Annotated in this window: 49 protein-coding genes (1 of these 49 cut by a window edge); 17 read left to right on the forward strand and 32 right to left on the reverse strand. The window is 58.5% G+C overall.

Annotated elements, in window-relative coordinates:
* Nucleotides 1–660 precede the first annotated feature (660 nt).
* On the forward strand, nucleotides 661–1,650 hold the full coding sequence (kdgT, locus tag DW58_RS17540) for a 2-keto-3-deoxygluconate transporter (protein ID WP_024550263.1): 990 nt from the start codon (nucleotides 661–663) through the stop codon (nucleotides 1,648–1,650).
* Nucleotides 1,651–1,712: 62 nt separating this feature from the next.
* On the opposite strand, the gene DW58_RS17545 is transcribed toward kdgT, so the two are convergent.
* Together DW58_RS17545 and crfC are read right to left on the reverse strand one after the other, a co-directional pair.
* Nucleotides 1,713–2,570 carry a diguanylate cyclase regulator RdcB family protein gene (locus DW58_RS17545; RefSeq protein ID WP_024548644.1) on the reverse strand — a complete coding sequence of 286 codons (858 nt, stop codon included), beginning with the start codon at nucleotides 2,568–2,570 and terminating at the stop codon, nucleotides 1,713–1,715.
* Nucleotides 2,567–4,918 carry a clamp-binding protein CrfC gene (gene crfC, locus DW58_RS17550; protein WP_024548645.1) on the reverse strand — a complete coding sequence of 784 codons (2,352 nt, stop codon included), beginning with the start codon at nucleotides 4,916–4,918 and terminating at the stop codon, nucleotides 2,567–2,569. Before crfC ends, DW58_RS17545 begins: the two co-directional genes overlap by 4 nt.
* 576 nt (nucleotides 4,919–5,494) lie before the next feature.
* On the opposite strand from crfC, the gene DW58_RS17555 reads away from it, so the two are divergent.
* The 3 genes from DW58_RS17555 to phnO all read left to right on the forward strand — a co-directional run bounded on the left by DW58_RS17555 (nucleotide 5,495) and on the right by phnO (nucleotide 8,679).
* The gene (locus tag DW58_RS17555) at nucleotides 5,495–5,830 is read left to right on the forward strand and encodes a zinc ribbon domain-containing protein YjdM (protein WP_024548646.1); all 336 of its coding nucleotides are present in this window, start codon (nucleotides 5,495–5,497) and stop codon (nucleotides 5,828–5,830) included.
* 685 nt (nucleotides 5,831–6,515) lie between these two features.
* A complete protein-coding gene (locus tag DW58_RS17560) occupies nucleotides 6,516–8,066 on the forward strand; it encodes a methyl-accepting chemotaxis protein (RefSeq protein WP_024548647.1) in 1,551 nt (516 codons plus the stop codon).
* Nucleotides 8,067–8,244: 178 nt separating this feature from the next.
* The gene (phnO, locus tag DW58_RS17565) at nucleotides 8,245–8,679 is read left to right on the forward strand and encodes an aminoalkylphosphonate N-acetyltransferase (protein WP_024548648.1); all 435 of its coding nucleotides are present in this window, start codon (nucleotides 8,245–8,247) and stop codon (nucleotides 8,677–8,679) included.
* Between the two features lie 64 nt (nucleotides 8,680–8,743).
* Here phnO and gltP read toward each other — a convergent pair whose 3' ends face one another.
* Entirely contained in the window at nucleotides 8,744–10,057 is a 1,314-nt protein-coding gene (gene gltP / locus DW58_RS17570; RefSeq protein ID WP_024548649.1) for a glutamate/aspartate:proton symporter GltP, read from the reverse strand.
* Between the two features lie 422 nt (nucleotides 10,058–10,479).
* Between gltP and acs the strand changes: the two genes are divergently transcribed.
* From acs to actP, 3 genes are all read left to right on the forward strand, one after another.
* Complete coding sequence (gene acs / locus DW58_RS17575) at nucleotides 10,480–12,438, forward strand: acetate--CoA ligase (protein ID WP_024548650.1); 1,959 nt, start codon at nucleotides 10,480–10,482, stop codon at nucleotides 12,436–12,438.
* 86 nt (nucleotides 12,439–12,524) lie between these two features.
* Complete coding sequence (locus DW58_RS17580; protein WP_024548651.1) at nucleotides 12,525–12,839, forward strand: DUF485 domain-containing protein; 315 nt, start codon at nucleotides 12,525–12,527, stop codon at nucleotides 12,837–12,839.
* Nucleotides 12,836–14,485, forward strand: coding sequence for a cation/acetate symporter ActP (gene actP / locus DW58_RS17585; RefSeq protein WP_024548652.1), 1,650 nt, complete (start codon nucleotides 12,836–12,838; stop codon nucleotides 14,483–14,485). Before DW58_RS17580 ends, actP begins: the two co-directional genes overlap by 4 nt.
* Nucleotides 14,486–14,517: 32 nt before the next feature.
* On the opposite strand, the gene DW58_RS17590 is transcribed toward actP, so the two are convergent.
* The 4 genes from DW58_RS17590 to DW58_RS17605 form a co-directional block, all read right to left on the reverse strand.
* Entirely contained in the window at nucleotides 14,518–15,441 is a 924-nt protein-coding gene (locus DW58_RS17590; RefSeq protein WP_024562496.1) for a hypothetical protein, read from the reverse strand.
* Between the two features lie 179 nt (nucleotides 15,442–15,620).
* On the reverse strand, nucleotides 15,621–17,759 hold the full coding sequence (locus DW58_RS17595; protein ID WP_024548654.1) for a polysaccharide biosynthesis tyrosine autokinase: 2,139 nt from the start codon (nucleotides 17,757–17,759) through the stop codon (nucleotides 15,621–15,623).
* An 18-nt stretch (nucleotides 17,760–17,777) separates the two neighbouring features.
* A complete protein-coding gene (locus tag DW58_RS17600; RefSeq protein ID WP_024548655.1) occupies nucleotides 17,778–18,215 on the reverse strand; it encodes an arsenate reductase/protein-tyrosine-phosphatase family protein in 438 nt (145 codons plus the stop codon).
* Nucleotides 18,215–19,366, reverse strand: coding sequence for a polysaccharide export protein (locus DW58_RS17605; RefSeq protein WP_024548656.1), 1,152 nt, complete (start codon nucleotides 19,364–19,366; stop codon nucleotides 18,215–18,217). The genes DW58_RS17600 and DW58_RS17605 overlap by 1 nt, the downstream gene beginning before the upstream one ends.
* A 385-nt stretch (nucleotides 19,367–19,751) precedes the next feature.
* Between DW58_RS17605 and DW58_RS17610 the strand changes: the two genes are divergently transcribed.
* Complete coding sequence (locus DW58_RS17610) at nucleotides 19,752–20,642, forward strand: LysR substrate-binding domain-containing protein (protein ID WP_024548657.1); 891 nt, start codon at nucleotides 19,752–19,754, stop codon at nucleotides 20,640–20,642.
* 27 nt (nucleotides 20,643–20,669) lie between these two features.
* Here DW58_RS17610 and DW58_RS17615 read toward each other — a convergent pair whose 3' ends face one another.
* From DW58_RS17615 to soxR, 4 genes are all read right to left on the reverse strand, one after another.
* Entirely contained in the window at nucleotides 20,670–22,316 is a 1,647-nt protein-coding gene (locus tag DW58_RS17615) for a Na+/H+ antiporter (protein WP_024548658.1), read from the reverse strand.
* Between the two features lie 143 nt (nucleotides 22,317–22,459).
* Nucleotides 22,460–23,809, reverse strand: coding sequence for an NCS2 family permease (locus DW58_RS17620; protein WP_024548659.1), 1,350 nt, complete (start codon nucleotides 23,807–23,809; stop codon nucleotides 22,460–22,462).
* Nucleotides 23,810–24,142: 333 nt separating this feature from the next.
* A complete protein-coding gene (locus DW58_RS17625) occupies nucleotides 24,143–24,811 on the reverse strand; it encodes a glutathione S-transferase family protein (protein WP_024548660.1) in 669 nt (222 codons plus the stop codon).
* Nucleotides 24,812–24,888: 77 nt separating this feature from the next.
* On the reverse strand, nucleotides 24,889–25,344 hold the full coding sequence (gene soxR, locus DW58_RS17630; protein WP_024548661.1) for a redox-sensitive transcriptional activator SoxR: 456 nt from the start codon (nucleotides 25,342–25,344) through the stop codon (nucleotides 24,889–24,891).
* An 84-nt stretch (nucleotides 25,345–25,428) separates the two neighbouring features.
* Here soxR and soxS point away from each other — a divergent pair, with 84 nt between their 5' ends.
* Nucleotides 25,429–25,752, forward strand: a complete 324-nt coding sequence (gene soxS, locus DW58_RS17635; RefSeq protein ID WP_024548662.1) for a superoxide response transcriptional regulator SoxS — start codon at nucleotides 25,429–25,431, stop codon at nucleotides 25,750–25,752.
* A gap of 8 nt (nucleotides 25,753–25,760) precedes the next feature.
* Here soxS and DW58_RS17640 read toward each other — a convergent pair whose 3' ends face one another.
* Nucleotides 25,761–27,347 (reverse strand): EAL domain-containing protein, encoded by a 1,587-nt coding sequence (locus DW58_RS17640; RefSeq protein WP_024548663.1) that lies wholly within the window; start codon nucleotides 27,345–27,347, stop codon nucleotides 25,761–25,763.
* A gap of 630 nt (nucleotides 27,348–27,977) precedes the next feature.
* Between DW58_RS17640 and DW58_RS17645 the strand changes: the two genes are divergently transcribed.
* Complete coding sequence (locus DW58_RS17645; RefSeq protein WP_024548664.1) at nucleotides 27,978–28,253, forward strand: YjcB family protein; 276 nt, start codon at nucleotides 27,978–27,980, stop codon at nucleotides 28,251–28,253.
* 98 nt (nucleotides 28,254–28,351) lie between these two features.
* Here the strand turns inward: DW58_RS17645 and ssb1 are convergent, their stop codons facing one another.
* Nucleotides 28,352–28,894 (reverse strand): single-stranded DNA-binding protein SSB1, encoded by a 543-nt coding sequence (ssb1, locus tag DW58_RS17650; protein WP_024548665.1) that lies wholly within the window; start codon nucleotides 28,892–28,894, stop codon nucleotides 28,352–28,354.
* Nucleotides 28,895–29,202: 308 nt separating this feature from the next.
* Between ssb1 and uvrA the strand changes: the two genes are divergently transcribed.
* On the forward strand, nucleotides 29,203–32,031 hold the full coding sequence (gene uvrA, locus DW58_RS17655; protein WP_024548666.1) for an excinuclease ABC subunit UvrA: 2,829 nt from the start codon (nucleotides 29,203–29,205) through the stop codon (nucleotides 32,029–32,031).
* Nucleotides 32,032–32,058: 27 nt separating this feature from the next.
* On the opposite strand, the gene DW58_RS17660 is transcribed toward uvrA, so the two are convergent.
* From DW58_RS17660 to dnaB, 5 genes are all read right to left on the reverse strand, one after another.
* Complete coding sequence (locus tag DW58_RS17660; protein ID WP_024548667.1) at nucleotides 32,059–32,412, reverse strand: MmcQ/YjbR family DNA-binding protein; 354 nt, start codon at nucleotides 32,410–32,412, stop codon at nucleotides 32,059–32,061.
* Nucleotides 32,409–32,831, reverse strand: coding sequence for a secondary thiamine-phosphate synthase enzyme YjbQ (locus tag DW58_RS17665; protein ID WP_024548668.1), 423 nt, complete (start codon nucleotides 32,829–32,831; stop codon nucleotides 32,409–32,411). The genes DW58_RS17660 and DW58_RS17665 overlap by 4 nt, the downstream gene beginning before the upstream one ends.
* A gap of 198 nt (nucleotides 32,832–33,029) precedes the next feature.
* Nucleotides 33,030–34,223, reverse strand: a complete 1,194-nt coding sequence (tyrB, locus tag DW58_RS17670) for an aromatic amino acid transaminase (RefSeq protein ID WP_024548669.1) — start codon at nucleotides 34,221–34,223, stop codon at nucleotides 33,030–33,032.
* Between the two features lie 146 nt (nucleotides 34,224–34,369).
* Nucleotides 34,370–35,449, reverse strand: coding sequence for an alanine racemase (gene alr, locus DW58_RS17675; RefSeq protein ID WP_024548670.1), 1,080 nt, complete (start codon nucleotides 35,447–35,449; stop codon nucleotides 34,370–34,372).
* Nucleotides 35,450–35,619: 170 nt separating this feature from the next.
* Entirely contained in the window at nucleotides 35,620–37,026 is a 1,407-nt protein-coding gene (gene dnaB / locus DW58_RS17680) for a replicative DNA helicase (protein WP_024548671.1), read from the reverse strand.
* Between the two features lie 137 nt (nucleotides 37,027–37,163).
* On the opposite strand from dnaB, the gene DW58_RS17685 reads away from it, so the two are divergent.
* On the forward strand, nucleotides 37,164–38,147 hold the full coding sequence (locus DW58_RS17685) for a quinone oxidoreductase (RefSeq protein WP_024548672.1): 984 nt from the start codon (nucleotides 37,164–37,166) through the stop codon (nucleotides 38,145–38,147).
* A 177-nt stretch (nucleotides 38,148–38,324) separates the two neighbouring features.
* Here DW58_RS17685 and pspG read toward each other — a convergent pair whose 3' ends face one another.
* The 4 genes from pspG to DW58_RS17705 all read right to left on the reverse strand — a co-directional run bounded on the left by pspG (nucleotide 38,325) and on the right by DW58_RS17705 (nucleotide 41,736).
* Entirely contained in the window at nucleotides 38,325–38,582 is a 258-nt protein-coding gene (pspG, locus tag DW58_RS17690; RefSeq protein ID WP_024548673.1) for an envelope stress response protein PspG, read from the reverse strand.
* A 133-nt stretch (nucleotides 38,583–38,715) separates the two neighbouring features.
* The gene (gene dusA / locus DW58_RS17695) at nucleotides 38,716–39,714 is read right to left on the reverse strand and encodes a tRNA dihydrouridine(20/20a) synthase DusA (protein ID WP_024548674.1); all 999 of its coding nucleotides are present in this window, start codon (nucleotides 39,712–39,714) and stop codon (nucleotides 38,716–38,718) included.
* 91 nt (nucleotides 39,715–39,805) lie between these two features.
* Nucleotides 39,806–41,083, reverse strand: a complete 1,278-nt coding sequence (locus DW58_RS17700; RefSeq protein ID WP_024548675.1) for a conjugal transfer protein TraF — start codon at nucleotides 41,081–41,083, stop codon at nucleotides 39,806–39,808.
* A gap of 164 nt (nucleotides 41,084–41,247) precedes the next feature.
* The gene (locus tag DW58_RS17705; protein ID WP_024548676.1) at nucleotides 41,248–41,736 is read right to left on the reverse strand and encodes a cupin domain-containing protein; all 489 of its coding nucleotides are present in this window, start codon (nucleotides 41,734–41,736) and stop codon (nucleotides 41,248–41,250) included.
* Between the two features lie 105 nt (nucleotides 41,737–41,841).
* On the opposite strand from DW58_RS17705, the gene zur reads away from it, so the two are divergent.
* Nucleotides 41,842–42,357 (forward strand): zinc uptake transcriptional repressor Zur, encoded by a 516-nt coding sequence (gene zur, locus DW58_RS17710; protein WP_024548677.1) that lies wholly within the window; start codon nucleotides 41,842–41,844, stop codon nucleotides 42,355–42,357.
* A 127-nt stretch (nucleotides 42,358–42,484) separates the two neighbouring features.
* Here zur and DW58_RS17715 read toward each other — a convergent pair whose 3' ends face one another.
* From DW58_RS17715 to DW58_RS17730, 4 genes are all read right to left on the reverse strand, one after another.
* On the reverse strand, nucleotides 42,485–42,694 hold the full coding sequence (locus DW58_RS17715) for a CsbD family protein (protein ID WP_024548678.1): 210 nt from the start codon (nucleotides 42,692–42,694) through the stop codon (nucleotides 42,485–42,487).
* 229 nt (nucleotides 42,695–42,923) lie between these two features.
* Entirely contained in the window at nucleotides 42,924–44,243 is a 1,320-nt protein-coding gene (gene dinF, locus DW58_RS17720) for an MATE family efflux transporter DinF (protein ID WP_024548679.1), read from the reverse strand.
* A 79-nt stretch (nucleotides 44,244–44,322) separates the two neighbouring features.
* The gene (lexA, locus tag DW58_RS17725) at nucleotides 44,323–44,931 is read right to left on the reverse strand and encodes a transcriptional repressor LexA (protein ID WP_024548680.1); all 609 of its coding nucleotides are present in this window, start codon (nucleotides 44,929–44,931) and stop codon (nucleotides 44,323–44,325) included.
* A gap of 109 nt (nucleotides 44,932–45,040) precedes the next feature.
* Nucleotides 45,041–45,409, reverse strand: coding sequence for a diacylglycerol kinase (locus DW58_RS17730; protein ID WP_024548681.1), 369 nt, complete (start codon nucleotides 45,407–45,409; stop codon nucleotides 45,041–45,043).
* Nucleotides 45,410–45,539: 130 nt separating this feature from the next.
* On the opposite strand from DW58_RS17730, the gene plsB reads away from it, so the two are divergent.
* Nucleotides 45,540–47,963: a glycerol-3-phosphate 1-O-acyltransferase PlsB gene (gene plsB / locus DW58_RS17735; protein ID WP_024548682.1), complete on the forward strand. Its 2,424-nt coding sequence runs from the start codon at nucleotides 45,540–45,542 to the stop codon at nucleotides 47,961–47,963.
* 70 nt (nucleotides 47,964–48,033) lie between these two features.
* On the opposite strand, the gene ubiA is transcribed toward plsB, so the two are convergent.
* The 5 genes from ubiA to malK all read right to left on the reverse strand — a co-directional run bounded on the left by ubiA (nucleotide 48,034) and on the right by malK (nucleotide 53,125).
* The gene (ubiA, locus tag DW58_RS17740; RefSeq protein ID WP_024548683.1) at nucleotides 48,034–48,906 is read right to left on the reverse strand and encodes a 4-hydroxybenzoate octaprenyltransferase; all 873 of its coding nucleotides are present in this window, start codon (nucleotides 48,904–48,906) and stop codon (nucleotides 48,034–48,036) included.
* On the reverse strand, nucleotides 48,891–49,427 hold the full coding sequence (gene ubiC, locus DW58_RS17745; RefSeq protein ID WP_024548684.1) for a chorismate lyase: 537 nt from the start codon (nucleotides 49,425–49,427) through the stop codon (nucleotides 48,891–48,893). The genes ubiA and ubiC overlap by 16 nt, the downstream gene beginning before the upstream one ends.
* Before the next feature lie 133 nt (nucleotides 49,428–49,560).
* Entirely contained in the window at nucleotides 49,561–50,532 is a 972-nt protein-coding gene (gene malM, locus DW58_RS17750; RefSeq protein WP_029593202.1) for a maltose operon protein MalM, read from the reverse strand.
* A gap of 123 nt (nucleotides 50,533–50,655) precedes the next feature.
* Nucleotides 50,656–51,975 carry a maltoporin gene (locus tag DW58_RS17755; RefSeq protein ID WP_024548686.1) on the reverse strand — a complete coding sequence of 440 codons (1,320 nt, stop codon included), beginning with the start codon at nucleotides 51,973–51,975 and terminating at the stop codon, nucleotides 50,656–50,658.
* A 40-nt stretch (nucleotides 51,976–52,015) separates the two neighbouring features.
* The gene (malK, locus tag DW58_RS17760; protein WP_024548687.1) at nucleotides 52,016–53,125 is read right to left on the reverse strand and encodes a maltose/maltodextrin ABC transporter ATP-binding protein MalK; all 1,110 of its coding nucleotides are present in this window, start codon (nucleotides 53,123–53,125) and stop codon (nucleotides 52,016–52,018) included.
* Between the two features lie 368 nt (nucleotides 53,126–53,493).
* Here malK and malE point away from each other — a divergent pair, with 368 nt between their 5' ends.
* From malE to malG, 3 genes are all read left to right on the forward strand, one after another.
* Nucleotides 53,494–54,684: a maltose/maltodextrin ABC transporter substrate-binding protein MalE gene (malE, locus tag DW58_RS17765; protein WP_024548688.1), complete on the forward strand. Its 1,191-nt coding sequence runs from the start codon at nucleotides 53,494–53,496 to the stop codon at nucleotides 54,682–54,684.
* A 109-nt stretch (nucleotides 54,685–54,793) separates the two neighbouring features.
* On the forward strand, nucleotides 54,794–56,338 hold the full coding sequence (malF, locus tag DW58_RS17770) for a maltose ABC transporter permease MalF (RefSeq protein WP_024562427.1): 1,545 nt from the start codon (nucleotides 54,794–54,796) through the stop codon (nucleotides 56,336–56,338).
* A 14-nt stretch (nucleotides 56,339–56,352) separates the two neighbouring features.
* On the forward strand, nucleotides 56,353–57,243 hold the full coding sequence (malG, locus tag DW58_RS17775) for a maltose ABC transporter permease MalG (RefSeq protein ID WP_024550303.1): 891 nt from the start codon (nucleotides 56,353–56,355) through the stop codon (nucleotides 57,241–57,243).
* Nucleotides 57,244–57,322: 79 nt separating this feature from the next.
* On the opposite strand, the gene psiE is transcribed toward malG, so the two are convergent.
* On the reverse strand, nucleotides 57,323–57,671 hold the 3' portion of the coding sequence (gene psiE, locus DW58_RS17780; RefSeq protein WP_024550304.1) for a phosphate-starvation-inducible protein PsiE. It continues 65 nt past the right edge of the window; only the last 349 of its 414 coding nucleotides appear in the window; its start codon lies beyond the right edge, outside the window; the stop codon is at nucleotides 57,323–57,325.

Genomic DNA, 57,671 nt, shown 5'->3' on the forward strand with positions numbered 1-57,671 from the left:
ATTTCAAGCGTAGCAGGTTTGCCATTGCTGGCTGGTCATATAACGCGCAACGGCGCTGACGGCGGGGGAGTAGCGGGTGATCGTAGGTGCCAGTCGGGCAAGCCATGCGGTCATGTGACGGTAACTACCCTATCAGTGTTTCAGAACGCGATCAACTTCACAAAATTTTGCAGGTCTTTACGTTCAAGCAGATAAATAGAATCTTCCCTTCGATAAACCGGAACAAAACCGTGGTTTTTACCCACTTCACAGCCGAATGTTCTTAACAGGATAACAATCGCCCATCGCATTATCACTGCCGTCACTATTGGCGTGAGAAGCGCTTTTCATCACAGTTGATCACAAGCCATTCACATTATTTTTTCTCTTTTCCGGCGGCCGGATTATTCATATCAATTATGTGATCAAGATAACTAAAACACCGTTTCATTATCATTGAATCAATATTCCAAAGAACGCATGATAATCCCATCACACAGGTTGCCGGCGCGAAAATCCTCACCCTTCGTGGCTCACCAACCCGCATGCTACACCGGGCCAGGCCCCCAACGTGCCGCCCGCCAGACATATAAATAACACTTTGAAAAATATGCATTTTTCATTGCGAGATTCTGTTGTCTTTTACTTGCCGCGATGCCAGGCAGAAAGTGAGGTTTGTGTATGAAAATCAAAGCGACTATGGAGCGTATCCCCGGCGGGATGATGCTTATTCCTCTGTTACTCGGCGCAATGCTAAACACCTTTGCACCGGATACCGGGAATTATTTTGGCTCCTTTACGAAAGGGATGATTACCGGCACGGTGCCAATCCTCGCCGTGTGGTTCTTCTGTATCGGCGCCTCCATCGATCTGCGTGCTACCGGTACGGTATTGCGTAAATCCGGCACCCTGGTGCTGACCAAAATCGCCGTCGCCTGGCTGGTGGCGATGATTGCTGCCTCCTTTATTCCGGACACCGGGATCCAGACCGGCTTCTTCGCGGGCCTGTCGGTGCTGGCTATCGTTTCGGCAATGGACATGACCAACGGCGGCCTCTACGCCAGCCTGATGAATCAGTACGGTACCAAAGAGGAGTCTGGCGCGTTCGTTCTGATGTCGCTGGAGTCCGGCCCGCTGATGACCATGGTAATTCTGGGTTCCGCTGGCCTCGCGTCGTTTGAACCGCATCACTTCGTTGGCGCGGTACTGCCGTTCCTGATTGGCTTTACGCTCGGCAACCTCGACCATGACCTGCGCGCCTTCTTCAGCAAAGCCACGGCGACGCTGATCCCGTTCTTCGGTTTCGCACTGGGTAACACCATTAACCTCGGCGTGATTGTCGATACCGGCCTGCTGGGTATCGTGCTGGGCGTGGCGGTGATCGTTATCACCGGTATCCCGTTGATTCTGGCTGATAAATTTATCGGTGGCGGTAACGGTACTGCGGGCGTAGCGGCGTCCTCGGCGGCAGGCGCTGCGGTCGCTAACCCGGTGATCATCGCCCAGATTAACCCGTCCTTCCAGCCGGTTGCCGCGTCGGCCACCGCACTGGTTGCTGCCAGCGTCATCGTCACCGCGATTCTGGTGCCTATCATCACCGCGCTGTATGCCCGACACATTGGCAAGCCGGAGGTCTATCACCCGGAGCCGGAACGCTATACCCAGCCCTGACGGAGACAGCCTGAAACCACACTCGCGCCCCTGCCCTCTTCTGACGGCGGGGGCGCGTCGTTTCAGGTGGCGCTAAACACCTCTTCCACCATGGCATCCGCCAGCCGCGCCGCCGAGCACAGACGCGGCATTCCCAACGCCACGCTCTGCCAGGTCTGCGTCACCGACCAGCTCACCGGATGCAGCCCGACATCGCGCTGTGCGCCAATCCAGCTCAGGGTGTCTTTATAATCCATCAGCCCGTCCGACGGCGGCGTCGTCAGCCAGTGGGAGAAGTAGTGCCGGGTGCGTGTCGCCGCGCCGGCGTCGCTGGCCAGTTGAAGCGTGGCCCGCTCGCGCAGCATGTCGCGCAGGCGCTGCGCCTCCAGCGGTGCGCTGAGCCTGAGCGCCTCCCCGAACGCCCCCCAGCGCAGCTCCTCAAGCACCACATAGCAGCGCCCCGCCGGTGAGAACGCCGCGAAGTAGCCGCTGCGCCAGCGGTGAAACAGCTGCTCGACGTGGGTAAACGCCTCCTGACGCAGATCGCGCTGGCGCAACAGCGCCTCGCTGCGCGCCAGCCGCTCCTGGCACTGGCGTATCACGCTGCCGAGCGCCAGTTCGAGGCCGCCGGCGTGGTTCTCCCGCACCTGTCCAAGGCGATGGCGCACGCACGTCAGCGCCAGGTGGCCCGGCGACCAGAGGTGCAGCAACTGCTCAAGCCACGCCAGACGCATCTCCGCGCTTAGCGTGCCGGGGCCGGTCACCGCCCACTGCTGCTGGCGGGTACGGACGATCAACTCCCCCTGCAGGCGTTCGCGAAAGGGTTGCAGATGCGGGCAGAGCCGCTGGGTGGGATCAAGGGTATCGGCCAGATCGGTAATAAACCGATCGTTGAGGCACGCCAGGTCGCGCCCCGGCCCGTCCAGCACGCCGCGGCTCATGATGTCTGCACCGCAAACAGCGTCTGAATGTCGTCGCGCAGCAGGCGCGTATCCTCATGCAGCCAGGCGGTGGCCGCGGTGCAGCGCTGAAGCTGCTGCTCCAGCGCCATCAGCTGCTCCTCGCTCTGCTGCCGGGCTGCCAGGCTCTGGCGCAGGCTGGCGTCGATGTCGCTCAGCACGCGGGTAAAGTCGCTGAAAAACGTTGCCAGACCGAGGCTGACCGAACTGTTTATCTGGGTGGCCACCGCCTGGTTAAGCTGATTGCTGAACTGGCTGATGTGCGCCAGCAGGCTCTGCTTAAGGTTATCGAGATCGATAAAGTAGTGGGTGCGCGTCGCCACCGCGTCCTCCCAGCCCCAGTCGCTGCTGTTCAGCCAGCGCGCCATGGTGCCGCGCATGCCGGCGGCGCGGCGCAGGGTGGCGACCGGCACATCCTGTGGGGCAACGGCATTGATAAACAGCTGCTGCACATCGAGGTTAAGCGCCGCCGTCTGGAAGGCAGGCAGGGCGATGCGCGTCCGGAACCCGGCATCCAGCAGGCCGTCGGTGACCCGCTGCTGTACCGGCGCCAGCGCGTCATGCAGCGTGCGGGACAAGTTGCTCTCCAGCGCCGGGAACAGGCCAGCCAGCTCGCGGCTCAGGCGCTCCTGCCCGCGGTGCAGCATCAGCTCGCAGGCGGCACGCAGCGTTTGCATCATCATCCGGGCGTCCTCTTCGTTTTCCATGGTGAGCCGACTGCTGTAGGGGATGAAGTCGCGCCTGCGCGCCTGTGGAATGGCCAGCGCATCGTAGCGTTCGTGCTGCGGCAGCATTCCTTCGCTAAAGTAGAACTCCACATCCTGCACCAGACGCGTCTGCAGGCTGTTGATGCAGGCCGCTACCGTCTCAAGGGTGCGGATCACCTCATGCTGGATCTCATCCTCCACCCCTTTGCGGCTGGCGGCGAGCACCGCGCGATCCTGCTCGAGGCGGGTGATATTGTCCTGCAGCCCTTCGCTGGCGACGTTCAGCCCCTGGCAGCGGAAAGCCAGATAGTCACCGGTGCTGCGCGCATAGTTGAGCAGCTTGTGCGAGGCCGAGCGCAGGGCGTACAGCGAGGCGCTGGCGTGCGCCGCGTGCAGAATGGTGGTGACCGGCTGCTCGAACAGCGAATCCTCCCACAGCAGATCGGCGGCCTGACGAATACGCGGAATATCGGCCAGATCGTCATCGCGCCAGCGCCGCCCTAACGCCGCCTCGGCGAAATCCTGCACCCAGCGCTGCTGCGCCGGATCCGGCAGCGCGCCGTGCTGCGCCAGTTCATGGCGCGCCCGGTTTGCCAGATAGCCCCACATCGAGGAGACCGGGAAAATATGCTCCGGATCGATATCGCCCTTCATCAGGGTGCCGGAGATCAGCGCCCGCACCTGATCCGCGTCGTCGCTGTTGCGATCCTTCTGATCGAATTTGTTCACCAGGGCGTAGAGTGGCACGCCGTTGCCGACCGCAGAGATGGCGCGCCGTACTTCTTCATCGGACACCGATTTAAGCTGGGTATAGTCCATCACCGCCAGCACCGCCGATGCGCGCCCCAGTTGCTCGCTGAGCATCTGTTGCAGATGGGGCTGGCCCGCTTCGTTCGGGCCGGGGGTATCCAGCAGCGTGAGCTGCCCGTGTCCGCCCTCGAGTCCCGCCAGATGCACAAACTCCACATCAATAAAGGGCACGTGCTCAATGGCCGCGTACGCGCTGAACGGAAACGCCACGCCCAGCACCTTTGACAGCCTGACCAAATCGTTGAGGCTTTTCAGGCAGTGGAAGATCGGCTGGGCGCCCAGATAGTGCTTCTCAAAGTGGGTGCCGTGCTCAATACGCAGCAGCAGCGCCACCATGTCCTGGTCAAGTTCCAGATGGCGTGACAACAGTTCGCGGGGAAAATGCCGCAGCTGCTGCTGAAGCTCGCCCATCAGCGCCTCGATTGGCGCAACGTGGGGAAAATGGAGCACCGGCTCTTTCTGGCCCGGCGTATGACGGATAAACGTCGGCAGCGCGGTCATGGGCCGGTTGCGATTGGGCAGCACTTCCGTGCCGATAATCGCATTGATGGTGGTCGACTTGCCGGCTTTCATGGTGCCGACAATCGCCAGCACCATCTCCTGACGGGTGATTTTTCGCAGCTCGCTTCGCAGCGTCTCCTGCTGAGCCTCTATGCCCTGCTGACTGAAATGCAGCGGCAGTTCGGAAGCCCCGGAGGAGTCCTGTTGCAGAGCAGCGAATGGGACGCTTTGCAGCGCCTCAAGATGATGTAATGCCAGGTGCAGGAGACGCTCAGCCTCCTGACTAAGTTCAAAAACTGTTTGTGTGTGCATGAAGAAATCTTTCCTTAACACAAATTAGCTGGCTTTTATTTGAGTCTTTATAGTTTTAATAATCAGAGAACAGCTTTTATAATTACGTGAGGAAAACATATAACTAATAGCCACCCTGCCAGCATGTATTTGTGCATTAATGCCGACGAGAGATGTGAAGAACTGAATGTCAGGCATGAATAGCCGTCCTGGTTACGCGCTGCCTCGCCTGTGACATGTTTGAAAAAAAGAAAATGCGCGCAATTATACTAAATCGCGCAGAAAGTCGTTATACATTTATCCGCAGGCAAATTACATGAGCGCCCGCCAGAAGAAAAGTAAAATAATTGCTCAGGGGTAATAATGGCCAGAATAGCATTCATCGGGAATAAAACACGATATATGTATCGCATTCCTGAATTTACACATCAATCCTTTTAATCTCACGCAGGCGGGCAGGATTGCACCACACAGGCAAAAAATAGTCCCTTTTTCGGCAGGGTTTTCCGGTATAATGCTTTCTTTTCGCAGCGCTCAGCGGCTGAGTCGATTGAAATCAGCCTTTTGCGCAGCTATCCCTACAGCGAGGTGAATAACATGGAACTGCCACACTGCCCGAAATGCAACAGCGCGTATACCTACGAAGACAACGGCATGTACGTCTGCCCCGAGTGCGCCCACGAGTGGAGCACCACGCCGGCAGAGAGCGAAAGTGATGCGCTTATCGTGAAGGACGCGAACGGCAACCTGCTGGCGGACGGCGACAGCGTTACGGTCGTGAAAGATTTAAAGGTTAAAGGCAGCTCTTCGATGCTGAAAATCGGTACCAAAGTGAAGAATATCCGCCTTGTAGAAGGCGATCACAACATTGACTGCAAAATCGATGGTTTTGGGCCGATGAAACTCAAATCTGAGTTCGTCAAAAAGAACTGATTTTACGGCTGGACGCACGCCGTGCGCCGCTCAACGCCCCTGTGATGCCTCGTGCAGCAGGGGCGTTTTACGGTTTGGGGAGCGTATTACGCGCCCGTATCGCTTTTCGCCGCACCTTAATGGCTGTGTGCCGGCGCTATATCTGCGCCGCACCCGTTTCGCATTAAAATATTTCACGTAAGTCATCAGACGTGCCTGTTCCTGCCCGTGCTGGCGACAACACGTAAAATAGCGCCGTGCAGCGTGGCGTTCGGTGATGCGCCCACCGGGCGACAAAGGCCCGGCAAAATGCGCAGAACGTGACACACTTCATCCCACGCCGGAAAAAAGAGCGCGCGGGAAATTAATATCGCGGCATCACTGTTTATTGAATGAAAATAATTCTCGCGGGATCTGGATAATTAGTAATAAATAAAGCGCTGGGCTTTCAGCTATATTTATGATTATATAACTAATGCCGCCGCAGCCATTAGCGATAAAACCCATTAAAATCAACAATATAAAGCATGGCTAATATTTTATTTAGCACCGCTTAACAATCTATTTTTTGCTTGTCGCCTGCCCTGCCCCTCAGAAATTAAAAAATCGATCTCCATCACTCTTTAAAATTAAAGCAAATTACCTTTCAGCCGAAAATAAGGTGAGCACCCTTCGGGGCACCCTTTTTTTGCAGGCAGGTATAAAAATGCGCAGCGCTTCTTTTGTAACCGATACAGAATATATTCTTGAAGATAATGCGACATTAATGTCCACCACGGACACCCAAAGTTATATTACGTATACCAACGACAGTTTCATCACCGCGAGCGGCTTCACCAGCGACGAGTTGATCAATCAACCTCATAACCTGGTGCGCCATCCCGATATGCCGAAACAGGTCTTTGCCGATATGTGGGCCACCCTGAAAAAGGGCGAGCCCTGGACCGGGCTGGTCAAGAACCGGCGTAAGAACGGGGATTACTACTGGGTTCGCGCCAACGCCGTACCGATTGTGCGCGACGGTCACACCATCGGCTATATGTCGATCCGGACCAAAGCCAGCGCGCAGGAGACCGCCGAGGCCCAGCGGCTTTACGATGCGATGAACCGCGGCACCCTCAAAGGCCGCGTATTGCAGCGCGGATTGCTGGTGCGTAAAGGACTCACCAGCGGGCTGAGCCTGCTTAAAACCCTGCCGCTCCGCTGGCGGGTGCGTCTGCCGCTGCTGGCGGTGCAGCCGCTAATGGCGCTGCTGCTCTGGGGCATGGCGCTGCCGTTTACCCAGGCCTGCACGCTGTTTGCCGTCGTGGCGCTGCTCTGCCTGCTGGTCGCTGTCTGGATGGAGTGGCAGATTACGCGCCCGCTTGAGCGGCTCTGCCAGCAGGCGCTGAACGTCGCCACCGGGGCCAGTCACAGCGTCGAACACGTGCAGCGCGCCGACGAAATCGGCGTTACGCTGCGCGCCATCAGCCAGTCTGGACTGATGTTCCGCTGGCTGGTCAACGACGTCAGCAGCCAGGTGTTTAACGTGCGCAACGGCAGTGAGGCGCTGGCGCGGGGCAACGACGATCTCAACGAGCGTACCCGGCAAACGGCCACCAACGTGCAGCAGACGCTGGAAACCATGACCCATCTGGCCAGCAGCGTTCAGGACAACACCAACACCGCCAGCGAGGCCGATAAACTGTCGCAGGCAGCCAGCTCGGCGGCAATGAACGGCGGTAAAGCGATGGAAACCCTGATCGCCACCATGACGCAGATCGCCTCCAGTACCAAAGAGATCGGCAGCATCACCTCGCTTATCGACAGCATCGCCTTCCAGACCAACATCCTGGCGCTCAACGCGGCGGTTGAGGCGGCTCGCGCCGGTGAGCAAGGGAAAGGCTTTGCCGTAGTGGCAGGTGAAGTACGCAACCTGGCCAGCCGCAGTGCGACCGCTGCCAGCGATATCCGCCGCCTTATCGACGCCAGCAAGGACAAAGTGGAGTCGGGCGCAGAGCATGTGCAGACCGCCGAACGCACCATGGGCGATATCGTGGAGCAGGTCAAAAACGTCACCCAGCTTATCGGGCAGATCAGCACCGCCACCGTGCATCAGGCACAGGGGCTGAGCGACCTGACGCGTGCGGTGGACGAGCTGGACGATATCACCCAGCAGAACGCCGAGCTGGTGCAGGCCGGGGCCAAAACTTCTGCGACCGTCAAACAGCAGGCGACGCGTCTGGTGGATGCGGTAGCGGTGTTCCGCCAGGCCTGATGCCGCAGGGCTGCGGCGTACCGTCCGTTCTGATGGCGGTACGCCGCGCCCGTGTCCTTTCACTGCGGCGCCGTAAGGGGAGATTCGGACTGTATGAACCCCATACCGTCTGCCGCTCTGCTACAGTCTGGGATGACGTTTAGCTTTTCCCCGCCCCCCGCCCGCCGAAGGAGGAACCATGCCCGACTGTGAATTACGCCTCGCCACCCTTGATGATGCCGATGTGGTTTATGCCCTGATCTGCGAACTGAAACAGCAGGAGTTTGACCGCCAGGCGTTCAATATCGGCTTTGCCACCAACCTTCAGGACCATAATCGCCGCTATCAGCTGGCCCTGCTGGATGGACAGCCGGTGGGCCTCATCGGCCTGCATATGCAGTTTCATCTGCATCATGTGAACTGGATTGGTGAGATTCAGGAACTGGTGGTGATGCCCAACGTGCGCGACCAGGGTATCGGCAAGCAGCTGCTGGCGTGGGCTCACGAGCAGGCACGCGAAGCGGGTGCCGAGATGACCGAGTTGTCTACCGGCGTGGCGCGTAAAGAGGCGCACCGTTTTTACGAGCGTGAAGGCTACCAGCAAACCCATTTCCGGTTTACCCGCGCGCTATAGCTATAAAGGAAGGAAAACAGCAGAGCGCACCGCCTGCCATCAGGCAGACGGTGCGTAAGGCGGGTTAGTTACCGGCGGTTTTATCGAACTTGCCGAACAGTTCGCGTTCGTAGGCCTGCGCCTTTTTCGCGTCGAACTGGTGTTCCCACTTGGCAATCACCAGCACGGCCAGCGCGTTGCCCACCACGTTCAGTGCGGTACGCGCCATATCGAGGATACGGTCCACGCCTGCGATAAACGCCAGCCCTTCCAGCGGAATGCCCACGCTACCCAGCGTCGCCAGCAGCACCACAAACGATACTCCCGGTACACCGGCGATGCCTTTTGAGGTCACCATCAGCGTCAGCACCAGGATGATTTCCTGAGTGAGTGACAGCTCAATGCCGTAGAGCTGTGCGATAAAGATGGCGGCGATGCTCTGATAGAGCGTGGAACCGTCGAGGTTAAACGAGTAGCCGGTCGGCACCACGAAGCTGGTGATAGCCGGCGGCGCACCGTAGGCTTCCATCTTCTGAATAATGCGCGGCAGCACGCTCTCTGAACTGGCGGTGGAGTAGGCCAGAATCAGCTCGTCCTTGAGGATGCGGATTAGCGTCATTATCCGCAGGTTGCACATACGCGCCACCGCGCCCAGCACCACCAGCGCAAAGAACAGGATCGCCATGTACACCAGGATCACCAGCTTGGCGAGCGGCCACAGCGAGGCGAAGCCGAAGTTGGCGACGGTCACGGAGATCAGCGCGAACACCCCGATCGGCGCATAGCGCATGATCATGTGGGTCACTTTGAACATGGTTTCGGAGACGGCGCGGAACACCGTCACCAGCGGCTCACGGTGGGTAGACGGCAGAGACGACAGCCCGAGGCCGAACAGCACCGAGAAGAAAATAATCGGCAGCATGTCGCCTTTCGCCATGGAGGCGAAAATGTTGGTCGGCACCAGCGAGAGAATGGTTCCCATCAGACCATGGGAGTGGCTCTGCACCTCTTCCGTGGTGTGTTGGTATTTCGAAATATCCACGCTTGCCAGTTGGGACATATCAATTCCGCTACCCGGCTGGAACACATTGGCCAGCGTGATACCCAGAATGATTGCCACCGTCGTGATCACTTCGAAATAGATGATGGTTTTTGCGCCGATACGGCCAAGCTGTTTGGCGTCGCCGACGCCAGCAATACCGACGACCAGGGTGGAGATAACAATAGGCACGACGATCATTTTGATCAGGTGAATAAAGATATCGCCAGCGGGTGACAGCAGATTTGTCACCAGCCAGTCGCGGCTGTCGGTCTGGTAGTGAAGGACGCTACCCAGAATGATACCCAGCACCAGGGCCAGCAAAATTTGCCAGGCCAGGCTGAATTTACGGTTTTTCATAAACGTTACTTCCTGAATCTCATGGCCACGCCCCGGAGTGTCCGTGGACATTCGGCACAACGAAAAAGGGGTATGACTAATGCGGGTAATATGTGGGATTTTTAACGCGCATAATCAGTACCATTTGCATGGCATCCTGCGCAACCCTTTAAGAACAGGGTATTTCACTGATTTTTTATTTTAAAGCGCGAGTTTATATCCATGTCGTGTCATAACTAATTGTTATGATTTATTTTTATTTTGCGCGCTATCAAATCATTCCCTCTCAGAACTATTTCCCTTCAAAGATTCATATGCTGAATTTTCATACGATTCAGGCAGAGCGTGATCTGTCGCGCAAATAATAAACAAAGCCCAACGCCCCTTCCGCAATTAACCTTTCCGTGACATATCATTAACATCCTACAAGGAGAAAAACAGCCATGAGCCAAATCCGTAAACACCCTATTCCCGCCGCTATTGCGGAACATTGCCTGATCACCCCGGAGCAGTATGAGGCGAAATACCAGCTCTCGATTCACGATCCTGACGCGTTCTGGGGTGAGGAAGGCAAAATCCTCGACTGGATCACCCCCTACAGCAAAGTCAAAAACACCTCCTTCGCTCCCGGCAATATTTCCATCAAATGGTATGAAGACGGCACCCTGAACCTGGCGGCAAACTGCCTCGATCGCCATCTGCATGACAACGGCGATCGCATCGCCATCATCTGGGAAGGCGATGACGCCAGCCAGAGCAAGAACATTACCTATCGCGAGCTGCATCGCGAGGTCTGCCGCTTCGCGAACACCCTGACCGAACTGGGCATTAAAAAAGGCGACGTGGTCGCGATCTATATGCCGATGGTGCCGGAAGCCGCCGTTGCGATGCTGGCCTGCGCGCGCATTGGTGCGGTGCATTCGGTGATTTTCGGCGGCTTTTCGCCCGAAGCCGTGGCCGGGCGCATTATCGACTCCAGCTCGAAGCTGGTGATCACCGCCGATGAAGGCGTACGCGCCGGGCGCACCATCCCACTGAAAAAGAACGTGGACGATGCGCTGAAGAACCCAAACGTCACCACCATTGAAAACGTGGTGGTGTTCAGACGCACCGGTGCGGACATCGCCTGGCAGGAGGGGCGCGATCTGTGGTGGCACGAGCTGAACGAAAAGGCCAGCAGCCATCACCAGCCGGTGGAGGTCAACGCCGAAGATCCGCTGTTTATCCTCTATACCTCCGGCTCAACCGGTAAGCCCAAAGGCGTACTGCACACCACCGGCGGCTACCTGGTGTACGCCGCGACCACCTTCAAATACGTGTTTGACTACCATCCGGGGGATATCTACTGGTGCACCGCGGATGTGGGCTGGGTCACCGGCCACAGCTATTTGCTCTACGGCCCGCTGGCCTGCGGGGCAACCACCCTGATGTTCGAGGGCGTGCCCAACTGGCCGACCCCGGCGCGCATGGCGCAGGTGGTGGATAAGCATAAGGTCAATATTCTCTATACCGCTCCCACCGCGATCCGCGCCCTGATGGCGGAAGGCGATAAAGCGATTGAGGGTACCGATCGCTCCTCGCTGCGTATTCTGGGCTCCGTCGGCGAGCCGATTAACCCGGAAGCCTGGGAGTGGTACTGGAAGAAAATCGGCAACGAGAAGTGCCCGGTGATGGACACCTGGTGGCAGACCGAAACCGGCGGCTTCATGATTACGCCCATGCCCGGCGCCACCGAGCTGAAAGCGGGATCGGCTACGCGTCCGTTTTTTGGCGTGAAACCGGCGCTGGTGGACAACGAGGGCAATCCGCTCTCCGGGGCGACCGAAGGCAACCTGACCATTACCGACTCCTGGCCTGGCCAGGCGCGCACCCTGTTCGGCGACCACGAGCGCTTCGAGCAGACCTACTTCTCGACCTTTAAAAACATGTACTTCAGCGGCGACGGCGCGCGACGTGACGAGGACGGCTACTACTGGATCACCGGCCGCGTGGACGATGTGCTGAACGTATCCGGCCACCGTCTTGGCACCGCCGAGATTGAATCCGCGCTGGTCTCGCACCCGAAAATCGCCGAGGCGGCGGTGGTTGGCATTCCGCACAACATCAAAGGCCAGGCGATTTACGCCTACGTTACGCTCAACCACGGCGAAGAGCCGACCCCGGAGCTGTATACCGAGGTGCGTAACTGGGTGCGTAAAGAGATTGGCCCGCTTGCCACGCCGGACGTACTGCACTGGACCGACTCACTGCCGAAAACCCGCTCCGGCAAAATCATGCGTCGTATTCTGCGCAAAATCGCCGCGGGCGATACCAGCAACTTTGGTGATACCTCTACCCTCGCCGATCCGGGCGTGGTGGAGAAACTGCTCGAAGAAAAGCAGGGTATCGCTATGCCATCCTGACCCGTCACTGACCTGCCCCCTCTCCCGCCGGGAGAGGGGTAAAACACAATAAAAAACCCTTACCCTACCCCTCTGGAGATTCTGTGATGAATGACACCATTTATCAGCGGATAGAACATAATGCGCACTTTAAAGAGCTGGTCGCGAAACGGCAGCGCTTCGCCACGATCCTGTCGCTTATCGTGCTGGCGATTTACGTCTGCTTCATTCTGCTCATTGCCTTCGCACCCGCCTGGCTTGGAACGCCGCTGCATGCCGGCACCAGCGTCACGCGTGGTATCCCCATTGGCGTGGGCGTAATCCTCATCTCCTTTGCCCTGACCGGTATCTACGTCTGGCGCGCCAACGGTGAATTCGACCGTCTGAACAATGCTGTGATCCGCGAGGTAAACGCGCCATGAAGAGACTCCTGACGGCGCTCGCCGCCCTTGCGCCCTTCACCGCCAGCGCCGCCGATGCCCTCAGCGGCGCGGTGCAGCGTCAGCCGACCAACTGGCAGGCGATCATCATGTTTGTGGTGTTTGTCGCGTTTACCCTCGGGATTACGTACTGGGCGTCGAAACGCACCCGCACCCGTAGCGACTATTACACCGCCGGCGGCAACATCACCGGCCTGCAAAACGGCCTGGCGATCGCCGGGGACTATATGTCCGCGGCCTCGTTCCTCGGTATCTCCGCGCTGGTATTCACCTCTGGCTACGACGGGCTGATCTACTCGCTCGGCTTTCTCGTCGGCTGGCCGATCATCCTGTTCCTGATCGCGGAGCGACTGCGCAACCTCGGAAAATACACCTTCGCCGACGTCGCCTCGTATCGCCTGAAGCAGGGCCCGATTCGCGTGCTTTCCGCCTGCGGCTCGCTGGTCGTCGTGGCGCTCTATCTCATCGCTCAGATGGTCGGCGCGGGCAAGCTGATTCAGCTGCTGTTCGGCCTGAATTACCACGTCGCCGTGGTGCTGGTGGGCGTGCTGATGGTGATGTACGTGCTGTTCGGCGGCATGCTGGCCACCACCTGGGTGCAGATCATCAAAGCCGTGCTGCTGCTGTTCGGCGCCAGCTTTATGGCGTTTATGGTGATGAAACACGTGGGCTTTAGCTTCAGCAATCTGTTCAGCGAAGCCATGGCGGTTCATCCGAAGGGCGAGGCGATCATGAGTCCTGGGGGGCTGGTGAAAGATCCGATCTCGGCCCTGTCGTTGGGTCTCGGTCTGATGTTCGGGACCGCCGGTCTGCCGCACATTCTGATGCGCTTCTTTACCGTGAGCGACGCCCGCGAAGCGCGTAAAAGCGTGTTCTACGCCACCGGCTTTATGGGCTACTTCTATATCCTGACCTTTATCATCGGCTTCGGGGCCATCATGCTGGTCGGTGCTAACCCGGCGTTTAAAGACGCGACGGGCGCGCTTATCGGCGGCAACAACATGGCAGCGGTGCATCTGGCCAACGCGGTGGGCGGCAACCTGTTCCTCGGCTTTATCTCGGCCGTGGCATTTGCCACCATTCTGGCGGTCGTGGCTGGGCTTACGCTGGCGGGTGCTTCGGCGGTGTCGCACGACCTCTACGCCAACGTATTCCGTCGCGGTGCCAGCGAGCGGGATGAGCTGCGGGTGTCGAAAATCACGGTGCTGGTGCTCGGCATCATCGCCATTCTGCTTGGCATCCTGTTCGAAAATCAGAACATCGCCTTTATGGTGGGCCTGGCCTTCTCCATCGCGGCAAGCTGTAACTTCCCGATTATTCTGCTGTCGATGTACTGGTCACGCCTGACCACGCGCGGGGCGATGATTGGCGGCTGGCTGGGGCTGTTGACGGCGGTGGTGCTGATGGTGCTTGGCCCGACAATCTGGGTGCAGATTTTAGGCCATGCGGCACCGGTCTTCCCGTATGAATACCCGGCGCTGTTCTCGATTGCGGTGGCGTTTATCGGTATCTGGCTGTTCTCTATTACCGATAACAGTGCGGACGGGCTGCGCGAGCGTGAGCTGTTCCGCGCCCAGTTTATTCGTTCTCAGACCGGTATCGGCATCGACCAGGGCCGTGCCCACTAACCTCTCTCCCGGCCTTCACGGGCCGGGAATTTTTACCCCGCCGATGTCGCATTCACCAGCTTCATTTCGCCGTTTACCAGCGTGAAGAAAAAGATATCCTGGAACTCGCAGCGTTCGGCGCTTCCTGGCAGCGTCAGGTTCGCATCCATACCCATCGTCACCATAAGCGCCGTGTCATAGAGCATCGCGTTGCTGACCCGATCGCATACCCCGCCCACCCGATGACGTTTCCCGTTTTCCTGGTAATACCAGCTCTCTTCATCCTCAGGGTCGGGACTGTACTCCCGCGCCTGCTCGGCGGGCGTCAGAGCGTTAAGGCGATATTCATCAAAGCGCAGCGTGGGGACATCGACCCGGATACCCGCCAGCGGCTGTAACGCCTCAAGTATCTCCCGCTGATAGCGGCGATAGCGTGAAGCGGTAAGCGGGGCATCGGCTTCGCCCGGCGCCAGGCGCGCCGCCCTTTCACCAAGAAACGGCGCGGTTTCGCCCGCTACCGGAAACGCCAGATACGTCGCCAGCCGGGCGCTGTCTCTGTCGCGCACCGCCTGCTGAAAATGGGTGAATGCTTCCACCAGCGCGGTTTTGTCGGCGGCGCTCATCGGTGGGTCGCCGGGAGTATCATCCTCCAGCGAAATGATATCGGTGACCTTCACGCGCGCTTCGCCGGTGGCCACTCCCGTGTCGAATACGCCGTCCACCAGCACTTCGCTGTCATCCGGGATCTCCTCCGGGCCAGGCCGTTCACCGGAAAAGCGCAGCGTCATGCGCGTCAGCTGCTGCCCGCGCTCGGCGCCTACGCACGTCAGCGGCGCATCCAGCAGCAGGCTGTCGGTCGTCTCCTCACGAACAAAGGTTCCGCTCAGCTCGGTCGATTCGCCGGCGTGACGACACTGCGCCATGCTGGTACCGCTGATAAACAGCAGGCCGACCATCATCTCTTTAAAACCAGTCATTATGTATTTCCGCGCGGAGGGGCTGAACAGACGTGATGCGATAACGCGCGTGAATAGTAGCAAGAGAAAAAGCGTCTGCAAGTGGGAAGCGCAGAGACGGACGAAATAGTGCAAAAAGGGCAAAAAAAAGCGCCAGGCAAGCCTGACGCAAAAAGGAAAAGAAAGGCAGTACGCGGCGATCAACTTACCGGTTCCGACGACGGCGCACCGTAGTGGAACGCCTCGTAACGGTACCCATACTGGCTGTCAGATTCGATGCCGTTCAGCACCGCGCCAAACAGCGTCACGCCGTTGTTTTCAAAGCGTTTTACCGCCTGTACAAACTCCTGCTGCGACTCTTTGTGGTAGCCCGCCACCATAATCACGCGCCCGGCCTGCTTAGCGAGGATCACCGCATCGGTGATCGGCAGCACCGGCGGGGTATCGATGATCACATAGTCAAAGTGTACCCGGGCCCAGCTCAGCCCGTCCGCCAGCGCGCTATGCATCAGCAGCTCGGAGGAGCGCGTGAGGTACTGTCCACAGGTCAACACTTTCATACCTGCTTCCGGCCCGTCACGCAGCGCATCCTGAAACGAGAGCTTGCCGTGGAGCACTTCCGCCAGCCCCGGCGTCTGGGCGCAGGCCAACAAATTATGCTGGGTTCCGCAGCGCAGATCGGCGTCAATCAGCAGCACGCGCTTATCCGCCTGCGCCAGCACCGCCGCCAGATTGCTGGCGATGAAGGATTTCCCGGCACCGGAGATGGCGCTGGTCACCACGATAATCGAGTCGGATTTGTGCCTCTGACCAAGGGTAATGCTGGTGCGCAAATTACGAATCGCCTCAACAGCGATATCCGCTGAGTTCTCTTTTGCCAGCAGGGTGCGCGAGCGCAGCCGCATTTTGCTGGAGATTTTGCGATTCTGATCGCGAAGCCACTTGCTGACCGGCACCATCGCCAGCACCTCAAGCCCGGTCTCTTCGATAATCGCCGGCGACGACAGAGCATTGCGCATCGCCTTTTTAAACAGCACCCAGCCGCAGGAGACCATCAGCCCGAACAGCATCCCCAGCATGCACAGCAGGGCTTTTTTCGGGGCGATGGCGCGCGTTTCCGCTACCGCCGGGTCGACGATGCGCGCGTTGTTGACCGTGCTGGCCTGCATGATCTGCAGCTCCTGGCGCCGCGTCAGCATCTGGGTGTAGATCTCCTGACTGGTTTGCACATCGCGGGTCAGCTTTAAAATTTCCTGCTGCTTGCGCGGCATCGTGGAGATGTTGTTGTTGAGTTGAGAGAGCTGCTTCTTCAGCACCGTCTCTTTTTCCGCCAGCGAGCGCGACACCGGGTGACCCGGCGTGTAGAGCTTGGAGATCTCCGCCTTGCGGAACAGCACATCGTTGAGCTGCGTTTGCAGCGCGGTGGTGGTGTCCAGCGCCGCTTTGGCTTCGAGCGACATATCCACCGACTCATTCTGCTGCTGGAAATCACGCAGGCTGGCGATGGCGTCATTCAGCCGCTTATCGATGCCGGGCAGCAGATCATCGACAAACTTCAGGCGTTTGGTGGTTTCTTCCGCCTTGCGCGCCAGCCCCTGCTCCAGGTAGAACTGCCCAATGGCGTTCAGGACGCGCACGATGTGCAGCTTGCTGCTCCCGGTAAGCTGCACCGACAGCAGGCCGCTCTCTTTGCCCACGTCGCCAATGGTCAGGCGCTGAAGCAGGCCGTTGACCACATCCAGCTCATACAGCCGCGTCACGGTAAACTCGCTGTCGGGTTGCGCAGCGATACGCGTCACCCGCAGCGTAACGCCGTGTTGCTTCACCAGTTGATTGAGGTGGCCGCTCAGGGTTTCGCCTTCCGGGAGCGTCAGCGTCCAGCTTTCGGGCGTCACCACACGAAACGCCAGCGGAACGTTAATGTACTCCGGGGGAACCTCCAGCGTTGGGATGGCCACGGGCGCAGGGACGTTGTCCGCCTCCCGCCACAGCAGACGGTCAACAAAGCCGTTGGGTTTAATATCCGTCAACATGCCCAGCGATTTGCTGACGTTACCCAGCACCATGCGCGACTGTAATAGCCCGATTTCCGTGGCGGCGTGTTGGGTATCGCCCATCATGTTATCGGTAATGCGGTTCAGCAGCGTCTGGCTGGAAGACTCATCGACCTGAATCAGCATATTGGCCCGGTAAACCGGGGTGGCGCAAAATGCATAAATAGCGAACGCGAGCATGCTCGCCGCGGTAATAATGGCGATCTGGCGTTTATTACGCAGCAGTTCAAAAACAAGATCGAGGAGATCGATATTTTGCGTATCGGATCTGTTGTCAGTTAACATAATGAATCTCACCGCCCGTTACGGGCAAAAAATAGCTTTCCAGGTTGCTGCGGCTGTTTCCATGCGCATAAATATTGAGATATTGAATTCGCGGCTTTTCATATAGGGATCGGCAATATCGCGGTCGCCGGTTAACCACTGGCCGAAAAGTTTGACCTTTCCACACAGCATGGGGTTTACGCGCAGTAGCCGCCGCCGCATGTCCTGCTCCATCACCAGCAGCAGATCGTAGTGCGCGGCGTCAGCCATCGAAAATTGCACCGCCCGATGGTCGCTGAGATCCAGCCCCTGTTCGGCCGCCAGCGCCTGCATCATGCTGTCCGCTGGCGCGCCCTCCACCGCATTCAGCCCGGCGGATGCGACCCTGAGACCCGGCACGGCGCGCTGAAGCAGCCGCGCCGCCACCGGTGAACGGCATACGTTGCCAATACAGATCACCTGCACCGATCCAATCATTACCATTGCCTGATGTAGCGGGTGGTTTCCGTCATGTCATGCACGCCGCTGATGGTCGGCACGAGCTGACTGATGACGCGATTCCAGCGCGAAATCGGTGCCGTGGTGACATAGACAATGTCGTAGGGCTGCAGCTGGAAGCCGGTGCCCAGTACCAGCGCGCTGGCATCCGAGACATCCAGCTGATAGAGCGTGGCGATCTTCTCCGCTGGCTTAGCGGCCCCGGTGCTGCCGGGATTGCTGCGAATAACGAACACGCCGGTGGCATCTGCGGCATTCTGGTTAATCCCCTCGGCCTGGCTCAGCGCTTCGGTAAGGGTCATGCCGCTGCTGTCCATTTTCAGCGTGGTTTGCTTGTTCACTTCTCCCATGACAAACACTTTCTGATCGTCGTTACGCGGCACATACAGGATGTCGCCGTCCTGCATCAGGCGGTTCTGGGTCAGGTCGCCGGATTTGAGCAGCGCCTGAAGCGACACCAGCTCTTTTTTGCCGTTATGGGTAAACACCGCGTTGCGCCAGTCGGCGCTGTCGGTCAGACCGCCCGCCTGGTTAATCGCGTCAATGATGGTAAGCGGCACGTTGGTCACGGGCTGCGAGCCGGAGTTTTTCACTTCTCCGGTGACGTAGGCTTTTTTCGAGCGAAACGCGGCGACGCTGACGTCGACCTGGGGCTGCTCAATCCAGGGCGCAAGCCGTGAGGTAAGCGACTCACGCACTTCTGCGATGGTTTTCCCGGCCACGGATACCTTGCCGGCGTAGGGGTAGAAAATGGCCCCGTCCGGCTGCACCCAGTTGCCGGTATCGCTCGCGCTGCGGTATTGCCCCGCCGGGGTCGTTAATTCCGGATGATCCCACACCGTCACCATCAGGATATCCCCAATACCAATATGATACTGATACTGCGAAATCTGCTCATTCAGCGCCGAATTGGCCTGCGCAACCGGTATTTTCACCGCCAGGCTGGAGAGCAGCTGCGGGGTAACAGGCACCACGCTAATAGCCGCATTAATATCCCCCGCAGCGCTTGTCGTCTGCGGCTCACTTTTTTTATTGTGGACGGAAATATGACTGCCGGGCACCAGCGTGCAGCCCTGCAGGACAAATGCAGACAGCATTATCGCAAGATAATGTTTTAAATTTATTGCCATAATAGTTAAAAGTCTCGCGCGGAAAGCGCCAGGGGTTCAGGTCAGAATGAAAGCGGTGAAATTAATTAAATCCCGTCAGGAAAGCAATCAATAAAGATATCCCTCTGTGAAATTAAGAGTTTACAGGATAAATTAAATTGACCGCAGTTATGTTTTAAATAAAACCCAGGCTTTAATTGTTTTCTGCATTAGACAGAATTATCAGTCCGTTAAGCACAGACGAAATATTTAATGCGGCTTACCCGCCATCTACACAGCGAAATACTCTTCATTCTGATGAATTACCAGGAATAGACTTAATTATTTTTAAAAATGATAACAAGCGCAAAATCATTCAGACTGAATATGAATTAAAATGGCGCACTCTTTCCCACCGGGCGCGCATATGGATATCAAAACACTGCGTTATTTCGTTGAAGTGGTTCACCGCCAGAGCTACACCCAGGCTGCGAATGCGCTTTACGTTACCCAGCCGACCATCAGCAAAATGCTGCGCAATCTCGAAGAGGAGGTGGGGTCAACGCTGCTGATCCGCGACGGTCGTAAGCTGATGCTGACCCCCAGCGGCCAGGTGCTGTACGAACATGCGGCAACCATTCTGGCGGAGCTGCGCGAGCTGGAAAACGCGCTTGAAGATATTGGTCAGATGAATACCGGAACCCTGCGCCTCGGGGTATCGCCGCTGCCCGGCGTGCAGATTGCCGGGCCGGTCAGCCTCTATCGCCAGCGCTATCCCGGCGTAACGGTAAAAATCACCGAGCATGACGATGCCGCCGCGCGCGAGGCGGTGCTCAACGGGACGCTGGACGCGGCGCTGACCTCCAGCCCGGTGGAGCAAAAGCAGGGTTTTGCGGCGCTGACGCTTTTCAGCCATCCGCTGTATGCGCTGGTGCCGCGCTCGGGGCGCTGGCTGGACAGGAAAAGCGTCGATATTGCGACGGCGGCGCGCTACCCGCTGCTGCTGTGCAGCGAAGAGACAGTGCTGAACCAGCAGCTGATGGCAGACTTCGCCCGGCAGTCGATTACGCCTGAGGTCGCGGTACGCAGCAATCAGTGGGATTTTCTGGTGGAGATGGTGCAGGCCGGCATGGGCGTGGCTATCGTGCCCGCGCCGGTCTGTGAGTCGCTGAATGCGGCAGCGCTTCGCTGGCTGCCGCTGGATTCCCCGCTGCGCTGGGAGCTGGTGCTGTTCTGGCGCGACGGGGTGTGGCTGTCGAACAGTACGCGGGCGTGGATTGCCTGCTGCCAGACGTTCTGGCCCGCGTCGGAAACGTAGCGCGTTCGCCCCGCGTTCCCGTATCGCTTATTTATTCTCGACAAGCAGCGCTTCGAGCAGATCGAGGTCGTGCAGCATCTTCTGCATTGTCTCGTTGCTGATCTGCTGCGTGGCGCGCAGGTGGTACAGTTCGGCACGTTCGGAGCGCAGCGCCGCGAGGCGGAAGCGTCGCTCAAGGTTCTCCTCAAGCTCGGTGTTTTCCACATCGTTACGCCCGTCGGCCCGACGACGCAGGTTCCCGATGACGCGCGAGCTGACCTCTTTCAGCAGCTGATTATCGATATTCTCGTTCACGTCCGCCGCCAGCCGCTGCTCCATTTTCTCAATGGCGACAATCGCGACGTCGGCCGTGGCGGATTTCGCCATGCGCTCTTCCTTACGCGCTTTCCCCGGATCGGGCAGCTCGACGTTCTGCAACAGGTACGGCAGCATAATCACCCCGACAAACAACGACAGCAGGATGACTCCCGCGGCCAGGAAGACCAGCTCGTAACGCGCCGGGAAAGGCTCGCCGGAGGGCAGCAGCAGAGGAATGGAGAGCACACCTGCAAGAGTAATCGCCCCGCGAACCCCGGCAAACGAGGAGACCAGCAGTTCACGCGTGCTCCAGCTGCCAAACTCCATCGGTTTCTTTTTGAGAAAGCGCAGGCTAAAGCGCTTCATCACCCATAGCCACAGAAAGCGTACCCCGATAAGCGCGCCGTAAATCAGCAGCACATCAGTAAACAGCATCCACATCTCGACGTTCGGATCGGCTTCGGCGGCGCTCAGCGAGGTTTCCATAATCCCCGGCAATTGCAGGCCCAACAGCAGGAACACCATGCCGTTAAACACGAACTCCAGCATCGCCCAGACGCTGTTGGCGCGCAGACGCATCGCCAGCGGCGCGCGACGCATCACGCCGGAGCGGGTGATGGTCATCCCGGCCGCGACCGCCGCCAGGATACCGGAAAAACCGATATGCTCGGCAATCAGATAAGACGCGAACGGCAGCAGGAACAGCAGCACGATCTGGGTGGCCGGCTCATCACCGCCCCAGCGGCTGAGCAGGCGCAGGGAGCGGCCATAGAGCCAGCTCACGGCGATACCGGCCAGCAGGCCACCAATCGCCACCTTGAGGAACTCAACCGTGGCACCGCCGACGGTAAACACCATGGTTCCCATCGCCACCGCGACGGCAAACTTCAGCGCCACCAGGCCGGAGGCGTCGTTCATCAACGCCTCGCCCTGCAAGATACCCATGATTTTCTTTGGAATACGTCCTTCACCGACGATACCGGACAGCGCCACGGCATCCGTTGGCGAAAGGACCGCCGCCAGCGCAAAGGCGGGGATCAGCGGGATACCCGGCACCAGCCAGTAAATGAGAAAGCCGATGCCGACAACGGTGACCAGCACCAGCGCCAGCGCGAGGCCGATAATCTCTCGCCCGTGGTCGAGGAACTCACGCGTCGGCGTCTTCCAGCCGTCGGCAAACAGCAAGGGCGGAATAAACAGCACAAGAAACAGTTCGGGGTTGAAGTCGACGTGCAGCCCAAAGGTTGGCCAGGCGAGGATGGCCCCGATGCCGATCTGCATGAGCGGCAGTGGGATCTGGAACGGCAACATGCGCGTTGCCACCCCGGAGAGTGAGACCACAAGGGTCATGATGAGGATTGTGAAGAAGATTTCCATGCGTTCCCTGAATGTGATGTTGCTTAAACATTTAACCTGTCACTGTTAATGATAAAACATCACACGAAACATAATGGAAACCGGATGTGCCTTAAAAACAAAAATGCGGGCCGAAGCCCGCATCGAAAGGTAAACGCCGCGGATCAGATAGCCCATCCGCCCGCATAAAACGCCACCAGCGCAACGGCGATCAGCACGGTGCCCAGGTTCAGGCGACGCCACTCCCCGCTCACCACACGGCCAATCACCAGCGAGGCGAAGCCGATCATAATCCCGGTAACGATGTTACAGGTCAGGACGATAAACACCGCGGTGATTAGCCCGGACATGGCATCCACGAAGTCGGCAAAGTCGATTTTCGCCACGTTGCTCAGCATCAGCAGACCCACGTACATCAGCGCAGGCGCGGTCGCGTAGACCGGCACCAGGTAGGAGAGCGGCGACAGGAACAGGATCAGCAGGAACAGCACGCCGACGGTCAGCGCCGTCAGACCGGTTTTGCCGCCCGCCGCGGTACCGGCCGCAGACTCGATGTAAACCGCTGCCGGTGCAGCACCCACCAGCCCGGAGAACACGCTGCTCAGGGAGTCGGTGGTCAGCGCTTTGCCGCCGTCGACGATCTGGCCGTCTTTATCCAGCAGGTTCGCCTGGCCCGCCACCGCACGGATGGTGCCGGTGGCGTCAAACACCGCGGTCATCACCAGCGCCAGCACGCTTGGGATCACCACCGGGTTCAGGGCGCCCATAATGTCGAGGCTGCCAATCAGCGAATTGCCGTTCTCATCGCTCAGAGACGGCATCGCGAACAGGCCGGAGAAGTGCACGTTCGGATCGAAAATCAGGCCCACCACGGAAATACCGATGATGGTCAGCAGAATTCCGCCCGGCACCTTGAGTTTTTCCAGACCGATAATCACCGCCAGACCGATCAGCGACATGATCACCGGGAAGCTGGCGAAGTGGCCGAGCGCCACCGGCAGGCCGTCGAGTGGGTTTTTCACCACGAGGCCGACGCCGTTGGCGGCGATCAGCAGCAGGAACAGGCCGATGCCGATCCCGGTACCGTGCGCCACGCCCTGAGGCAGGTTACGCAGGATCCAGCTGCGAATACCGGTGGCGGAGATGATGGTGAACAGCACGCCCATTAGGAATACCGCCCCGAGTGCAACCGGCACGCTGATCTGCTGGCCGAGCACCAGGCTGAACGCGGTAAACGCGGTCAGGGAGATCGCGCAGCCAATCGCCAGCGGCAGGTTGGCCCACAGGCCCATGAGGATTGACCCCACGCCCGCCACCAGACAGGTGGCAACAAACACCGCCGCAGGTGGGAAACCGGCTTTGCCGAGCATTCCCGGCACCACGATGACGGAATAGACCATCGCGAGGAAGGTCGTCAGACCCGCAACGATTTCCTGACGCACGGTGCTGCCGCGTGCAGAGATTTTGAACCAGGCGTCGAGTGAACCGCCGTTACGCGCAGAAGGCGTAGACATAGTGAAACATCCCCTGAAATTATTATCGTTTGCTCCGGTATGCAGTGGACAACCCGCTGCCGATTAAACGTTTCGGTCCCGTGCCGCGTTGCAGTCCAAAGGCGGATCGCAAAAAAGCAAACGTTTAACTCTGCATACAGAAGACGGCTACACATCAACAGCGCCCGACGCATGAGCGAGGAGCGCTGTCGCAGGCAAACGATTATCCTGTGTTATTGGCGGGGTTTTCAAACATAATTTGCGCCGTTTCGCCAAAATAACGGCATTGCGGCGTGGGAATGGTCACAGGATGCGCAAACGTTATCGTTGCTGCGCAACCTGATAACATTTTTCTTACCCTCCGGGGATGTCAAACGGGCCGCCCTGGGCAATAGCGCGCTCGAACGCCGGACGCTGCTGAATACGCTGGTACCACGCGTTGGTGTGCTCCAGATCGCGCATCCCGCCGCGCGCCAGCAGCGCCATCACCGGATAGCTCATCTGGATATCGGCAATGCTGAAGCTTTCGCCGGCAAACCAGGTGGACTGCGCCAGGTGGTTTTCGATGTAGTCCGCGTGGGTCACCAGCTGTTTATTGAGATACGCCTTCTGCACGCCCTGCCCGAGCGCTTTGCCGATCGGCCGCAGCGCCCAGGGCACCGGCTTCTTTCCGAGGCTGGTGAAGACCAGCTTCATCAGCAGCAGCGGCATCAGCGACCCTTCCGCATAGTGCAGCCAGAAACGGCAGGCCAGCTTCTCGCCCGGCGAGTCGGGGCGCAGCAGGTTGTCGCCGTCATAGGTTTCCTGCAAATACTCCAGTATCGCGCCGGATTCCGCGAGGATCAGCCCGTTGTCTTCCACCACCGGTGATTTTCCCAGCGGATGCACTTTCTTCAGCGCCGGCGGGGCCAGCATGGTTGGCTCGCGCTGGTAACGCACAATCTGATACGGCAGGTTGAGTTCTTCCAGCGCCCAAAGCACGCGCTGCGAACGAGAGTGGTTGAGATGGTGAACGATCAGCATGGCGAACCTCGTGGTTATTCAGTTAATTAACTATAGGTAACCGGCCAGCCATGCGGCAGAAATTTATTAACCCGGCGCTACTCCTCCAGCAGGCGCGCACCGGTGCCCTGTTCGCCCAGCCGGTCGCCAGGGTTGCGCAGCGGGCAGTCGCGGTGCGACAGGCACCCGCAGCCGATGCAGCCATCCAGATCGTCGCGCAGCGCGGTCAGCGTGTGGATGCGGCGATCCAGCTCATCGCGCCACTGGGACGAGAGCTGCTTCCAGGCTTTGGCATTCATTTTCTGCCCTTCAGGCAGCACGCCCAGCGCCTCGCCGATGGTGCCAAGCGGAATACCGATACGCTGGGCAATTTTGATGATAGCCACCGATCGCAGCACGTCGCGACGATAACGCCGCTGGTTCCCGGCGTTGCGCGTGCTCTGAATCAGACCTTTGCTCTCATAGAAGTGCAGCGCCGACACCGCCACGCCACTGCGCTTTGCCACCTCGCCCGGCGTCAGCAGCGTTTTAACGCGCGAATTTTTCTTCTCCATAGCTCTTTACCTCAAGTTAACTTGAGGAATTATACTCCTGGCCACACTGAACGGCTAATCGATAACTCAGCATGAGGAAGAGCTATGTCACATCAGGAGATCGTCAGCGCCCTGACGGCGTGGATCGATGACCACATCGATCAACCTATGAATATCGACGTGGTGGCACGAAAATCAGGCTATTCGAAATGGTATTTGCAGCGGATGTTTCGCACCGTCATGCACCAGACTCTGGGCGAGTACATTCGTCAGCGGCGGCTGCTGATGGCGGCCGAAGCGTTGCGCACCACCGAGCGCCCTATTTTTGATATCGCCATGGATTATGGCTACGTGTCGCAGCAAACCTTCTCCCGCGTGTTCCGCCGGGAGTTCGATCGGACGCCGACCGATTACCGCCACAGCGCGTAACCCTGCCGTTACTCCGGCTGCGGGATCGCTGCCGCCTCAGGTTTATCGACCCAGGCGATAAACGCCTGAGGCGGCAAGGCTTTTGCGAAATACCATCCCTGACAGAACTGTACGCCGCGCTTTAGCAGCCAGTTCACCTGCTCGAGGGTTTCCACGCCTTCGGCAATCACCTTCAGACGCAGGCTCTGCGCCATCCCGATAATATGTTCCGCCACCAGATGGCTGGCGCCGTGGGTAGCCAGCGGATCGATAAAGGATTTATCTATCTTCAGGATATCGACGTTCAGGGAGTGCAGATTGTGCAGGTTGGAATAACCGGTGCCGAAATCGTCGATGGCAATTTCATACCCTGCCTGGCGAAACGCCTGAATAACCGGGGTGGTCTTCGGCACATCAATAAATCCACGCTCGGTAACCTCAATCTTAATCTGATGGGGCAGCACCCGGTAACGCACCAGCTTATCGGCAATCATGGCGATAAGCCGCGGCGAATTAAAATCCGTCGCCGACAGATTAAGCGAGATATAGAGCTCACGCTGCCCGGCGAGATAATGGCCCAGATCGTTAAACAGCCGGTCCACTACGTAATCCGTCAGATGGGCAATCATCCCCTCTTTTTCCGCCAGCGGGACAAACTCCGCCGGGCTCATGGTCATTCCGTTAAAGGCAGGCCAGCGCAGCAGCGCCTCGGCACCCACGCAGCGGCCATGACGAATATCGATAATCGGCTGGTAATAGAGGCACAGCTGCTGCTTGTTCAGCGCACGGGTAAGCCGGCGACGCGGGGAGTTGAGCTGCTGGCGGGTGCGTGTCCACACCACAATCACAATCACACTGCAGATGAGGCCGAGCGGCAGCGTCAGCGTTAACTCATGCCAGAACTGATCGTGGAACCGCGTCATGGTGGTGGAGACGATAATCGCCACCGGACGGTTCGGAGAGCGGGCAATAGTATAGAAGCGGCCATCAAGCTGGAAAGTCTGCTCTTTACGTCGAATGAGCGGGCTGAGCGTTTTCATATCCCCGTGTGGGCTCAGGGAGAAAAACTCATCGTTAATCGTATCGTAGGTGCCATAGATAATGGAGGCGTCATCGGACATGACATCGCCATAGGCGCGCGGGTTGATCACCACCGCATAATTCCCCTCGCGCATATAAATCATTTTATATCCGGCATAAAACGGGGTGTCGCGATAATAATAGATGGCGGTATCGGGTGGGCGCGTAAAATTAGCGTGGCGAATGGTCCACGGATGCGGCAGCGTAAATTGCGTGGAACATAAAAAATTATCGCCGCGGGCGTAAATGATATCTTCAACAAATAAATGGCCGCGCACAATATCCAGCATAAACTGGCGGTGCGCGTCGCTGCAGATGTCACCTCTGAAACTTGCCGCCATCGAACGGGCAAGCAGCGCGTCCTGCACCACCATGCTGGTGCGGTTAAGAATTAACTGCGCAAACGAGCGCAGATGATCGCGGGTATCGCTCACCGCGCGCAGCTGGGCAAACCAGACTGAAAAGATCACCGGCAGTAATACCACCATGATAATACCGGTAATACGCAACGCCCTACGCCCTGCCGCGTGATGCATGATGGTCAGATATCCCTGCTAAACGTGTCACTTTTGACGGCGTTCAGACACGTCATAAATTGGCATTACGGTGCATGAAGATAGCGTATTTGGCAACTGACTTTTTTATTCCCGCACGCCCCTTGAATACTGCTCTAAATATAGCCAGCGCAACTAAAGTCAAATTTCAGGCTGTGCATCACAAGCCAATCGTTTTATTTTCCCAGAATTACGGTTTTTCTTAATCACGAGGAGCAAACCGCGACGAAAAAATAATCGGCAGAAGAGTAGTTAATTACGCCGTTCGGTTTTGTCGCGGCTGACGTTTTAATTGTGCATCATCGGTTCAACAGCGCAGCCAGAAGAGCCAGCGTGCGCCTCACCGTGCAACGCCTAAAACGCCGCCGAACGCGCACCGATTGTCGTCGGGCGTCCGGCTGCGCAACCTGTCCTGCGAAGCCTGTGCTGCGTCGCCGGACACGCGATCTGCGCTGTCAGAACTGGCGATATAATCATCAAATGTGATAGAGTTCACACAACTCTTGTAACAGAGTGCAATTCTCTTTTTTACCCTTTCGCATCTGCTGGTCGCGCAGACCTCTGGCGCACGCGCTGACGCGGAATGCGTGGATTTTTGCTGAGGATGTTTTAATGGCTACCATAACTACCGGCGTGCTGCTGATGCGCTGGCCGTTACTGAGCGCGCTGCTGATGTTTTTGGCCAGCACGCTGAATATTCAGTTGCGCAAGACCGACTATCGCGGGCTGGCGATTATCTGTACCGGACTTGGCATTGCCGCCGCCTGCTGGTTCGCCACCGGCCTGCTGGGCATTACCCTGTTCGATATGGCTCGGGTCTGGGAAAACGTGAAGACCATAATGGTGGATGCCGCCATGCAGGCGCCGCCACAGTTTCCGGTGATGTAGCACCCCGCCTGTCGGATAAGCGGTAAACACGACGCCGCCATAAAAAAAGCCTCTGCGAACAGAGGCTTTTTTGTTTTCTGAAGCAGACGTGCTGCGGATCAGAACGGGATATCGTCGTCGAAATCCATCGGCGGCTCGTTGGACTGTGCCGGCGCGTTGTTCTGCTGCTGCGGGCGAGACTGCGCGCCGCCGCTGAACTGGTTGCCGCCCTGCGGCTGCTGAGGCTGACCCCAACCGCCCTGCTGCTGCTGGCCGCCGCCCATACCGCCACCGGCCGGTGCGCCACCGCCCTGACGGCCACCCAGCATCTGCATGGTGCCGCCCACGTTGACCACGACTTCGGTGGTGTATTTTTCAACGCCCGCCTGATCGGTCCATTTACGCGTCTGCAGTGCACCTTCGATGTAAACCTGAGAACCTTTACGCAGATATTCACCGGCCACTTCCGCCAGCTTGCCGAACAGCACAACGCGGTGCCACTCGGTTTTCTCTTTGGTTTCGCCGGTTTGCTTATCGCGCCAGGACTCTGACGTGGCCAGGGTAATGTTGGCAACTGCGCCACCATTTGGCATATAGCGAACTTCCGGGTCCTGACCCAGATTCCCGACGAGAATCACTTTGTTTACGCCTCTGCTGGCCATGTTCGTGTCTCCTGAAAAACGTTTCTTTAGAGTGTAAACCGTGAGGTCTACCATTGAAACCGCGTAGTGTAATCGCTGCGAGCCTCATTCCACAATGTCTTTGCAGAGAAACATTATTGCAAGGCAATCTGGACAGCGCCTCCCAACACTGTATATCCATTCAGGTTAATTTGTGTCATAATTAGCCGTTTCTGATCGCCGGTTGTCCTTCTGTCTTCAGCCGCGACCTCATCCTGTTGCGATGCCGCAGAGATGCCGCCGCAGGCGAAGAAAATACCAGGCTTACGCTTTTATTCCGGGAAAGGTGAATGGATAAGATCGAAATTCGGGGCGCCCGCACCCACAATCTCAAAAACATCAACCTCGTTATCCCCCGCGACAAGCTGATTGTCGTGACCGGGCTTTCGGGTTCAGGCAAATCCTCTCTGGCTTTTGACACCCTCTATGCAGAAGGGCAACGTCGTTACGTCGAGTCGCTCTCGGCCTATGCGCGTCAGTTCCTGTCACTGATGGAAAAGCCGGATGTTGATCATATCGAAGGGCTTTCGCCGGCGATTTCCATCGAACAGAAATCCACGTCGCACAACCCGCGCTCCACGGTGGGTACCATCACCGAAATTCACGACTACCTGCGTCTGCTTTATGCCCGCGTGGGCGAGCCGCGTTGCCCGGATCACGACGTGCCGCTGGCGGCGCAAACCGTCAGCCAGATGGTCGATAACGTGCTGTCCCAGCCGGAAGGCAAGCGCCTGATGCTGCTGGCACCGATCATCAAAGAGCGTAAAGGCGAGCACACCAAAACCCTGGAAAACCTGGCGAGTCAGGGCTATATCCGCGCCCGTATCGACGGCGAAGTGTGCGATCTCTCCGATCCGCCGAAGCTTGAGCTGCAGAAGAAGCACACCATTGAAGTGGTCATTGACCGCTTCAAAGTGCGCGAAGACCTGACCCAGCGCCTGGCCGAGTCGTTCGAAACCGCGCTGGATCTCTCCGGCGGCACTGCGGTGGTTGCCGATATGGACGACACCAGCGTGCCGGAACTGCTGTTCTCTGCCAACTTCGCCTGCCCGGTGTGCGGCTACAGCATGCGTGAACTTGAACCGCGTCTGTTCTCGTTCAACAACCCGGCGGGTGCCTGCCCGACCTGTGACGGGCTTGGCGTGCAGCAGTACTTCGACCCGGAACGTGTTATCCAGAACGGTGAGCTGTCGCTGGCCGGCGGTGCGATCCGCGGCTGGGATCGCCGTAACTTCTACTATTTCCAGATGCTGCGCTCAATGGCGGAGCATTACAAATTCGACGTCGATGCCCCCTGGGACAGCCTGAGTGCCAACGTGCAGAAGGTTGTGCTGTTCGGTTCGGGCAAAGAGACCATTGAATTTAAATACATCAACGACCGCGGGGATACCTCCGTGCGCCGCCATCCGTTTGAAGGCGTGCTGCACAACATGGAGCGTCGCTATAAAGAGACGGAATCCTCTGCGGTGCGTGAAGATCTGGCGAAGTTCATCAGCAACCGTCCGTGCGCTACCTGCGAAGGAACGCGTCTGAATCGTGAAGCGCGCCACGTGTTTGTCGAAGACACCGCGCTGCCGACCATTTCCGACATGAGCATCGGCCATGCGATGGACTTCTTCAACAACATGAAGCTCTCCGGTCAGCGTGCGCAGATCGCCGAGAAAGTGTTGAAAGAGATTGGCGATCGCCTGAAGTTCCTGGTGAACGTCGGCCTTAACTACCTGACGCTCTCCCGCTCAGCGGAAACCCTGTCCGGCGGTGAAGCCCAGCGTATCCGTCTGGCAAGCCAGATTGGCGCAGGGCTGGTCGGCGTGATGTACGTGCTGGACGAACCGTCCATCGGCCTGCACCAGCGCGATAACGAGCGTCTGCTCGGCACGCTGGTTCACCTGCGTAACCTCGGCAACACGGTTATCGTCGTCGAGCACGACGAGGACGCCATTCGCGCTGCGGACCACGTGATTGATATCGGACCGGGTGCCGGTGTGCACGGCGGCCAGGTGGTGGCGGAAGGTACGCTGAAAGACATTATGGCGGTGCCGGAGTCGCTCACCGGTCAGTTTATGAGCGGCAAGCGTAAGATTGATGTGCCGAAAAACCGTGTCCCTGCCGACCCGGAAAAGGTGCTGAAGCTGAGCGGTGCGCGCGGCAACAACCTGAAAGATGTCACCCTGACGCTGCCGGTGGGCCTGTTTACCTGCGTCACCGGCGTATCCGGCTCCGGGAAGTCGACGCTTATCAACGACACGCTGTTCCCGCTGGCCCAGCGCCAGCTCAACGGCGGCACCCTGGCCGAACCGGCGCCCTATCGCGAGATCCAGGGGCTGGAGCATTTCGACAAGGTGATCGACATCGATCAGAGCCCGATCGGCCGTACGCCGCGCTCTAACCCGGCAACCTACACCGGCGTGTTTACTCCGGTGCGTGAGCTGTTTGCCGGCGTGCCGGAATCACGCTCGCGCGGCTATACGCCAGGCCGCTTCAGCTTTAACGTGCGTGGCGGGCGCTGTGAAGCCTGCCAGGGCGATGGGGTTATCAAGGTCGAGATGCACTTCCTGCCGGATATCTACGTGCCGTGCGACCAGTGCAAAGGCAAGCGCTATAACCGCGAAACGCTGGAGATTAAGTACAAGGGCAAAACCATCCATGAAGTGCTGGATATGACCATCGAAGAAGCGCGTGAGTTCTTCGATGCCGTTCCGGCGCTGGCGCGCAAGCTCCAGACGCTGATGGATGTTGGCCTGACCTATATTCGTCTCGGTCAGTCCGCCACCACGCTCTCCGGCGGTGAAGCCCAGCGCGTCAAGCTGGCGCGTGAGCTGTCAAAACGCGGCACCGGGCAGACGCTCTATATTCTCGATGAGCCGACCACCGGTCTGCACTTTGCGGATATTCAGCAGCTGCTGCAGGTGCTTCACCAGCTGCGCGATCAGGGCAACACCATCGTGGTGATTGAGCACAACCTGGACGTGATTAAAACCGCGGACTGGATTGTCGATCTCGGCCCGGAAGGCGGGAGCGGCGGCGGGGAAATACTCGTTTCCGGTACGCCGGAAACCGTGGCGGAGTGCGAAGCGTCGCACACCGCGCGCTTCCTGAAGCCTCTGCTGAACGCCTGACAGAACGCCCCTTACGGGGCGTTTTTTTTAGCCTGCCAGCTGCTGTCTGGCGCTTTCGGGCAGCGAATCCACCACCTGCTGATAGGACGCATCCACCAGAAAATAGAGCTGAGAGTCCGGCAGCGCACCGTCCAGATGCACCGTGCTCCAGTGGGCTTTGTTCAGACGCGCGCTGGGGAACACGTCGTCATGTTCGTCGCGCAGCAGTTCGGCCAGCGCCGGGCTGGTTTTCAGCGAAATAGCCGGGCGATCGTCAACGTCATGCACCATCGCAAACAGCACGTCCGCCACTTTGATCTGCGTGGCCTTCCAGTCGCTGTGGACGTCCTGGGTTGCGCCCGCTTTGTTCATGCAGTATTGCAAAATCTCCGAATGCGTCATTGTTCATCTCCTTGTAGCGTCACGATAATTTTTCGTGCGCCGCCGTGGATACGATGTTCTCCCAGCCAGATCCCCTGCCACGTACCGAGCTGCACCCGGCCCTGACTCACCGGCAGCAGGAGCGATACTCCCAGCAGCGACGACTTAATGTGCGCTGGCATATCGTCCGGCCCTTCGTAGTCATGCTCGTAGGGTGCGTCGTCCGGTACGGCCTTAAGGAAATGGCGCTCCATGTCCTGGCGTACCGTCGGGTCACAGTTTTCATTCAGCGTGAGAGACGCGGAAGTGTGTTGAAGCAGCAGGTGTAACAGCCCCGTTCTGATACGCGACAGGGCCGGTAGCTGGCCGAAGATTTCCTCGTTAACCAGATGAAAGCCGCGCGGTTTCGCTTTAAGCGTCACGGTCTGCTGAACCCACATAATGTACTCCTGTAAAAGAATGTCCCGTTAAGTGTGTAAGCTGCGCGCCAAAAGGCAAAATCCTTGCGGTAATTTAATGTAAATGGCACGGCGCAGGCAGGGCCGGAGGCGGCGTCGCGCAGAAGGCAGAGGAAAAAAAACGAGGCGGCAAACGGGATGCCTGTCGCCTCGTTCGATGGCTGCAAAGTCAGTAAGTGCTTACATTACAGCGGCGAAGGCCTGCGCCACGCGGTGAACGTTGCGGCTGTTGAGGCCCGCCAGGCACATGCGCCCGCTGGCAATCAGGTAGACGCCGAACTCCTCGCGCAGCCGTTCCACCTGGGCAGCGCTCAGGCCGGTGTAGCTGAACATCCCACGCTGGCGCAGCAGATAGTCAAAATCACGGCCCGGCATGGCGTCTTTCAACACCCTCACCAGCTCCTGACGCATGGCGATGATACGCAGACGCATCGCTTCCACCTCGGCCAGCCAGCCGGCTTTCAGCGTCGCATCGTTGAGTACCGTGGCGACGACCTGCGCGCCAAAATTCGGCGGGCTGGAGTAGATACGGCGCACCGTGGCTTTCAGCTGGCCCAGCACGCGACTCGCCGCCTCAGCGTCATCGCACACCACGGACAGCCCGCCGACGCGTTCTCCGTAGAGCGAGAAGATTTTTGAGAAGGAGTTGCTCACCAGAGCCGGAAGCCCGGCGCTGGCGATAGCCCGGATGGCGTAGGCGTCCTCTTCCATGCCGGCGCCAAAGCCCTGATAGGCGATATCGAGGAACGGGATCAGTTCGCGCGCTTTCAGGATAGCGGTCACGCGGTCCCACTCGTCGTTCGTCAGGTCGGCCCCGGTCGGGTTGTGGCAGCACGGGTGCAGCAGCACGATGCTGCGCGCCGGCAGCGTGTTCAGCGTCTCCAGCAGCGCCTCAACGCGCACGCCGCCGGTGGCCTCGTCAAACCACGGGTAGGTATTCACCTCAAAGCCCGCGCCCGCGAAGATGGCAACGTGGTTTTCCCACGTTGGATCGCTGACCCACACCTGTGAGGTCGGGAAGTAGCGCTTCAGGAAGTCGGCACCCACTTTGAGCGCGCCTGAGCCGCCCAGCGTCTGGATAGTGGCAATGCGCCCTTCACGCAGCGCCGGGTGATCGGCCCCAAACAGCAGCGGCGCGATGGCGCTGCGGTACGCGTTCAGGCCTTCCATCGGCAGATAGAGCGACGCCCCGTGAGGCTGGGCGTTGAGCCGCGCCTCGGCCTGGGCTACCGCGTCCAGCTGCGGAATAATGCCGTCTTCGTTGTAGTACAGACCGATGCTGAGGTTGACTTTATCCGGGCTGGGATCGTCTTTGAAACGTTCCATGAGGGACAGGATGGGGTCGCCGGCGTAGGCGTCAACGTTCTGAAACACGCGTGGTTCTCCAGAGTTACGGTGGGGTATCGAAACACAATAAACCGGATAGCACGGGAGATCGAGAAGTTACTGGCGTGTTAATACGTGACGGGGAGAGGACCTGAGCGGGCGACGGCGCGCCGCCCGCGTGGAAGCCGGGTGGCTTAGTCGGTGTAGCGCATCGCCACCCGCGGCGTCAGGCGGGTGATAAGTTCGTAAGCACTTACTTTTGTTATCTCAGCGATACGCTCGACCGGCAGCGATGGCCCCCAGAACAGCACTTCATCGCCGGGGCGCTCCTGCGCATCCAGGCCGAGATCGACACAAATCATGTCCATCGCCACCCGCCCGACAATCGGCACTTCACGGCCGTTCACCTGCACCGGCGTGCCTGACGGCGCACAGCGCGGATAGCCGTCGCCATAGCCCATCGCCACCACGCCCAGACGGGTGTCGCGCGTGCTGGTCCAGGTGCCGCCGTAGCCCACCGGTTCGCCCGCGTGGTGCTCGCGCACCGCAATCAGGCTTGAGGTCAGGGACATGGCGGGCATAAAGCCGGCATCTGCCGCCCGCGCCCCGCCCTCCAGCGGCGACACGCCGTAGAGGATGATGCCAGGGCGCACCCAGTCAAAGTGCGACTGCGGCCACAGCAGAATGCCGCCGGAGGCCGCGATAGAGCGCAGGCCGGGCTTGCCCTCGGTAAAGGTGGTGAAGATATCGAGCTGGCGCTCGGTAGCACCGCATTCCGGCTCGTCGGCGCGGGCGAAGTGGCTGACCACGTTCACCGGCTGACGCACGTTCGGACAGCGGACCAGGCGCTGATAGAACGCCTCCGCCTGCTCCGGCAGCACGCCGAGACGGTGCATCCCGGTATCCAGCTTCATCCACACGGTAACCGGGGCATCAAGCTGCGCCTGCTCGAGCGCGGCGAGCTGCTCGTCGCTGTGCACCGCGGTGTGCAGTTCAAGCCGGGAAATCATCGGCAGGTCGGCGGCGTTAAAGAAGCCTTCCAGCAGCAGAATGGGTTGGGTGATACCGCCTTCGCGCAGGCACAGCGCCTCTTCGAGACGCGCCACGCCAAAGGCATCGGCCTGAGGAAGGGAACGGGCGGTCTCCAGCAGACCATGCCCATAGGCGTTTGCTTTCACAATCGCCACCAGCCGGCTGGCAGGCGCCAGTTCGCGCAGGCGTTGCAGATTGTGTCGCAGAGCGCGGCGGTTAATAACAACGGTTGCCGCTTGCATTGTCTTTCCTTGCTGTTGTGTAGTCTCTGGTTTTCTTTGCGTAATAATTTGGCGTTATTGGCGCAGCGAGTTTGGGTGCGGCCAGCGCACAGCCACCGGAGCGTACTCAAGTACGTGAGGATGGCGAGCACTGCCCAAGCCCAAAATCGCAAGTAAAATAGCCAAATTCGTCATTCGTCGTCGTACTGAGGTCCCGCATAGTTATCAAACCGCGACCACTGCCCGTTAAACGTCAGGCGCACCGTCCCGATCGGACCGTTACGCTGCTTGCCGAGGATAATTTCGGCGATGCCTTTCATGTCGCTGTTCTCGTGATACACCTCATCACGGTAGATAAACATAATCAGGTCGGCATCCTGCTCGATGGAGCCGGATTCACGCAGGTCGGAGTTCACCGGACGCTTATCAGCGCGCTGCTCCAGCGAGCGGTTAAGCTGCGAGAGCGCCACCACCGGCACCTGAAGCTCTTTCGCCAGCGCTTTGAGCGAGCGCGAGATCTCGGCGATCTCCAGGGTACGGTTATCGGAGAGGGACGGTACGCGCATCAGCTGAAGGTAGTCGACCATGATAAGGCTCAGGCCGCCGTGCTCGCGAAAGATACGGCGCGCGCGGGAGCGCACTTCAGTCGGCGTCAGGCCCGAGGAGTCATCAATATACATATTGCGCTTCTCAAGCAGGATGCCCATGGTGCCCGAGATGCGCGCCCAGTCCTCGTCGTCCAGCTGGCCGGTACGGATACGGGTCTGGTCAACGCGCGACAGCGAGGCGAGCATACGCATCATGATCTGCTCTGCGGGCATCTCCAGACTGAAGATCAGCACCGGCTTGTCCTGCAGCATCGCTGCGTTTTCGCACAGGTTCATGGCGAAGGTGGTTTTACCCATTGAAGGACGCGCCGCCACGATAATCAGGTCTGAACGCTGCAAACCGGCGGTTTTCTTGTTGAGATCCTGATAGCCGGTGTCCACCCCGGTGACGCCGTCATGCGGCTGCTGGAACAGGGTTTCGATACGCGCGACGGTGGCTTCAAGGATCTGGTCGACGCTCTTCGGCCCTTCGTCTTTATTGGCGCGGTTTTCGGCGATCTGGAATACGCGGGATTCCGCCAGATCGAGCAGTTCATCGCTGCTGCGCCCCTGGGGATCAAACCCGGCGTCGGCAATTTCGTTGGCGACGCTGATCATGTCGCGCACTACCGCACGTTCACGCACGATATCCGCATAAGCGCTGATGTTCGCGGCACTGGGTGTATTACGGGAGAGATCCGCAAGGTAGGCGAACCCACCGACGCCGTCCAGCTGGCCCTGCTGCTCAAGGGATTCCGAGAGCGTAATCAGGTCGATGGGTTTACCCATCTCCTGCAGGCGCTGCATTTCGGTAAAGATATGACGATGCGGCCGGGTGTAGAAATCGTTGGGCACCACGCGTTCTGCCACGTCGTCCCAGCGTTCGTTGTCCAGCATTAACCCGCCCAACACCGACTGCTCCGCTTCGATGGAGTGTGGCGGCACTTTCAGCCCGGCGACCTGCGGATCGCGGGTTTCAGAAGGTTTGTTGAAGGGTTTATTTCCTGCCATAGTGAATGGAGTTACCGAGTTAGATTAGGGAAACGGGGCATTATATACCCTTGTCGGGTCAGGTTGCAGTCGCATTGACGCGGCCTGAAGGGTGACGGGTATAAACCGCCGCACAACGATATGACACCGGAGGAGACATGGCAACACGTATTGAATTTCACCAGCATGGCGGACCAGAGGTGCTCAGCGCCGTGGAGTTTACCCCAGCCGACCCTGCCGCGCATGAGATTCAGGTAGAGAACCGCGCTATCGGCATCAACTACATTGATACCTATATTCGCAGTGGCCTCTACCCTCCTCCGGCGCTGCCGGCCGGGCTGGGCACCGAAGCCGCAGGCGTGGTCAGCAAAGTGGGCCGCGACGTTAAGCACCTCAAAGCGGGCGACCGGGTGGTGTACGCCCAGGCCGCGCTGGGCGCCTATAGTACGGTGCACAACGTGCCTGCCGATAAGGCCGCGCTTCTGCCGAACGCCATCTCTTTTGAACAGGCCGCGGCCTCGTTTCTGAAAGGCCTGACGGTCTTTTACCTGCTGCGTAAAACCTATGAAATCCAGCCCGAGGAGCCGTTCCTGTTCCATGCGGCGGCGGGCGGCGTTGGGCTGATTGCCTGCCAGTGGGCGAAGGCGCTGGGCGCGCACCTGATTGGCACCGTCGGCTCGGCGGAGAAAGCGCAGCGTGCCATCCAGGCCGGGGCGTGGAAAACCATCAACTACCGGGAAGAGAATATCGCCGAGCGGGTGCGGGAGATCACCGGCGGCAGAAAGCTGCGCGTGGTGTACGACTCGGTCGGAAAAGATACCTGGGAAGCGTCGCTGGACTGTCTGCAACGTCGCGGGCTGATGGTGAGCTTCGGGAACTCGTCGGGGGCCGTCACCGGCGTTAATCTCGGCATTCTCAATCAGAAAGGGTCGCTCTACGTCACGCGCCCGTCCCTGCAGGGCTATATCACTACTCGCGAGGAGCTGGATGAAGCCAGCGCCGAGCTGTTCTCGTTGATTGCCAGCGGGGTCATTAAGGTGGAGGTGCCGGAAAGCCAGCGCTTTGCCCTGGCGGATGCCCGGCACGCGCACGAGACGCTGGAGAGCCGCGCCACGCAGGGATCGAGTCTGCTGATCCCTTAAATAGTCAGGGCTTCCCGAGGGAAGCCCTTTTTCTTATTGTTCGTTCTGCCTGTAGGGTACAGAACGATGAATTCGTGTAACAGCCGCTGCATAGTGACAGATCCGCCCGGTAAATCCTATTCTGCGACGGCCACCGCAGGGATAAAAGTTACAAAGATGTGATCAATCACGCATCCATCAGTAACGCCAGCGGCGCTTAACGGTGTAACGCCGGGTCTGATAGCGCGTCGGTTGGGGCTTTTTGAAGGCTCTCACCACCCACACGATCGCCACCGCCAGCAGCAGCCACGGCAGCATGTGCAGGAACAGCACAAACAGCCCGCCAAACATCATCACTATGCTTGCCAGCACCAGCGCGGCAAGAATGCCAAACAGCGATACGCCGGTACCGAGCAGCACCAGAAAAAAGGCGACCACAAACAGGAGTTCCAGCATGCGTCATACTCCACTTAACCCATAATGGTATGACTCTTACAAAATACGTGCCAACTTTAACGTATTGAATAAGCAACAAAAAGCCCCGCGCAGACGCGCAGGGCGTGGTCAATTTCACCAGGTTGTGGCGGGTTTAACGTCGTCCCGCAACCTGCTGCAATGCATTTTCGAGCACCTGAATATCCGCGCCCGGCTTATGCGCATTTTCACTCAGGTAGCGCCGCCATTGACGCGCGCCCGGGATACCCTGGAACAGGCCGAGCATATGGCGCGTGATATGGCCAAGATACGCGCCCTGACTCAGTTCACGCTCAATATAAGGGTACATGGCACGCACCACCTCGAACGGATCGCGGCCGCTACCCTCCACGCCAAAGATCTCGCAATCGATGTTCGCCAGAATGCCGGGGTTCTGGTAGGCCTCGCGCCCGACCATCACGCCATCCACGTGCTGAAGATGCGTTTTCACCTCATCGAGCGTTTTAATTCCGCCGTTGATGGCTAGCGTGAGCTGAGGGAAGTCGCGCTTCAGCTGCCAGACGCGCGGATAATCCAGCGGCGGAATTTCGCGGTTCTCTTTCGGGCTGAGGCCCGAGAGCCAGGCTTTGCGGGCGTGGATGATAAACATCTCGCACTCGCCGCGGCCCGATACGGTTTCGATAAACTCGCACAGGAATTCGTAGCTGTCCTGCTCGTCAATGCCGATACGGGTTTTGACGGTGACCGGAATAGAGACCACATCGCGCATCGCCTTCACGCAGTCGGCGACCAGCGGCGCGTCGCCCATCAGGCAGGCGCCGAAGCGGCCATTCTGCACGCGGTCTGACGGGCAGCCGACGTTGAGATTGATTTCGTCATAGCCACGGGCTTCCGCCAGTTTCGCACACTGCGCCAGCTGCGCCGGATCGCTGCCGCCCAGCTGAAGCGCAACCGGATGCTCCTCCTCGCTGTACGCCAGATAATCCCCTTTACCGTGAATGATGGCACCGGTGGTGACCATTTCGGTGTAGAGCAGCGTATGGCTCGACAGCAGGCGCAGGAAATAGCGACAGTGGCAATCGGTCCAGTCGAGCATGGGCGCGATGGAAAAGCGGTGTGCGGGAAACGTCGAAGCGGATTTTTCAGGCAACATAGTGGCTACAGGGTTGGTGTTCCGGGTCAAAAAACAGGGGCGGGACTATAGCATAAAAAAGAACCGGAGGCGTGAGCCTCCGGCGCGGTTATCAGAAGGTGAGGCTCAGCTGCGCCCCGGCCCCCCAGGTCTCGTCTTCGCCCACCAGGCCCGTGAGGTCGAGCCGCACTTTTTCGAACGGTGCGAAGCCGACACCGGCGGTCACGACGTTGGCATCGTTGTCCTTCACGTCAGCGCGGTAACCGGCGCGAACCGCCAGCCAGCTCAGCGGACGGATCTCACCGCCGACGCCCACGTACTGGGAGTCATCTTCGCTTTTGAAGTGCTTGGTCGGGGTCAGATCGCCATCGGCGCTCAGGGTAACCAGATCGTTTTTCCACGCCACGCCAGCGGTAACCAGCGGACGGATCTGATAGGTATCCTTGAAGCCGTTAACCTCTTTGGTATCCAGGTCGCGTGACATCAGGTTCTGGCCACTCAGGCCAACGGTCCAGTTTTCGCCGAAATCTGCCGCCACGCCAGCATCGACGTTGAAGCCGGTATCGTCTTTACGATAGCGGTTATTACGCAGATCGCTGCTGTCGTAGTTATAGATGGAAGCGGAGTAGTTATACAGCCAGGTCTGCTGCAGTTTCGGGGTCACACCGAAGGACACCGGCACGCCGCCGATATCAAATTTCTTCGCCACGGCAATACCGTAGTCGGTGACAATCGCGGCGCGACCAAACGCCGATGAGCGCAGGTTGTCCGTGATGGCGTCCCCGCCGTTGATGACCGCGTTAAGAATTTCGCCGCCGGCGAACAGATCGTTATTTTGAATAGTACGCAGGTAGGTAATGTCGTTCGGGTCAATGCGTGAGCTGATACGCGCGTGGGCGTAGGCTTTGGTGACGAACGCGACCGACAGCACGTCGTTAGGAATACTGACCGCTACGCCCGCCGCGGCATTCGCCCGGGCAGATTTACCGTCGAGGTATTCCAGCTTATCAGCCAGTTCGCCCGCGGCGCCCTGGAACTGACGGAAACGGGTGCCAATGTTCAGCAGATCGCCCGGCCCGAGGCTGTCGACAATATCGTCGTAGTAGTCGATGCGATCGCTGATCTCGTCGATCTCATCGCGCAGGTTATCTGGATCGGTGATTTGTGCCTGAACCGCCGGCAGAATTACCGTAATGTCGTCTTCCGGCTCGGCTTTCGCCAGCAACGCCGGGTTAATTAATACACCACTGCCATAATGGGCTGACGCAACGCCCGTGCCCCCCATCGCGTCGCCACGCGCTTCGGCCCAGTTATTTGCAGCATAAGCCTGGTGCGCAAAGACGCATGAGAGTGCGATGGATACCACCGAAGGTTTGAATAATTTTTTCACAGTGTACCGTCTTATTATCAGATGAAGACTTATACCCCTGCCAGTTCAGGCGGCGAAGGGGCTGGCGATTGCTGTAGTGCATAACGAAACGGCCGAGGCCCAAAAGAATGGTCTGACTTCCCTGTAATTTTTTTAACGTTACTAAATGTATATAGACGAGGGTTTCATTTTCGTGAAGGTTTCCCGTCATGAGGTGCAAAAATCTGCTCGGGGTGATCGACCCAGCGATCCTCGCGGGTGGCAGCGTATTCCTCGTTGAGCGGGTAGTATATCCGGTTTTCCGATTTATTCGCTTCGCCAATGACTAACAGGCGAACATCGGCGTCAGAGTTATTAATGAAGGTATGGCAGATGCCCGTTCCGGCGGGAAACGCCACGCTGTCGCCAGGCTCCAGCGGCCACAGCTGGCCGTTGATCCACACCTCTGGCTGGCCTTCGAGCACGTAAACAAACTCCTCTTCCTGGCTTTCGGCATGCGGATAGGAGGTACGCCGACCGGGTGGCAGCCGTTCGTGATGGATACCGAGCCGCGTTAAGCCAAGCGTGCGGGCCAGCGGCGCGCCAATGGAAAATCGCTCCGGGCTGTCGGCATAGCCAGGCTCGTCTTTACCTTCCAGCTCGCGCCAGTGGCGAATAAAATCGGGACGTTTCATAAAATGCCTCACAGGTTAACAGCAGGTTCTTTAAATGAAGCGGAATCTCGGCGTTTTACCAGCTTCGTGATAAAGTAACACTCTGCTTTTTTCCGGAGGTTGCTGATGGATATGACCACATCTCAAACTGTGTTAGCGCAGGCTGAAAAGCTCTGCCAGCAGCGCAATGTGCGCCTGACCCCGCAGCGCCTTGAAGTGCTGCGCCTGATGACGCTGCAAAAAGGGGCCATCAGCGCGTACGATCTGCTCGACCTGCTGCGCGTAAGCGAGCCGCAGGCTAAGCCGCCCACGGTCTACCGCGCGCTGGACTTCCTGTTAGAGCAAGGTTTTGTTCACAAGGTAGAGTCCACCAACAGCTATGTGCTGTGCCACCTCATCGATCAGCCGACCCATACCTCAGCCATGTACATCTGTGACCGATGCGGCCAGGTGAAGGAGCAGAGCGCGGAAGGTGTTGAGGATATTCTGCATGCCGTGGCGGCACGAATGGGATTTGCCCTGCGTCATAACGTTATTGAAGCGCATGGACTGTGTTCACTGTGCGTGGAAGTGGAAGCCTGTAGCAGCCATGATGCGTGCAATCACGATCATACGGTGCAGAGTAAAAAGCGCGGGAAGTAGCGTAGAGAAGCGTCAGAGAATTACGTCAGGGAAGAAGAGCCAGAGAGTAAGTGGGTAAAGCTAAGCGGTACATCCTTGTACCTGGGCTGGGTAGGCCCGAGGGTTAGCACAACTCAATCAGAGTGCGTTACCAGCGATAGTCATGACGGGTTTCCCAGTCAGTCACCTGCTTGTCAGCCTCATCTTTGGTGTTGCCGTAGCGCTCCTGGATCTTACCGACCAGCTGATCGCGCTTACCTTCGATAACGGTCATGTCATCGTCAGTCAATTTGCCCCATTGCTCTTTCGCTTTACCCTTGAACTGTTTCCAGTTACCGCCGACTTCGTCTTTATTCATAATAATGTCCTCATCGTTCGGTGTATGAGATATCTCGTGTCGTTCCGTCCCGGCATCATCTCATTTCCTGCTGGACGTGATAGTTATTATAGTAGGGCATTCGGAACAGCGGCTGCGATTCAGAATATTTAACCATATGATGGCCAGACCGAGCGGCGAAAGCAGGAAAAAACGCTGTCGATTCAGGGAGCTGAGGTAATTTTAAAAGCGCGCAAAGGGGTGTAACCGACTATGTAAACCAGCGGTCGTTGCGCCAGTAGCGTCGCCACATCCAGCCAAGCGTCAGGCCCCGCAAGGCGAGAAAGACGCACAGCGCCAGCCACAGACCATGATTCCCCAGTACCGGAAGCAGTAATAGCGTGGCACCGAAGCCGAGCGCGGCAACCGCCATGCTGTTACGCATATCCCTGCCCCGCGTTGCGCCGATAAACATGCCATCCAGTAAATAGCACCACACGCCAACCAGCGGCAGCAGGATTTGCCACGGTAGATAGTGCCCGGCGAGCTGGCGCAGCGCCTCGATAGACGTCAGCATCGCCACAATGCTGTTGCCAAAGCAGGCATACACCAGCGCAAACGCCAGCGCCACAATCCCTGCCTGCCGACAGGCAGCGCGCCAGACGTTGAGCAGCGATGAGCGGTCCCGCGCGCCAAACGCGTGGCCGGAGTGAGCCTCTACCGCATAGGCAAACCCGTCCAGCGCATAGGCGGTGAAGGTCAGGAGCGTCATCAGCACGGCGTTCACCGCGACGATCTCACCGCCAAGCCGCGCGCCCAGCACCGTGATTGACCCGAAGCACAGTTGAAGCAGCAGCGAGCGCAGCATGATGTCGCGATTGAGCGCCAGCAGCGCGCGAATATTGCCGCGCCACGCGGTTTTTAGCATCTCAATGCTGACGCCGCGCAGCCGCAACACCTTCCAGGCCATCATCAGGCCAATCACAAAGGTGACGTATTCGGCGATCACCGTGGAGAGCGCAGCGCCCTGAACGTTCATGTCGAGGCCCATCACCAGCCACAGATCGAGAACAATGTTCAGCAGGTTACCCACCACCAGCAGGATCACCGGCGCACGGGCATACTGCACGCCCAGCAGCCAGCCGAGCAGCACCAGGTTCGCCAGCGAGGCGGGGGCGCTCAGCCAGCGAATCTCCAGAAAACGCCGTGCCTGAACCAGCACCTCTTCGCTACCACCGGTAATGTGCAGCGCAAGATCGATCAGCGGCCCACGCAGCGCAAAGATGGCGAATCCGGCGATCAGCGCCAGCAGCAGCGGCTGAACCAACGCCCGCGCCAGCGCCACCGGGTTTTTGGCACCGTACGCCTGGGCCGTCAGCCCGGTGGTGCTCATCCGCAGGAACAGCAGCAGCATAAACAGGAAGCTGGTCGCCATGGCGCCGACCGCGACGCCGCCAAGGTAGGCTGCGCTGTCGAGATGGCCGATCACAGCCGTATCCACCAGGCCCAACAGCGGCACGGTGATGTTCGAGAAGATCATCGGCAGCGCGAGGCGCCACAGTGCTTTATCGGTGGAGGAGAAGAACGCCATGCCGCCCCGGACAGGTTGTTAACAGGAAGGATAGCCCCACGGCGGCGCGGGCCGCCATGAGGATGCAATCAGGTGGGAGTTACAGCCATTCGCCGTTGCGGATAACGCCAACCGCAAGGCCTTCAATGGTAAAGTTCTGCTCGCGCAGATCGACAACGATAGGGTCGAAGTCGCTGTTTTCAGGCAGCAGCTGAACAATGTTGCCCTGCTTTTTGAGACGCTTAACGGTCACTTCGTCTTCGATACGGGCCACAACGACCTGTCCGTTACGCGCTTCTTCCGTTTTATGCACGGCCAGCAGATCGCCGTCCATGATGCCGATATCTTTCATCGACATCCCGCTTACGCGCAGCAGGAAATCGGCGCTCGGTTTGAACAGGTTAGGGTCGACCTGGTAGTGACCTTCAATATGCTGAGACGCCAGCAGCGGTTCACCGGCTGCCACGCGGCCAATCAGCGGCAGACCGTTCGCTTCTTCAATCAGCAGGCGAATGCCGCGTGATGCCCCGGAGACGATCTCAATCACGCCTTTACGTGCCAGCGCTTTCAGATGCTCTTCCGCCGCGTTTGGCGAACGGAATCCCAAACGTGCTGCAATTTCCGCACGCGTAGGCGGCATGCCAGTCTGGCTGATATGATCCCGAATAAGATCGAACACCTCTTGCTGCCTGGTCGTTAACGCTTTCATCCCGCCCCCTGGGTGTATATACAGTTATGCTGTGAGTATATACAGTCAAAGACGACTTTGGAACCACAAATTGCGCAAAAAACCAGACATAATCGCTATTATGGAAAGCTTATCGCAAATGCTGCCACAGCAGCGTGCCCCAGGTGATGAGGGCAGTGATGATAGACAGCAGCACCGCGCCGGAGCCCATATCTTTGGCACGCCCGGAGAGCTCATGAAATTCTGGCCCGATCCGGTCTACCACCGCTTCGATGGCGCTGTTGAGAATTTCAACGATCATCACCAGCAGTACCGAGCCGATGAGTAACACGCGGGTGATGGGGTCGACGTCCAGCCAGCAGGCAATGATAATTGCCACGATGGCGGCAACCGCCTCCTGACGAAATGCTGCTTCGTTTTTCCAGGCGGCACAGTATCCTTTCCAGGAGTAGCCGGCTGCTTTAATAATACGGGTTAACCCAGTGGTGTTATTCGCCATGAAAAGAAACCTTTTTTAATTCTGAGCGTCAATGCTTGTACATCGCATTCAGCGCAGCACAGAAATTCCCAACGGATTCTGATATTCTTGCAGCGCGATTGCATTTTTAACCAGAGGCTTTACATCGTTTATGTCCGGTTGGCCACGAATTTACTACAAATTACTGAATTTACCATTAAGTGTGTTGGTAAAAAGCAAGTCTATTCCGGCAGACCCCTGCGCTGAATTAGGGCTCGATACCTCTCGCCCCATCATGTACGTTCTGCCGTATAACTCAAAAGCGGACCTGCTGGCGCTGCGTGAGCAGTGTCTGGCCCACGATCTTCCCGATCCGCTTGAGCCGCTGGAGATCGACGGCGCCATCCTGCCGCGCTACGTATTTATTCACAGCGGACCGCGCCTGTTCACCTATTACACGCCTAAAGAAGAGTCTATCAAGCTCTTTCACGACTACCTGGATTTACACCGCAGCAACCCGAATCTTGATGTGCAGATGGTGCCGGTATCGGTGATGTTTGGCCGCTCGCCGGGTCGTGAAAAAGGCGAAGTGAACCCGCCGCTGCGCATGCTCAACGGCATTCAGAAATTTGTCGCCATCTCCTGGCTTGGGCGCGACAGCTTTGTGCGCTTCTCGCCGCCGGTGTCGCTGCGCCGTATGGCGACCGAACACGGCACCGATAAAATCATTGCCCAAAAGCTGGCGCGCGTGGCGCGTATGCACTTTGCCCGCCAGCGTCTGGCAACGGTTGGCCCGCGTCTGCCGGTACGTCAGGATCTGTTCAACAAGCTGCTGGCGTCCAAAGCCATTGCCCGCGCCGTGGAAGATGAAGCGCGTACCAAAAAAATCTCCCATGAAAAAGCCCAGCAGAATGCCGTTGCGCTGATGGAAGAGATTGCCGCGGACTTCTCGTATGAAGCCATCCGCGTGAGCGACCGCGTGCTGGGCTTTACCTGGAACCGGCTCTATCAGGGCATCAACGTCCACAACGCCGAGCGCGTACGCCAGCTGGCCCATGACGGCCACGAGATTGTCTATGTGCCCTGCCATCGCAGCCATATGGACTACCTGCTGCTCTCCTACGTGCTTTATCACCAGGGGCTGGTGCCACCGCACATCGCGGCGGGCATCAACCTGAACTTCTGGCCGGCCGGGCCGATCTTCCGCCGCCTGGGCGCCTTCTTTATTCGCCGTACCTTTAAAGGCAACAAGCTGTACTCCACGGTCTTCCGCGAGTATCTGGGCGAGCTGTTCAGCCGCGGCTACTCGGTTGAGTATTTCGTCGAGGGTGGGCGCTCCCGTACCGGCCGTCTGCTGGACCCGAAAACCGGCACGCTTTCCATGACCATCCAGGCGATGCTGCGCGGCGGCACGCGCCCGATTACCCTGGTGCCGATTTACATCGGCTATGAGCACGTGATGGAAGTGGGCACTTACGCCAAGGAATTGCGTGGCGCCACCAAAGAGAAAGAGAGCCTGTTGCAGATGGTGCGCGGCCTGAGCAAGCTGCGAAATCTCGGCCAGGGCTACGTTAACTTCGGTGAACCGATGTCGCTGACCTCGTGGCTGAATCAGCACGTGCCGGAGTGGCGCGAGGCTATCGATCCTATCGAGGCCGTGCGTCCGGCGTGGCTGACGCCGACCGTCAACGGTATCGCCGGCGAGCTGATGGTGCGCATCAACAATGCGGGTGCGGCGAACGCCATGAACCTGTGCTGTACCGCCCTGCTCGCTTCACGCCAGCGCTCCCTGACCCGTGAGCAGCTGACCGAGCAGCTGACCTGCTACATGAGCCTGCTGCGTAACGTGCCTTATGCGCCGGACGCCACCGTGCCTGTCGCCAGCGCCAGCGAGCTTATCGATCACGCGCTGCAGATGAATAAGTTCCAGGTCGAGAAAGACACCATCGGCGATATCATTGTGCTGCCGCGTGAGCAGGCGGTGCTGATGACCTACTACCGCAACAACATCCTGCATATGCTGGTGCTGCCGTCGCTTATCGCGGCCATCATTACCCAGCATCGCAACATCAGCCGCGAGGCGCTTTTACGCCAGGTGGAAGTCATCTATCCGATGCTGAAAACCGAGCTGTTCCTGCGCTGGGAAACCGCAGAGTTGGGCGGCGTGATTGACGCCCTGCTGGAAGAACTGATGCAGCAGGAGCTGATCCTCACCAGCGGCGAGCAGCTTCAGCTCAATCCGGCACGCTCACGCACGCTGCAGCTGCTGGCCGCCGGGGTACGCGAAACGCTGCAGCGCTACGCCATCACCTTCTGGCTGCTGAGCGCGAATCCGGCTATCAACCGCGGTACGCTGGAGAAAGAGAGCCGCACCGTGGCCCAGCGTCTGTCAGTGCTGCACGGCATTAACGCGCCGGAGTTCTTCGATAAGGCAGTATTCAGTACGCTGGTGCTGACGCTGCGCGACGAAGGCTACATCAGCGATACCGGGGATGCCGATCCGACCCGCACCATGACGGTTTATCAGCTGCTGGCCGAGCTGGTTACCTCTGACGTACGGTTAACGATTGAGAGTGCCGCCGCACAGGCCAGCTGACCTGAGATGGCGAGCAATAAAAAAGGCGGGTATCGACCCGCCTTTTTTGTGCCCGCTGGTTACGCGTTGACTACCGGATCAGCCAGGCGAGCGCGAAGCCGAGAAACAGTGCCATGCCCACGTAGTTGTTATTCAGAAACGCCCGGAAGCAGGCATCGCGATCGCGTCCGGCGGTGATACGCTGCTGATAAACAAACAGCGCCGCGGCCACCACCAGCGCAGCGTAGAACACCCACCCTAACCCATTCAGCCAGCCAATAATCGCCATCAGCGCCAGCACGATAATTTGCAGGATACCGATGATCAGGTTGTCGAAGCGGCCGAACAGAATGGCGGTGGATTTCACGCCGATTTTCAGATCGTCATCGCGATCGACCATCGCGTACTGCGTGTCGTACGCCACCGCCCAGCAGATATTGGCGAAAAACATCAACCAGCAGCTCAGGGGCAGGGTTTCGCTCACGGCGGAGAACGCCATCGGTATCGACCAGCCGAACGCCGCCCCCAGCACCACCTGCGGCAGATGGGTGTAGCGTTTCATAAAGGGGTAAACCCATGCCAGCGCCAGCGCGGCGACCGACAGCAGGATGGTCATCAGGTTAAGCGTCAGCACCAGTAAGAAAGCGAGCAGCACCAGCACGATGAACAGATTCCGTGCCTCTTTCTCCGTGACTGCACCGCTCGGCAGCGGACGGTGGGCGGTACGCTTGACGTGTCCGTCGATTTTACGGTCGGCGTAATCATTGACCACGCAGCCCGCGGCACGCATCAGCCAGACGCCCGCCACAAATACGGCCAGGATCCACAGCGGCGGTACGCCCGATGCGGCAACCCATAGCGCCCACAGCGTCGGCCACAGCAGCAGCAGCGCGCCGATGGGCTTGTCAGTACGCATCAGCCGATGGTAGGCCAGCAGCTTCGTTTGCGTCAGACTCCACTCCATCTCTCTTCCTCTTCGTTTTTGTTGTCGTATAGCGGTGATGCAGGCAGGAACAGCTCGGTGAGCAGCAGCGGTTTGCCAGACAGGCGCAGGCGTGAGCGCCGTCCCCACAGGGTATCGCGTTGTCCAATCTGGATAAAATCGCGTGTCAGGGTGGATGCGGTAAACAGGTAGCGTCCGAGCGGCGTGGTGCCGAGCGCCTGAAGCGCCAGTTCCGGGCCGCTGAGCGTCGATTCCGGCACCAGAGTGCGGCCCGCCAGCCAGGGAACGCCGTCGCCGCAGAGCAGAATCTCCCGCAGCCAGTAGCGCGGCTCGACGGGCAGCAAATCCTGCTCGTCACAGGCCGCTTCCGGGCCGACAAAGCCTTCGTTAATCACAATGACGCTCACGCGATCGCAGTGCTGCTCAAAGCGTTTGGTCATTGAGTCTTCCAGCAGCAGCCAGTCGAGCAGTTCACCGCTTACAGAGGGGATATCATCAAAAAAGGTCAGCGCGCGAAGCTCCGCCAGCGCAGGGTGGGACATTGCGTTCGACTCCGGTATTCATCATAAAAATCATTGTAACGCAGAACCGGAACAGGTGGGGGAAAGCTCGCGGGGAAAAAGGGTGCGCCGAAGCGCACCAGGTATTGCAAGCATCAGCAATGTGGGGAAACGATCACCCCTTGCCTTTTACACTGCTGATAAAAACAGAACGGGCGGAGGTAGAACCCAGACGCTCGGCTTCATTCAGCAGTTTCAGGGCCTTATCGACGTCCCCGCTGGCAACGGCTTGCTTGATGGCCTTGTTGAAGTAGGCTTCCGTATCATTCAGTACCGGTTCAGCTTTCGGCGCCGGGGCGGGTGCAGGGGCGTTTACCTGTGCTGGTGCCGGTGCCGCCTGAGCCGGGGCCGGTGCGCTGTAGGCCTGAGCCGGTGCGGCGGTGTTGCCTACCGTGACCGAGGCCGCTCCGGAAGAGCCAAACAGCGGTCCTACCAGAATGCTGGAGGCCGAGTTGGTGCTGACTTTAAGCTTCAGCGTGCCGTCAGCCGTATGACGGGCCACCGGGTCGGCAATGTCAGGCACCGCGTTGCCGACGCCTTTGGCATAGGCTTTGGCCGGGTTCGTCATGGTGGTGGTCTGCTGCATGTCCTGCGGCGTGGTGAAGGCCAGCACATAAATTTTCTGCTGTCCTAAGGCCGGCGTCAGCTTGATAACGCCCTCCAGGCGATCTTCAGATATCGCGCCCGGCTCTTTGTATTCGAAATAGCTCGACGGGAAATACGCCGCCGGCGACAGGTTCTGATCGAGCACCAGGATGTTAGGTGCGAACACGCTGCGCTGCTTGTCCGCCACGCTGGTCAGCGTAAGGGTGAGCTCGCCGACGTTGGCCGGAACGCTCCAGGCGGCCACTTTGCCGGTGATACCCGGGACGTTAAGGGTTTGCCCGACGGTCGAGAGCTGTGCAGTTTGCGTTTGCGATGGCGCAACCGGGGTCCAGACAATCTGCTGTAGCGCAGACGCCGGGATGGCCGGGGCAGCGGAGGTATTTTGCGGAACGATATTCACCTCGGCGAAGCTGGTCGCTGGCAGTACGGCGAACAGGCTTGCACCCAGGCAGAGTGCAATCACGGTTTTTTTCATTTTCATTGTTATGACCTCAGATGATGAAGTGAAGCGGTGGCCAGGCAATAGCGCGCTTCACTAAGACACGTACCTAATTGAGGGTTAAAAAATGAGGGGCAACGCCCCTCATGTGGTCATGACACAGAATTACCACCAGATTTCCATCTGGGCACCGAAGGTCACTTCATCGCTGTCGCCGCGGCTGGTGGTGCCGAACGGGGTGAAGGTACCGTTGGTAGCAGCGAAAGTGGTTGCGCTGTCGTTGTCAGCTTTCACGTAGCCCCATTTCTCATCCCACTTGGCGTAGGTTGCGAACACGCGGATAGCCGGACGAGACCAGATGCTGCTGCCTGCCTGCCACTGTTGTGCAAGGGTAACTTTGTACTGGGTGTTGCGCTCGCCAACCTGCTGAGATTTCACGTTGTCGTAGCCAACTTCCATCAGGGTGCTCATGATCGGGGTCCACTTGTACATTGGACGCACGCCGACGGTCCACCAGGTGTTACCGCGTTTGTTGTCACGGTCGGTGTCCTGATACATCGCGACGTACATCATGTCCCAGTCATCGCCCATGCTGATTGACCCGTGGTCAAGCAGGCGGATCATGTTGCCATCGTTATCAATGGAACCACCGCGCGCCTGGCCTTTACCCTGAGAAATCATTGAGTCAGTTGCGTACTGAACCACGAACTTGTTGAAGCCGGTGCCGATGGTCTGGGTATGTTCAGCGGTGAACATCCAGCCGTCTTTGGTAGCGCCCGGAGCCAGATAGTAGTCGTCAGGAATGTTGGTGTGACCGTAGTCCACGCCCAGTTCCAGCACGCCATCCGGGTTGGTTTCCAGACCGGCTAAACGGACGTCGAACACATCGTTCGGCACTTCATTGTTATAGGTTCTGATACCGGTTTCTGGGTCGACATCACCAAAGGCGGAAGAACCACCCTGCTCGGTGGAGCGGGTTGCTGCGAAGGAGAGTTTACCGATTCCTACATCGATATTTTCCAGACCCGCACCCGGACCGGAGATATCCCAGTAGTAGAAGTCGATCATGTGAACGTCATGACGCTGGTAGAAGCGCTTACCGGCCCAGATGTTGGCGCCTGGCAGCGCGTCAATCAGGTCTTTACCGACGACGTTGAATTCACGAATGGCTGGGGTATTGCTGTCTTCCCAGTCGTTCAGCTGATCGGATTTGTAGGCGATGTTGGAATCAAAGTAGAAGCTCTTATCGCCTTCTTTCCATACTTCCTGACCCAGCTTGATTTCAGCATAGGTTTCGCATTCGTTACCCAGACGGTACTTGGCATCAGCACCTGTCGCCTGGAAACACTGTTGTGGGCCACCGCTGCCGGTCCAGCCAATACCGGAACGTGCGTAGCCTTTGAAATCGACGGCGGATGCCTGGGCGGCGAAAATGCCGGCCATAACAGCCACTGCCAGAGGAAGTTTGCGCAGAGTAATCATCATTCTGTCTCCTGAGACCTTGCTTTTCTTTGTTGTGGAATGCTTAAACGCCTGGCTCTTTATGCAGCCGACGACACGCGGTTCCATCTTCACGGAACAGATGGCAACGCTCTGGCGGCAAACCGATGGCGAATGTGGCACCCTCTTCTACCAACACCACGTCATTCTGGCGGTAGACCAGGTTCTGACGTATGGCGGGGATCTGGATATGAATCTGAGTTTCGTGGCCGAGCTGTTCTACTACCTGCACTTCGCCTTCCAGCGTGACATCGGCGATGTCGCTGGGCAGCAAGTGTTCCGGGCGGATGCCGAGCGACATATTGGCCCCCACCTTCACGTTCTCGCTTTCGACCGGCAGCCAGACCTGCTGGCGGTTCGGTAGTTCCACCTGTACCTGGTCGATGGCGGTTGCCGTCACTTTCACCGGCAGGAAGTTCATCTTCGGCGAGCCGATAAAGCCCGCGACAAAGCGATCCGCCGGATAGTGATACAGCTCCAGCGGTTTACCGACCTGCGCGATACGACCGGCATCCAGCACCACAATCTTGTCGGCCAGCGTCATGGCCTCCACCTGATCGTGAGTGACGTAAATCATGGTGCGCCCGAGACGCTTGTGCAGGCGCGAAATCTCGATACGCATCTGCACGCGCAGCGCCGCATCCAGGTTCGACAGCGGCTCATCCAGCAGGAAAACGCGCGGCTGGGCGACCAGCGTACGGCCAATCGCCACGCGCTGACGCTGTCCGCCGGAGAGCGCCTTCGGACGGCGATCCAGCAGGTGCCCCAGCTGCAGCACGTCGGCCACCTGAGTGACCTGCTGGTTAATCAGCTCTTTTTTGGCACCGGCCAGCTTCAGGCCGAAGGACATATTCTCGGCCACCGAAAGGTGGGGATAGAGCGCGTAGGACTGAAACACCATGCCCACGCCGCGCTCGGCAGGTGGGATATCGTTCATACGCTTATCACCAATGAACAAATCGCCACTGGTGATGGTTTCAAGCCCGGCAATCATGCGCAGCAACGTTGATTTGCCGCAGCCCGACGGCCCGACAAACACCACGAACTCCCCTTCCTGAATGTCGAGGTTGATATCTTTTGATACCACCACGTCACCCCAGGACTTCGTTACATTCCGCAACTGCACGCTCGCCATGCCCTTCTCCCTTCGTTACAACGGTCAGACCAAAAACCACAATGCCGAGAATATGCAGCGTCCACCGGGGGAAGGGATCCTCCGCCCCTGGGCTTTTTTATGGGGGAGGAGACGGGAGGATGAGCGCGTAGCGTCTGCCACCCGCCGGGGCGGCCAGCGGCGATTTTCGTGACGCAGGTTTCAATTTTCCGCGCGATTTTGTGTGCGTTCAGACACATAACTTAATTTTATGTCGCCCGGATCACACAACCAGACGGTGGGGCGTAGGCCCGGGGAGGATGAGAAGCGCTTGTCAGATACGCAAACTGTGCCCTGTTAAAACCACCACCTGTATATCCATGTGCACTCAGCAAAAAAGGATGGGACCTATGAAGATCAAAACCGGCGCGCGCATCCTCGCTCTGTCAGCTCTGACAACGATGATGTTCTCCGCCTCTGCCCTCGCCAAAATTGAAGAAGGGAAACTGGTTATCTGGATCAACGGCGATAAAGGCTATAACGGCCTGGCCGAGGTTGGTAAGAAATTCGAAAAGGACACCGGTATCAAGGTCACGGTAGAGCACCCTGACAAGCTCGAAGAGAAATACCCGCAGGTCGCTGCCACCGGCGATGGCCCGGACATCATCTTCTGGGCCCATGACCGTTTCGGCGGCTATGCGCAGTCTGGTCTGCTGGCAGAAATCTCCCCGGATAAAGCCTTCCAGGACAAACTCTATCCGTTCACCTGGGACGCCGTGCGTTACAACGGCAAGCTGATTGCCTACCCGATTTCGGTAGAAGCGCTGTCGCTCATCTATAACAAAGATCTGGTCGCGAACCCGCCAAAAACCTGGGAAGAGATCCCGGCGCTGGACACGCAGCTGAAAGCGAAAGGCAAGAGCGCGCTGATGTTTAACCTCCAGGAACCGTACTTCACCTGGCCGCTGATCGCCGCGGACGGTGGCTACGCCTACAAGTTTGAGAACGGCAAGTACGACGTTAAAGACGTGGGCGTGGACAGCCCAGGCGCGAAAGCGGGTCTGAGCTTCCTGGTCGATCTGGTTAAAAACAAACACATGAATGCCGACACCGATTACTCCATTGCCGAAGCCGCGTTTAACAAGGGCGAAACGGCGATGACCATCAACGGTCCGTGGGCGTGGAGCAACATCGACAAGAGTAAAGTTAACTACGGCGTAGCGCTGCTGCCGACCTTCAAAGGCAAGCCGTCCAAACCGTTCGTTGGGGTACTGAGCGCCGGTATCAACGCCGCCAGCCCGAACAAAGAGCTGGCGAAAGAGTTCCTTGAGAACTACCTGCTGACCGATAGCGGTCTTGAGATGGTGAACAAGGACAAGCCGCTGGGCGCCGTGGCGCTGAAATCCTTCCAGGAGACGCTGGCGAAGGATCCGCGCATTGCCGCCACCATGGATAACGCGCAGAAAGGCGAAATCATGCCGAACGTGCCGCAGATGTCCGCCTTCTGGTACGCGGTTCGCACCGCGGTGATCAACGCCGTCAGCGGTCGTCAGTCAGTGGATGAAGCGCTGAAAGACGCGCAGGGACGTATTACGAAATAAGCAGAACGGCGGGGAGCGCAGGGCTCGCCCGCCTTACCACTACGGCGCGATCCGTAGGTCAGGTCAGCGCACCTGACATCAGTATTCACAGTTGTAGAGGAAGAACCCCATGGATGTAGTAAGAAAGACCCACTGGTGGCAAAGCGATACGCTCAAATGGTCTGCGATCGCGCTGCTTGCTCTGCTGGTGGGATATCTTGTGGTGCTGATGTACGCCCAGGGGGAGTACCTGTTCGCCATCATGACGCTGATGCTCAGCGGCACGGGGCTTTATATTTTCGCCAGACGTAAAACCTACGCCTGGCGCTATGTCTATCCGGGCCTTGCCGGCATGGGGCTGTTTGTCCTGTTCCCGCTGGTCTGCACTATCGCTATCGCCTTCACCAACTACAGCAGCACCAACCAGCTTACCCAGGAACGCGCCCAGCAGGTGCTGCTGGATCGCCAGTATCAGGCGGGGAAAAGCTACAGCTTTGGGCTGTATCCGTCAGGCAATGCCTGGCAGCTGGCGTTGACCGACGGCGACAGCGGCAAGCACTATCTCTCTGACACCTTTACCTTTGGCGGCGAGCAGACCTTAGCGCTGAAGGAAGCCGACGCCCTGCCGGGCGGCGAACGCGCGACGCTGCGCATAATTACCCAGAACCGCCAGGCGCTGAACCAGATCACCGCCCGGCTGCCGGACGACAGCGAGCTGGTGATGAGCTCGCTGCGTCAGTTCTCCGGCACGCGCCCGCTGTATACGCTGGCCGACGACGGCGCACTGACCAATAACCAGACCGGCGTGGTCTATCAGCCGAACAATCACATCGGTTTTTATGAATCCGTTAACGCCGACGGCAGCTGGGCGGGCGACAAGCTAAGCCCTGGCTATACCGTGACCATCGGCTGGGATAACTTCATGCGCGTCTTCGTCGATGAGGGTATCCAGAAGCCGTTCATGGCGATTTTCGTCTGGACCGTGGTGTTCTCGCTGTTGACGGTGGTGCTGACCGTGGCGGTGGGCATGGTGCTGGCCTGCCTGGTGCAGTGGGAATCGCTGCAGGGTAAAGCGCTGTACCGCGTCCTGCTGATCCTGCCCTACGCGGTACCGTCGTTTATCTCCATCCTGATATTCAAAGGGCTGTTCAACCAGAGCTTTGGTGAGATCAACATGATGCTGGGCGCGCTGTTCGGCATTAAGCCCGCCTGGTTCAGCGACCCGAACACCGCCCGTGCGATGGTGGTGATCGTCAACACCTGGCTTGGCTACCCCTACATGATGATCCTGTGCATGGGGCTGTTGAAAGCGATTCCGGATGACCTCTATGAAGCCTCGGCAATGGACGGCGCCGGCCCGTTCCAGAACTTCTTCAAAATCACGCTGCCGCTGCTGATTAAGCCGTTAACGCCGCTGATGATTGCCAGCTTCGCGTTTAACTTTAACAACTTCGTGCTGATTCAGCTGCTGACCAACGGCGGGCCGGATCGACTGGGCACCACCACCCCGGCCGGGTACACCGACCTGCTGGTGAGCTACACCTACCGCATCGCCTTCGAGGGCGGCGGCGGTCAGGACTTCGGGCTGGCGGCCGCGATTGCGACGCTGATCTTCCTGCTGGTGGGTGCGTTAGCGATTGTGAATCTCAAAGCCACGCGCATGAAGTTTGATTAGGGAGAAAATGACATATGGCTATGGTTCAACCGAAATCCCAGAAGCTGCGGCTGCTGATTACGCACCTTCTGCTGCTGCTGTTTATCGCGGCGATCATGTTCCCGCTGCTGATGGTGATTGCCATCTCCCTGCGCGCCGGTAACTTTGCTACCGGCAGCCTGATCCCCGATCAAATCTCCTGGGAGCACTGGCGGCTGGCGCTGGGTTTCAGCGTCGAGCACGCGGACGGCCGGGTAACCCCGCCGCCGTTCCCGGTGCTGCTCTGGCTGTGGAACTCGATTAAGGTCGCGGCGATCACCGCCATCGGCATCGTGGCGCTGTCCACCACCTGTGCCTACGCGTTTGCGCGTATGCGTTTCCCCGGTAAAGCAACGCTGCTCAAAGGGATGCTGATTTTCCAGATGTTCCCGGCGGTGCTCTCTCTGGTGGCGCTGTACGCGTTATTTGACCGTCTCGGCCAGTACATTCCGTTTATCGGGCTGAATACCCACGGCGGGGTGATCTTCGCCTATCTGGGGGGGATTGCGCTGCACGTCTGGACGATAAAGGGCTATTTCGAAACCATCGATGGGTCGCTGGAAGAAGCGGCCGCGCTGGACGGTGCCACGCCGTGGCAGGCGTTCCGTCTGGTGCTGCTCCCGCTCTCCGTACCGATTCTGGCGGTGGTGTTTATTCTGTCGTTTATCGCCGCGATTACCGAAGTACCGGTTGCCTCTCTGCTGCTGCGGGATGTGAACAGCTACACGCTGGCGGTGGGGATGCAGCAGTATCTCAATCCGCAAAACTACCTGTGGGGCGACTTCGCGGCGGCGGCGGTGCTCTCTGCCATCCCGATTACCGTTGTCTTCCTGCTCGCTCAACGCTGGCTGGTGAGCGGCCTGACGGCGGGCGGCGTTAAAGGTTGACCTTGTTGTACCTAAGCTGTGCCACTGCGCGTTCGTAATCCTTACTGTGATGTTTGTTGCGGCCTTCGGGCCGCTTTTTTTATTCCCGCTTCAGCCGCTTTGAGTTGCACAGCCAGAGGGTGATCACCATCAGCAGGATCGCCCCGGCGTAGATCAGCACATCCATCGGCGATTTATGGTCGATGATAATCAGGCGAATAATGGCGGTGATACCGATATAGATGAAATAGCGCAGCGGGAAGTGAAAACCGGACTGAAAATACTTCACGATCAGCGCGATAAACTCGAAGTAGAGGAAGTAGACCACCAGCCCTTCCACCAGCTCATACTTGCTGACTTTCTCCCCGTCGGTAAACAGCACGTCGGCGAGATGCAGCGTCTCTTTTCCCAGGAAGATAATCAGGATAATCCCGAGGGTGAGCAGCGCG

The sequence above is a fragment of the Siccibacter turicensis LMG 23730 genome, from assembly GCF_000463155.2.
Lineage (GTDB): Bacteria > Pseudomonadota > Gammaproteobacteria > Enterobacterales > Enterobacteriaceae > Siccibacter > Siccibacter turicensis.

Coding starts and splice junctions, on each gene's coding strand:
- kdgT (WP_024550263.1), top strand. CDS start 661: ATGAAAATCAAAGCGACTATGGAGCGTATCCCCGGCGGGATGATGCTT.
- DW58_RS17545 (WP_024548644.1), bottom strand. CDS start 2,570: ATGAGCCGCGGCGTGCTGGACGGGCCGGGGCGCGACCTGGCGTGCCTC.
- crfC (WP_024548645.1), bottom strand. CDS start 4,918: ATGCACACACAAACAGTTTTTGAACTTAGTCAGGAGGCTGAGCGTCTC.
- DW58_RS17555 (WP_024548646.1), top strand. CDS start 5,495: ATGGAACTGCCACACTGCCCGAAATGCAACAGCGCGTATACCTACGAA.
- DW58_RS17560 (WP_024548647.1), top strand. CDS start 6,516: ATGCGCAGCGCTTCTTTTGTAACCGATACAGAATATATTCTTGAAGAT.
- phnO (WP_024548648.1), top strand. CDS start 8,245: ATGCCCGACTGTGAATTACGCCTCGCCACCCTTGATGATGCCGATGTG.
- gltP (WP_024548649.1), bottom strand. CDS start 10,057: ATGAAAAACCGTAAATTCAGCCTGGCCTGGCAAATTTTGCTGGCCCTG.
- acs (WP_024548650.1), top strand. CDS start 10,480: ATGAGCCAAATCCGTAAACACCCTATTCCCGCCGCTATTGCGGAACAT.
- DW58_RS17580 (WP_024548651.1), top strand. CDS start 12,525: ATGAATGACACCATTTATCAGCGGATAGAACATAATGCGCACTTTAAA.
- actP (WP_024548652.1), top strand. CDS start 12,836: ATGAAGAGACTCCTGACGGCGCTCGCCGCCCTTGCGCCCTTCACCGCC.
- DW58_RS17590 (WP_024562496.1), bottom strand. CDS start 15,441: ATGACTGGTTTTAAAGAGATGATGGTCGGCCTGCTGTTTATCAGCGGT.
- DW58_RS17595 (WP_024548654.1), bottom strand. CDS start 17,759: ATGTTAACTGACAACAGATCCGATACGCAAAATATCGATCTCCTCGAT.
- DW58_RS17600 (WP_024548655.1), bottom strand. CDS start 18,215: ATGATTGGATCGGTGCAGGTGATCTGTATTGGCAACGTATGCCGTTCA.
- DW58_RS17605 (WP_024548656.1), bottom strand. CDS start 19,366: ATGGCAATAAATTTAAAACATTATCTTGCGATAATGCTGTCTGCATTT.
- DW58_RS17610 (WP_024548657.1), top strand. CDS start 19,752: ATGGATATCAAAACACTGCGTTATTTCGTTGAAGTGGTTCACCGCCAG.
- DW58_RS17615 (WP_024548658.1), bottom strand. CDS start 22,316: ATGGAAATCTTCTTCACAATCCTCATCATGACCCTTGTGGTCTCACTC.
- DW58_RS17620 (WP_024548659.1), bottom strand. CDS start 23,809: ATGTCTACGCCTTCTGCGCGTAACGGCGGTTCACTCGACGCCTGGTTC.
- DW58_RS17625 (WP_024548660.1), bottom strand. CDS start 24,811: ATGCTGATCGTTCACCATCTCAACCACTCTCGTTCGCAGCGCGTGCTT.
- soxR (WP_024548661.1), bottom strand. CDS start 25,344: ATGGAGAAGAAAAATTCGCGCGTTAAAACGCTGCTGACGCCGGGCGAG.
- soxS (WP_024548662.1), top strand. CDS start 25,429: ATGTCACATCAGGAGATCGTCAGCGCCCTGACGGCGTGGATCGATGAC.
- DW58_RS17640 (WP_024548663.1), bottom strand. CDS start 27,347: ATGCATCACGCGGCAGGGCGTAGGGCGTTGCGTATTACCGGTATTATC.
- DW58_RS17645 (WP_024548664.1), top strand. CDS start 27,978: ATGGCTACCATAACTACCGGCGTGCTGCTGATGCGCTGGCCGTTACTG.
- ssb1 (WP_024548665.1), bottom strand. CDS start 28,894: ATGGCCAGCAGAGGCGTAAACAAAGTGATTCTCGTCGGGAATCTGGGT.
- uvrA (WP_024548666.1), top strand. CDS start 29,203: ATGGATAAGATCGAAATTCGGGGCGCCCGCACCCACAATCTCAAAAAC.
- DW58_RS17660 (WP_024548667.1), bottom strand. CDS start 32,412: ATGACGCATTCGGAGATTTTGCAATACTGCATGAACAAAGCGGGCGCA.
- DW58_RS17665 (WP_024548668.1), bottom strand. CDS start 32,831: ATGTGGGTTCAGCAGACCGTGACGCTTAAAGCGAAACCGCGCGGCTTT.
- alr (WP_024548670.1), bottom strand. CDS start 35,449: ATGCAAGCGGCAACCGTTGTTATTAACCGCCGCGCTCTGCGACACAAT.
- dnaB (WP_024548671.1), bottom strand. CDS start 37,026: ATGGCAGGAAATAAACCCTTCAACAAACCTTCTGAAACCCGCGATCCG.
- DW58_RS17685 (WP_024548672.1), top strand. CDS start 37,164: ATGGCAACACGTATTGAATTTCACCAGCATGGCGGACCAGAGGTGCTC.
- pspG (WP_024548673.1), bottom strand. CDS start 38,582: ATGCTGGAACTCCTGTTTGTGGTCGCCTTTTTTCTGGTGCTGCTCGGT.
- dusA (WP_024548674.1), bottom strand. CDS start 39,714: ATGTTGCCTGAAAAATCCGCTTCGACGTTTCCCGCACACCGCTTTTCC.
- DW58_RS17705 (WP_024548676.1), bottom strand. CDS start 41,736: ATGAAACGTCCCGATTTTATTCGCCACTGGCGCGAGCTGGAAGGTAAA.
- zur (WP_024548677.1), top strand. CDS start 41,842: ATGGATATGACCACATCTCAAACTGTGTTAGCGCAGGCTGAAAAGCTC.
- DW58_RS17715 (WP_024548678.1), bottom strand. CDS start 42,694: ATGAATAAAGACGAAGTCGGCGGTAACTGGAAACAGTTCAAGGGTAAA.
- dinF (WP_024548679.1), bottom strand. CDS start 44,243: ATGGCGTTCTTCTCCTCCACCGATAAAGCACTGTGGCGCCTCGCGCTG.
- lexA (WP_024548680.1), bottom strand. CDS start 44,931: ATGAAAGCGTTAACGACCAGGCAGCAAGAGGTGTTCGATCTTATTCGG.
- DW58_RS17730 (WP_024548681.1), bottom strand. CDS start 45,409: ATGGCGAATAACACCACTGGGTTAACCCGTATTATTAAAGCAGCCGGC.
- plsB (WP_024548682.1), top strand. CDS start 45,540: ATGTCCGGTTGGCCACGAATTTACTACAAATTACTGAATTTACCATTA.
- ubiA (WP_024548683.1), bottom strand. CDS start 48,906: ATGGAGTGGAGTCTGACGCAAACGAAGCTGCTGGCCTACCATCGGCTG.
- ubiC (WP_024548684.1), bottom strand. CDS start 49,427: ATGTCCCACCCTGCGCTGGCGGAGCTTCGCGCGCTGACCTTTTTTGAT.
- malM (WP_029593202.1), bottom strand. CDS start 50,532: ATGAAAATGAAAAAAACCGTGATTGCACTCTGCCTGGGTGCAAGCCTG.
- DW58_RS17755 (WP_024548686.1), bottom strand. CDS start 51,975: ATGATGATTACTCTGCGCAAACTTCCTCTGGCAGTGGCTGTTATGGCC.
- malK (WP_024548687.1), bottom strand. CDS start 53,125: ATGGCGAGCGTGCAGTTGCGGAATGTAACGAAGTCCTGGGGTGACGTG.
- malE (WP_024548688.1), top strand. CDS start 53,494: ATGAAGATCAAAACCGGCGCGCGCATCCTCGCTCTGTCAGCTCTGACA.
- malF (WP_024562427.1), top strand. CDS start 54,794: ATGGATGTAGTAAGAAAGACCCACTGGTGGCAAAGCGATACGCTCAAA.
- malG (WP_024550303.1), top strand. CDS start 56,353: ATGGCTATGGTTCAACCGAAATCCCAGAAGCTGCGGCTGCTGATTACG.